This window comes from Limnobacter sp. UBA7229 (assembly GCF_002473065.1).
In the GTDB taxonomy this organism is placed as follows: domain Bacteria; phylum Pseudomonadota; class Gammaproteobacteria; order Burkholderiales; family Burkholderiaceae_B; genus Limnobacter; species Limnobacter profundi.
In genome coordinates, this window is record NZ_DKTN01000023.1 from 114,921 (window position 1) to 171,967 (window position 57,047).

53 protein-coding genes and 2 tRNA genes (1 of these 55 only partly in view) are annotated in these 57,047 nt (G+C 51.3%); 37 read left to right on the top strand and 18 right to left on the bottom strand.

Annotated features, from left to right (window positions below; all coding sequences use genetic code 11):
- Window positions 1-401: 401 nt before the first annotated feature.
- Both B4C79_RS14675 and B4C79_RS14680 read right to left on the bottom strand, forming a co-directional pair.
- The gene (locus B4C79_RS14675) at window positions 402-899 is read right to left on the bottom strand and encodes a hypothetical protein (RefSeq protein WP_008250898.1); all 498 of its coding nucleotides are present in this window, start codon (window positions 897-899) and stop codon (window positions 402-404) included.
- Between the two features lie 93 nt (window positions 900-992).
- Complete coding sequence (locus tag B4C79_RS14680; RefSeq protein ID WP_171099258.1) at window positions 993-1,955, bottom strand: sodium-dependent bicarbonate transport family permease; 963 nt, start codon at window positions 1,953-1,955, stop codon at window positions 993-995.
- Between the two features lie 114 nt (window positions 1,956-2,069).
- On the opposite strand from B4C79_RS14680, the gene B4C79_RS14685 reads away from it, so the two are divergent.
- The 4 genes from B4C79_RS14685 to B4C79_RS14700 all read left to right on the top strand — a co-directional run bounded on the left by B4C79_RS14685 (window position 2,070) and on the right by B4C79_RS14700 (window position 6,289).
- The gene (locus B4C79_RS14685) at window positions 2,070-2,966 is read left to right on the top strand and encodes a LysR family transcriptional regulator (protein WP_171099256.1); all 897 of its coding nucleotides are present in this window, start codon (window positions 2,070-2,072) and stop codon (window positions 2,964-2,966) included.
- Between the two features lie 129 nt (window positions 2,967-3,095).
- On the top strand, window positions 3,096-3,866 hold the full coding sequence (locus B4C79_RS14690; protein ID WP_040513195.1) for an SDR family NAD(P)-dependent oxidoreductase: 771 nt from the start codon (window positions 3,096-3,098) through the stop codon (window positions 3,864-3,866).
- A 27-nt stretch (window positions 3,867-3,893) separates the two neighbouring features.
- Window positions 3,894-5,057 (top strand): acyl-CoA dehydrogenase family protein, encoded by a 1,164-nt coding sequence (locus tag B4C79_RS14695; RefSeq protein WP_008250888.1) that lies wholly within the window; start codon window positions 3,894-3,896, stop codon window positions 5,055-5,057.
- A gap of 599 nt (window positions 5,058-5,656) precedes the next feature.
- Window positions 5,657-6,289 (top strand): hypothetical protein, encoded by a 633-nt coding sequence (locus B4C79_RS14700; protein WP_275270771.1) that lies wholly within the window; start codon window positions 5,657-5,659, stop codon window positions 6,287-6,289.
- Here B4C79_RS14700 and B4C79_RS14705 read toward each other — a convergent pair.
- Window positions 6,226-7,899, bottom strand: coding sequence for an aminotransferase class III-fold pyridoxal phosphate-dependent enzyme (locus tag B4C79_RS14705; RefSeq protein ID WP_291739582.1), 1,674 nt, complete (start codon window positions 7,897-7,899; stop codon window positions 6,226-6,228). The genes B4C79_RS14700 and B4C79_RS14705 overlap by 64 nt on opposite strands.
- Before the next feature lie 62 nt (window positions 7,900-7,961).
- On the opposite strand from B4C79_RS14705, the gene asd reads away from it, so the two are divergent.
- The 8 genes from asd (at window position 7,962) to B4C79_RS14745 (ending at window position 14,906) form a co-directional block, all read left to right on the top strand.
- Window positions 7,962-8,834, top strand: a complete 873-nt coding sequence (gene asd, locus B4C79_RS14710; RefSeq protein WP_240605719.1) for an archaetidylserine decarboxylase — start codon at window positions 7,962-7,964, stop codon at window positions 8,832-8,834.
- Between the two features lie 20 nt (window positions 8,835-8,854).
- A complete protein-coding gene (locus tag B4C79_RS14715) occupies window positions 8,855-9,598 on the top strand; it encodes a fused MFS/spermidine synthase (protein WP_291739583.1) in 744 nt (247 codons plus the stop codon).
- A gap of 51 nt (window positions 9,599-9,649) precedes the next feature.
- The gene (locus B4C79_RS14720; RefSeq protein WP_291739584.1) at window positions 9,650-10,099 is read left to right on the top strand and encodes a hotdog fold thioesterase; all 450 of its coding nucleotides are present in this window, start codon (window positions 9,650-9,652) and stop codon (window positions 10,097-10,099) included.
- A 3-nt stretch (window positions 10,100-10,102) separates the two neighbouring features.
- On the top strand, window positions 10,103-10,483 hold the full coding sequence (locus B4C79_RS14725) for a DUF2237 family protein (RefSeq protein ID WP_105029200.1): 381 nt from the start codon (window positions 10,103-10,105) through the stop codon (window positions 10,481-10,483).
- 8 nt (window positions 10,484-10,491) lie between these two features.
- Window positions 10,492-11,364, top strand: a complete 873-nt coding sequence (locus B4C79_RS14730; RefSeq protein WP_105029199.1) for a class I SAM-dependent methyltransferase — start codon at window positions 10,492-10,494, stop codon at window positions 11,362-11,364.
- 39 nt (window positions 11,365-11,403) lie between these two features.
- Window positions 11,404-12,729, top strand: coding sequence for a DUF1329 domain-containing protein (locus B4C79_RS14735; RefSeq protein WP_291739585.1), 1,326 nt, complete (start codon window positions 11,404-11,406; stop codon window positions 12,727-12,729).
- 110 nt (window positions 12,730-12,839) lie between these two features.
- Window positions 12,840-14,267 carry an ABC1 kinase family protein gene (locus tag B4C79_RS14740; RefSeq protein WP_171099236.1) on the top strand — a complete coding sequence of 476 codons (1,428 nt, stop codon included), beginning with the start codon at window positions 12,840-12,842 and terminating at the stop codon, window positions 14,265-14,267.
- A 225-nt stretch (window positions 14,268-14,492) separates the two neighbouring features.
- Window positions 14,493-14,906 (top strand): hypothetical protein, encoded by a 414-nt coding sequence (locus tag B4C79_RS14745; protein ID WP_171099234.1) that lies wholly within the window; start codon window positions 14,493-14,495, stop codon window positions 14,904-14,906.
- A 42-nt stretch (window positions 14,907-14,948) separates the two neighbouring features.
- On the opposite strand, the gene B4C79_RS14750 is transcribed toward B4C79_RS14745, so the two are convergent.
- Both B4C79_RS14750 and B4C79_RS14755 read right to left on the bottom strand, forming a co-directional pair.
- A complete protein-coding gene (locus B4C79_RS14750) occupies window positions 14,949-16,013 on the bottom strand; it encodes an MBL fold metallo-hydrolase (RefSeq protein ID WP_171099232.1) in 1,065 nt (354 codons plus the stop codon).
- Window positions 16,014-16,030: 17 nt separating this feature from the next.
- A complete protein-coding gene (locus B4C79_RS14755) occupies window positions 16,031-16,300 on the bottom strand; it encodes a hypothetical protein (RefSeq protein ID WP_146106701.1) in 270 nt (89 codons plus the stop codon).
- Window positions 16,301-16,479: 179 nt separating this feature from the next.
- Here B4C79_RS14755 and B4C79_RS14760 point away from each other — a divergent pair, with 179 nt between their 5' ends.
- Both B4C79_RS14760 and B4C79_RS14765 read left to right on the top strand, forming a co-directional pair.
- The gene (locus tag B4C79_RS14760) at window positions 16,480-17,184 is read left to right on the top strand and encodes a dienelactone hydrolase family protein (protein WP_291739588.1); all 705 of its coding nucleotides are present in this window, start codon (window positions 16,480-16,482) and stop codon (window positions 17,182-17,184) included.
- A 22-nt stretch (window positions 17,185-17,206) separates the two neighbouring features.
- Entirely contained in the window at window positions 17,207-19,111 is a 1,905-nt protein-coding gene (locus B4C79_RS14765; RefSeq protein ID WP_171099226.1) for a hybrid sensor histidine kinase/response regulator, read from the top strand.
- Window positions 19,112-19,136: 25 nt separating this feature from the next.
- Here the strand turns inward: B4C79_RS14765 and B4C79_RS14770 are convergent, their stop codons facing one another.
- Complete coding sequence (locus B4C79_RS14770) at window positions 19,137-19,436, bottom strand: hypothetical protein (RefSeq protein ID WP_008250842.1); 300 nt, start codon at window positions 19,434-19,436, stop codon at window positions 19,137-19,139.
- Between the two features lie 81 nt (window positions 19,437-19,517).
- Here B4C79_RS14770 and B4C79_RS14775 point away from each other — a divergent pair, with 81 nt between their 5' ends.
- On the top strand, window positions 19,518-19,979 hold the full coding sequence (locus B4C79_RS14775; protein ID WP_171099225.1) for a hypothetical protein: 462 nt from the start codon (window positions 19,518-19,520) through the stop codon (window positions 19,977-19,979).
- On the top strand, window positions 19,969-20,373 hold the full coding sequence (locus tag B4C79_RS14780) for a carboxymuconolactone decarboxylase family protein (RefSeq protein WP_171099223.1): 405 nt from the start codon (window positions 19,969-19,971) through the stop codon (window positions 20,371-20,373). Before B4C79_RS14775 ends, B4C79_RS14780 begins: the two co-directional genes overlap by 11 nt.
- An 80-nt stretch (window positions 20,374-20,453) precedes the next feature.
- Here the strand turns inward: B4C79_RS14780 and B4C79_RS14785 are convergent, their stop codons facing one another.
- Window positions 20,454-21,230 (bottom strand): ferredoxin--NADP reductase, encoded by a 777-nt coding sequence (locus tag B4C79_RS14785; RefSeq protein WP_291751957.1) that lies wholly within the window; start codon window positions 21,228-21,230, stop codon window positions 20,454-20,456.
- Window positions 21,231-21,436: 206 nt separating this feature from the next.
- Between B4C79_RS14785 and B4C79_RS14790 the strand changes: the two genes are divergently transcribed.
- Entirely contained in the window at window positions 21,437-22,381 is a 945-nt protein-coding gene (locus B4C79_RS14790; RefSeq protein ID WP_171099221.1) for an alpha/beta fold hydrolase, read from the top strand.
- 65 nt (window positions 22,382-22,446) lie between these two features.
- On the opposite strand, the gene B4C79_RS14795 is transcribed toward B4C79_RS14790, so the two are convergent.
- The gene (locus B4C79_RS14795) at window positions 22,447-23,688 is read right to left on the bottom strand and encodes a DUF445 domain-containing protein (protein ID WP_008250836.1); all 1,242 of its coding nucleotides are present in this window, start codon (window positions 23,686-23,688) and stop codon (window positions 22,447-22,449) included.
- A gap of 234 nt (window positions 23,689-23,922) precedes the next feature.
- Between B4C79_RS14795 and B4C79_RS14800 the strand changes: the two genes are divergently transcribed.
- From B4C79_RS14800 to B4C79_RS14810, 3 genes are all read left to right on the top strand, one after another.
- A complete protein-coding gene (locus B4C79_RS14800) occupies window positions 23,923-25,137 on the top strand; it encodes a DUF445 domain-containing protein (RefSeq protein ID WP_146106700.1) in 1,215 nt (404 codons plus the stop codon).
- A gap of 88 nt (window positions 25,138-25,225) precedes the next feature.
- Entirely contained in the window at window positions 25,226-26,320 is a 1,095-nt protein-coding gene (locus B4C79_RS14805; protein ID WP_291751960.1) for a hypothetical protein, read from the top strand.
- Between the two features lie 86 nt (window positions 26,321-26,406).
- Window positions 26,407-27,417 carry a DUF2804 domain-containing protein gene (locus B4C79_RS14810; RefSeq protein WP_291740871.1) on the top strand — a complete coding sequence of 337 codons (1,011 nt, stop codon included), beginning with the start codon at window positions 26,407-26,409 and terminating at the stop codon, window positions 27,415-27,417.
- 3 nt (window positions 27,418-27,420) lie between these two features.
- Here the strand turns inward: B4C79_RS14810 and B4C79_RS14815 are convergent, their stop codons facing one another.
- Window positions 27,421-27,585, bottom strand: coding sequence for a rubredoxin (locus tag B4C79_RS14815; protein ID WP_040513190.1), 165 nt, complete (start codon window positions 27,583-27,585; stop codon window positions 27,421-27,423).
- Window positions 27,586-27,834: 249 nt separating this feature from the next.
- Here B4C79_RS14815 and apbC point away from each other — a divergent pair, with 249 nt between their 5' ends.
- The 4 genes from apbC to dcd all read left to right on the top strand — a co-directional run bounded on the left by apbC (window position 27,835) and on the right by dcd (window position 31,198).
- Window positions 27,835-28,926, top strand: coding sequence for an iron-sulfur cluster carrier protein ApbC (gene apbC, locus B4C79_RS14820; RefSeq protein WP_171099215.1), 1,092 nt, complete (start codon window positions 27,835-27,837; stop codon window positions 28,924-28,926).
- Between the two features lie 32 nt (window positions 28,927-28,958).
- On the top strand, window positions 28,959-29,963 hold the full coding sequence (locus B4C79_RS14825) for an alpha/beta hydrolase (protein WP_171099213.1): 1,005 nt from the start codon (window positions 28,959-28,961) through the stop codon (window positions 29,961-29,963).
- Window positions 29,964-30,037: 74 nt separating this feature from the next.
- On the top strand, window positions 30,038-30,577 hold the full coding sequence (locus B4C79_RS14830) for a hypothetical protein (RefSeq protein ID WP_146106699.1): 540 nt from the start codon (window positions 30,038-30,040) through the stop codon (window positions 30,575-30,577).
- Window positions 30,578-30,631: 54 nt separating this feature from the next.
- Entirely contained in the window at window positions 30,632-31,198 is a 567-nt protein-coding gene (dcd, locus tag B4C79_RS14835) for a dCTP deaminase (RefSeq protein ID WP_105029183.1), read from the top strand.
- Here dcd and B4C79_RS14840 read toward each other — a convergent pair.
- The gene (locus B4C79_RS14840; protein WP_171099211.1) at window positions 31,162-32,205 is read right to left on the bottom strand and encodes a hypothetical protein; all 1,044 of its coding nucleotides are present in this window, start codon (window positions 32,203-32,205) and stop codon (window positions 31,162-31,164) included. The genes dcd and B4C79_RS14840 overlap by 37 nt on opposite strands.
- A 278-nt stretch (window positions 32,206-32,483) precedes the next feature.
- On the opposite strand from B4C79_RS14840, the gene B4C79_RS14845 reads away from it, so the two are divergent.
- A complete protein-coding gene (locus B4C79_RS14845) occupies window positions 32,484-34,739 on the top strand; it encodes an arginine/lysine/ornithine decarboxylase (protein WP_171099210.1) in 2,256 nt (751 codons plus the stop codon).
- A 51-nt stretch (window positions 34,740-34,790) separates the two neighbouring features.
- On the opposite strand, the gene B4C79_RS14850 is transcribed toward B4C79_RS14845, so the two are convergent.
- A complete protein-coding gene (locus tag B4C79_RS14850) occupies window positions 34,791-35,999 on the bottom strand; it encodes a PLP-dependent transferase (protein ID WP_291751964.1) in 1,209 nt (402 codons plus the stop codon).
- A 22-nt stretch (window positions 36,000-36,021) separates the two neighbouring features.
- Window positions 36,022-37,362 (bottom strand): amino-acid N-acetyltransferase, encoded by a 1,341-nt coding sequence (gene argA / locus B4C79_RS14855; protein WP_171099205.1) that lies wholly within the window; start codon window positions 37,360-37,362, stop codon window positions 36,022-36,024.
- 150 nt (window positions 37,363-37,512) lie between these two features.
- Between argA and hrpA the strand changes: the two genes are divergently transcribed.
- Genes hrpA through B4C79_RS14870 form a run of 3 tightly spaced genes read left to right on the top strand, consistent with a single transcriptional unit; the run spans window position 37,513 to window position 42,980 of the window.
- The gene (hrpA, locus tag B4C79_RS14860; RefSeq protein ID WP_291741703.1) at window positions 37,513-41,403 is read left to right on the top strand and encodes an ATP-dependent RNA helicase HrpA; all 3,891 of its coding nucleotides are present in this window, start codon (window positions 37,513-37,515) and stop codon (window positions 41,401-41,403) included.
- Window positions 41,404-41,414: 11 nt separating this feature from the next.
- A complete protein-coding gene (locus B4C79_RS14865; RefSeq protein WP_291741701.1) occupies window positions 41,415-42,179 on the top strand; it encodes an EI24 domain-containing protein in 765 nt (254 codons plus the stop codon).
- A gap of 18 nt (window positions 42,180-42,197) precedes the next feature.
- Window positions 42,198-42,980, top strand: a complete 783-nt coding sequence (locus tag B4C79_RS14870; protein WP_291741699.1) for a competence/damage-inducible protein A — start codon at window positions 42,198-42,200, stop codon at window positions 42,978-42,980.
- Window positions 42,981-43,064: 84 nt separating this feature from the next.
- Here B4C79_RS14870 and B4C79_RS14875 read toward each other — a convergent pair whose 3' ends face one another.
- Window positions 43,065-43,619: a phasin family protein gene (locus B4C79_RS14875; RefSeq protein ID WP_275270874.1), complete on the bottom strand. Its 555-nt coding sequence runs from the start codon at window positions 43,617-43,619 to the stop codon at window positions 43,065-43,067.
- A gap of 211 nt (window positions 43,620-43,830) precedes the next feature.
- Between B4C79_RS14875 and B4C79_RS14880 the strand changes: the two genes are divergently transcribed.
- Complete coding sequence (locus tag B4C79_RS14880; RefSeq protein ID WP_348676537.1) at window positions 43,831-44,745, top strand: histone deacetylase; 915 nt, start codon at window positions 43,831-43,833, stop codon at window positions 44,743-44,745.
- A gap of 127 nt (window positions 44,746-44,872) precedes the next feature.
- Window positions 44,873-45,754, top strand: a complete 882-nt coding sequence (locus B4C79_RS14885; RefSeq protein ID WP_291741695.1) for a serine hydrolase — start codon at window positions 44,873-44,875, stop codon at window positions 45,752-45,754.
- Between the two features lie 2 nt (window positions 45,755-45,756).
- Here the strand turns inward: B4C79_RS14885 and B4C79_RS14890 are convergent, their stop codons facing one another.
- A complete protein-coding gene (locus tag B4C79_RS14890; protein WP_105029174.1) occupies window positions 45,757-46,557 on the bottom strand; it encodes an IclR family transcriptional regulator in 801 nt (266 codons plus the stop codon).
- A gap of 138 nt (window positions 46,558-46,695) precedes the next feature.
- On the opposite strand from B4C79_RS14890, the gene B4C79_RS14895 reads away from it, so the two are divergent.
- Entirely contained in the window at window positions 46,696-47,436 is a 741-nt protein-coding gene (locus tag B4C79_RS14895) for a (Fe-S)-binding protein (protein ID WP_171099193.1), read from the top strand.
- Between the two features lie 17 nt (window positions 47,437-47,453).
- A complete protein-coding gene (locus tag B4C79_RS14900) occupies window positions 47,454-48,863 on the top strand; it encodes a LutB/LldF family L-lactate oxidation iron-sulfur protein (RefSeq protein ID WP_291741691.1) in 1,410 nt (469 codons plus the stop codon).
- Window positions 48,864-48,931: 68 nt separating this feature from the next.
- Here the strand turns inward: B4C79_RS14900 and B4C79_RS14905 are convergent, their stop codons facing one another.
- From B4C79_RS14905 to B4C79_RS14920, 4 genes are all read right to left on the bottom strand, one after another.
- Window positions 48,932-49,981, bottom strand: coding sequence for a quinone-dependent dihydroorotate dehydrogenase (locus tag B4C79_RS14905; RefSeq protein ID WP_291741688.1), 1,050 nt, complete (start codon window positions 49,979-49,981; stop codon window positions 48,932-48,934).
- A 68-nt stretch (window positions 49,982-50,049) separates the two neighbouring features.
- Window positions 50,050-50,784, bottom strand: coding sequence for an arginyltransferase (locus tag B4C79_RS14910; protein WP_171099187.1), 735 nt, complete (start codon window positions 50,782-50,784; stop codon window positions 50,050-50,052).
- Window positions 50,771-51,499, bottom strand: a complete 729-nt coding sequence (aat, locus tag B4C79_RS14915; protein WP_291741686.1) for a leucyl/phenylalanyl-tRNA--protein transferase — start codon at window positions 51,497-51,499, stop codon at window positions 50,771-50,773. The genes B4C79_RS14910 and aat overlap by 14 nt, the downstream gene beginning before the upstream one ends.
- The gene (locus tag B4C79_RS14920) at window positions 51,496-52,062 is read right to left on the bottom strand and encodes an NUDIX hydrolase (protein WP_171099183.1); all 567 of its coding nucleotides are present in this window, start codon (window positions 52,060-52,062) and stop codon (window positions 51,496-51,498) included. The genes aat and B4C79_RS14920 overlap by 4 nt, the downstream gene beginning before the upstream one ends.
- A 202-nt stretch (window positions 52,063-52,264) precedes the next feature.
- Between B4C79_RS14920 and B4C79_RS14925 the strand changes: the two genes are divergently transcribed.
- The 5 genes from B4C79_RS14925 to B4C79_RS14945 all read left to right on the top strand — a co-directional run.
- A tRNA-Ala gene (locus tag B4C79_RS14925) sits at window positions 52,265-52,340 on the top strand.
- Window positions 52,341-52,356: 16 nt separating this feature from the next.
- Window positions 52,357-52,432 (top strand) — tRNA-Glu (locus B4C79_RS14930).
- Window positions 52,433-52,500: 68 nt separating this feature from the next.
- Entirely contained in the window at window positions 52,501-52,710 is a 210-nt protein-coding gene (locus tag B4C79_RS14935; protein WP_291762679.1) for a hypothetical protein, read from the top strand.
- 174 nt (window positions 52,711-52,884) lie between these two features.
- A complete protein-coding gene (locus B4C79_RS14940) occupies window positions 52,885-53,964 on the top strand; it encodes an efflux RND transporter periplasmic adaptor subunit (RefSeq protein ID WP_291739921.1) in 1,080 nt (359 codons plus the stop codon).
- On the top strand, window positions 53,961-57,047 hold the 5' portion of the coding sequence (locus tag B4C79_RS14945; RefSeq protein WP_291739922.1) for an efflux RND transporter permease subunit. Its footprint extends 42 nt past the window's final position; 3,087 of the gene's 3,129 nt are visible here — the first part of the coding sequence; the start codon lies at window positions 53,961-53,963; its stop codon lies off the right edge, out of view. The genes B4C79_RS14940 and B4C79_RS14945 overlap by 4 nt, the downstream gene beginning before the upstream one ends.

The following is a 57,047-nucleotide window of genomic DNA, read 5'->3' on the forward strand; positions in this document are numbered from 1 at the left end:
TATATTTTCCGTTGGCCGACCTGTTGATGTAGTGCCTAGTGTCAATCTTTAGGAACACTGGAGTTGTGTCTTCAATATTGTTTGTTCTTAGTCGCTCCAGTAATTCCCATCGAGATTTTTGAACTTGGTTAGTTTCGTTTTTTATTGGTTCGATGCCTTTGAACCGGAGCTGAATTGTTTGTTTGCAATTGGGTGCTTTGATTGGAAAAAGGTTTTTATCGATCAGTATTTCAAACTGCGACCAGTTTCTGACAAAAGACTCAAAAGTGGTGTGGGCATCTTGATTGACCTTCAGGCCGTTCGTTTCAGAAATATAAATTGTAGGGCCCTCGATAAACTGAATTTGCTCGGCCGAAAGTGAAGGTATCTGTGTGCTACCTAATATTGTGAGAGCTACGAATTTATTTAACATCACAAACCAGCTCCCCCACCGTTTGATTCCACACCTCAACATATTTGTCGGGGAATCCTTTGCCTAAAATCGTGTTGTAGTATTTTTTCCAGTAATTGGCCATGCCTACAATGTCTCCCGTGGCAGGGATTGCTTCTTTCACTCGGGCGTAATGTATGCGTGCCATGGCTGTTGCATACAGATCGTTGTTAATAAGCTCCTCTTCCGAGTTGGCTTTGTGGCTTGTTTTGAATTGCAACACCTTGTCGGCAAGAGGTTTACGATAGCTGAGATAATTGTTCCAAATGTCGTCATGCGTTGCCATTTCCATTTGATACAAGCCGCGGGCCGGTCCATTTCCCATCTGTTTTCGCCAGGTTAATCGGCTTTCAACCAATGCTGTTCCAAGTAATAGTTCAGAGATATTTTCGCCTCCCATATTCATTGTTTTGAGCGTGGGAATGATGATATCTCGATGAAAATAATGACAAATGGCTTTGGTTGGCATGTTGGCTCCATGAAATCAAGAGCAAAAGCGTAAGCCAGCGACCATGGGAGTTCAAATTCAGTGATTTCTATTCACTCATTGTGATTAGCCCGCTTACCAGCCCGCCAACTGAACGTATACCGGTATACCCACTAAAATATTTAACGGAAAGGTAATGCCCAGCGAAAGCCCCACATAAAGGCTGGGGTTTGCCTCGGGGATCGCATAACTCACCACCGCAGGAACAGCAATATAAGAAGCACTGGCGGCCAGCACCATCAGCAAAGCCGTGTCGCCCACACTGGCGCCTGTGGCCTTGGCCAAAAGCCAGGCCAGGGTGGCGTGTGCAATGGGTGCGATCACTGCGTAAGCAATCATCCAGCGCGAGACCGATTTTAATTTTGGAAGGTGTTTGGCTGTGGTCAAACCCATGTCGAGCAGGAAGAAAGCCAGCATTCCTTTGAACAAGTCGCCAGTGAAGGGTTGCATGGCCTGTTTGCCCTCAGCGCCACTCATGTAGCCAATCAGCATGGCACCTAACAATAACAGTTGTGCACCTTCGGTGAACGATTCTTGTAGCAAGTGGGCAAAGCCTTTTCCGGGCACCGCGTTTGGATTGACGCCTTGGCCCTGTTTGCGCGCCATGTTGGCAAACAGCACTGCCAGAATAATGGCGGGCGATTCCATCAAAGCCATGGCGGCAGCCATGTGCCCACCGTAGGCAATGTCAGATTTTTCCAGAAACTGCACAGCGGTAATGAAAGTAACTGCGCTGACCGAGCCATAGGTGGCTGCAATCGCGGCTGCATCAAAAGCGGAAATGCAGCGCTTCAAGATTGGGTAGCTGATCAAAGGCACCAGAACAGCCAGTACAACAGCACTTCCCAAACCACCCAGCACTTGCGTATTGAATCCCGAGTCATGCAGGGCAAAGCCGCCTTTCAGGCCAAGGGCCATCAGCAGGTACAGGGAAAGGAACCGACTGACCTGTGCCGGAATTTCAAGATTGGACTTGACTAGTCCGCTGAAGATACCCAGGAGGAAGAACAGAATGGCGGGGTCGGTGAAGTTATTCATGATGCACGGGATGTTGAAAGTGCGCCCATGCTATTCACAATGAACAATCATGTAAAATCAGAAAAAAAGAAAATATCATCATCAAAAGGTTATGTAATAGCGAGGCTTTTAAGCATGAACCTGACCCTCAGGCAACTTCACCTGTTCACAGCGTTGGCCCGATTTAAAAGCATCACGGCGGTTGCGCGGCATTTTCATGTCACCCAACCCACGGTGTCCATGCAAATGAAGGAGCTGGCCGAATCGGTGGGTTTGCCTTTGTACGAGGTCATCGGCAAAGCGGTCTACCTGACACCCGCCGGCCTTGAGCTGGAAACAACAGCGCGCGCCATGCTGGCTGAACTTGAAGGCTTTCAGCAGCGTATTGATGACATCAAAGGCTTCAGGCGCGGCAAGCTCACCGTGGCTGTAGTGAGCACGGCTGAGTACTTTGTGCCGCGCTTGCTGGGCGACTTTTGTGCAAAGTACCCAGAGGTGGAAATTGCCCTGGAGGTGTTGAACCGCAATGGCGTTATTCAGAGGCTTGAGCACAATCTGGATGATCTCTACATCATGTCCAAACCGCCCGCCAATCTCGACGTGGAGGCCCGGGCTTTCATGACCAATTCTTTGCAGGTGGTTGCACCCGCTGAGCACCCCTTAACCCAGCGCAAGCGTATCAAGCACACCGAATTGGCGCGCTCCCCGTTTATTTTGCGGGAAAGGGGTTCAGGAACCCGCCTGGCGTGCGATTCTCATTTTGAAAGCCTGGGTTTCGAGCCCACGGTGCGGCTCGAACTGGGCAGCAATGAGGCCATAAAACAGGCTGTGCAAGGCGGTATGGGTTTGGCAGTTTTGTCAGAACACGCTTTAAATGCTGGTTCGGCGACCGATGGCCTTCAAATATTGAATGTGCAAAGTTTTCCCATTCACGCGAACTGGTACACGGTGCGGCCCAACGGCAAGCGACCTTCGCCGGTGGCTGCCGATTTCTGGCGTTATTTAAATGTAGATTTAAAGAAAGGGCGTTGAAATTCTTATCAAAAATTAAAAACGAACGTTCGTTCGAATTCATCCTCCACCGTGCAGGTCTTTTCTGCGTTAACCTTCCGGGTAATGGAGTATTTATTTCATAAAAACAGCAGTTTTGGAGACTTTTCAATGAATCTGAATAACTTGGTGGCAGTGGTAACCGGTGGTGCGTCTGGCTTGGGTTTGTCAACAGTCGAACAATTCGTGGCTGCCGGTGCGAAAGTGGCCGTGTTCGACATGAACGAAGAGGCGGGTAAGGCCGCGCAAGCCGCACACCCCGGCAAAGTGATTTTTCAGAAAGTGAACGTTGCCGATGCGGGTTCAGCCCGTGCGGGTATTGATGCAACCATGGCTGCGTTTGGCGCCATTCACATCGCAGTGAATTGTGCGGGCGTGGGCACCGCTGGTAAAACGCTGGACCGCGACAGCAAGGCACTGCCTTTGGAAGCTTTCGCAAAAACCATCAACATCAACCTGATTGGTACCTTCAACATTGCAAGCCTGGCCGCTGAAGCCATGGCCAAGAACGCACCCGATGAAGACGGCCAGCGCGGCGTCATTATCAACACGGCGTCTGTTGCTGCATTTGACGGCCAAACCGGCCAAGCGGCCTACTCAGCCAGCAAGGGTGGTGTGGTTGGCATGACCTTGCCCATGGCCCGCGATTTGGGTCGTTATGGCATTCGGGTCATGACGATTGCCCCAGGCATTTTCGATACACCGATGATGCAGGGCGTTTCCGAAGAATACCGTCAACCGCTGATTGCCATGGTTCAAAATCCCAAGCGTTTTGGCGCTCCTGCCGAATACGGCCGCCTTTGCGTCAGCATTGTAGAAAACAATTACCTGAACGGTGAAACCATCCGCATTGATGGCAGCATCCGCATGCAGGCGAAGTAATAGAAGCATCTGAAAAAGGGAATCATCATGGGTACAGCAGACCAATTCAAAATGGCTGAAAATGAAGACATCACCTTGTTTCGGGACATGCTGTTGCGCTGTCTTGAAAAAGAAGTGATTCCGCATTACGACCAGTGGGAGAAAGAGGGCTGGATGCCCAAGGAAACCTGGCTGATGCTGGGTGCCGCCGGCATGTTGGGCCCTGACATGCCCGAAGAATTTGGCGCAGCCGGTGCACCATTCGAAGTAGCCCTGATGATTCTTGAAGAAACCTGCCGTTTGAATTTGCATTCACTGAGCACGGCGCTGAACGTGCACGCCAACATTGTGATGCCTTACATCAACAACCTGGGTACGGCTGAGCAGAAGGCGCAGTGGTTGCCCCGCATGGTCACAGGCGAAATCGTCGGTTCAATCGGCATGACTGAACCCGGCGCTGGCAGCGACTTGGCTGGCATGCGAACCAATGCTGTTCGCGATGGCGACGAGTGGGTGATCAATGGCTCAAAAACTTTCATTACGAATGGTTTGCATTGTGGCCTGATCGTATTGGCCGCAAAAACAGACACCAGCAAAGGTGCCAAGGGCATCAGTCTGTTTTTGGTGGACAGCAGCTTGCCTGGCTTCAAGAAAGGCAAGGGCATCAAGAAAATGGGTCAACATTCCAACGACACGGCGGAGCTGTTTTTTGACAATCTGCGTGTGCCTGCCAACGCCTTGCTGGGCGAAGAAAACAAGGGCTTCATTTACTTGATGCAGGAATTGCCACGCGAGCGTCTTGGCTTGGGTTCACAAGCGGTGGGTGCCTGTGAAGGTGCCATGGCCATTACTGCGGACTATGTGACCCAGCGCAAGGCGTTTGGCAGCACCATTGCCCAGTTTCAAAATACCCGATTCAAAATGGCGGAACTGCGCGCGCAACTTGAACTGACCAAAGCGTACTTGAAGCAGTGTGAAGCGCGGTTCAAATTGGGTGCGATGACCACTGAAGAAGCCTCTATTTTGAAATTGATGTCCACTGAGTTGCAGGTGAAATTGACGCACGAATGCCTGCAGCTGTTTGGCGGCTATGGCTACACCGAGGAATATCCAATTTCGCGATTCTTCACCGATGCACGGGTGCAAACCATTTATGCGGGCACGTCGGAAATCATGAAGGAAGTGATTGCGAGAGGCGAACTCGGTCGATAAATCGACGGTGGCCAATTCATCGCCAACTCGTCGGGCTGTCAATTCATCGCCAACTCGACGGGGTTGCCTGATTCCTCACTGAAAACCGCTTAGTCCCTTTTTGAATTAATTCTTGCTCACAGACCTCGGCAAAAAACATGGCCGAGGTCTGTGTCGGCTTGCAGCCGAACGCAGCAAACGAATTCAAATGGGGCGGTTTTCTCTATGTTCGGAACAGGCTAACCCACTGCCGAGTTGGCTAATTCACCGACGTTAGCGAACACACTCCGGCCAATCAGCGCGCTAGTGTGCAATTGGTCACCTGTGATGTTCACGCTCAATCAGCAGCGATGTCCCAATCGCCTCGCCTTCAAGAAAACCTGCCCGTTTGAATTCATCCGCCACGGTCGGCCAATGGCCGGCACCGAGACTCGGCCCGCTTTTTTGCCGAGCGAGGTGAGTCAGGGTGAATTTCAATAAGGGGTCAACAGGTTTTCTGGCGAATGATTGGGATTCGCGCTGGTTGAGAAGACAATTGCGATGATTCGACACAAAACCGCAACATCACACTGGCATAAAGGGAAGTTAGTACTTTTTCAACACTTCCTTGTATCGCCTAAATGAAAAAAATCTTCGAGACTTTGCACGAACAGCGCTGGGACGACCACCGCTACTATCACCACAGCCGTATCAATCAAAGCCTGCACTTGCTGAGCGCGCTGTCATTCCTGTTTGGCTATGTGTTGCTGTTTATTGACCCTGTGTCTGCAGCCCTCGTGGCGTGGTTGGTGGCCATGACCAGCCGTCAAATTGGGCACTTTTTTTTCGAACCCAAAACCTACGATTATGTGAACGATGCCACGCACGATCACAAGGAAGACATCAAGGTGGGTTACAACCTGCGTCGCAAAGTCATTTTGCTGAGCATTTGGGGTGCCTTGCCAGTGTTGATCTGGTTCAGCCCGTCTACGTTTGGATTGCCGCCTACTGGTGCAGACATGACCAGCTTTGTGCGCAGTGTAGGTGAGTCGTGGTTGTGGCTAGGATTGGGTGGTTTGGTGTTCAGAACCATTCACCTGTTCTTCATCCGTGACATTGAAACAGGTTTGGTCTGGGCCTTGAAAATTATCACCGACCCATTCCATGACGTGAAGATTTATTACAAATCGCCTTTCTATCTTCTCAAAGGTCAGTTGATTGATCCCATGGACGATGTCAAGGCACGCCAGGTTTCACTGAGCACACGTCGCTGAATTTTCTTGTTGCTGTTGCAAGCCTCGCTGGTGTCCCACCAGCCATCGGCTTGCATGCAGCGGGCCGCTTGAATAAAGCGGTCGCAGAACACATCGAAATCTGCATCCGTGTAGTTGTGGCTGAAAATCATTCGGCCCGAACCCACCCAGCTTAGCATCACGCCAGCTTGTAAAAGATAAAACTGAAACATCCAGTTAAATCGCGATGGGGTGTTGTACAGAATGGTGAAAATTGAAGTCATGTTTTGCACTTCAACCGGCAACTCCAGCTCAGTCAGCCGTTTGTTCAAAGCTGCGCGTCGAGTGTTCCAGGTCGTGTCTACGTTTTGATACATCCGTTCTATTTCAACACCGTCAATGTGCCTTAGAAACAGGTTCATGGTTTGCATCACGTAAGGGTGTGAATTGAATGTACCCCGTGCAAAGCAGATGTCTGCTGGTTTGTTGTTGCGGTAGCGCTTCATCAACTGGGCTTTGCCGCACAAAACGCCCACAGGCAATCCGCCGCCCAGTGTTTTGCCATAGGTCACCATGTCGGCACGCACCCCAAAATAATCTTGTGCGCCACCTTTGGCCAGGCGGAAACCCAAAAAAACCTCATCAAGAATCAACACAATGCCATTCTCTGTACACACCTGTCGAAGCTGTTTTAACCATTGGGTATAAGCCTCTTTGTCGTATCCCGCTTTACGGCCACTGCTGATCAAGGCTGAATCACCGGGTGCATTTGTGTTGGGGTGTAAGGCCTGCAATGGGTTTACCAATACGCAGGCAATGTCTTTTCGGGTGGCCAGTACATGCAGTGTGCGTTGGCTCATTTCTTGTAGCGTCAACGTTCTATCTGCGCTTACAGGGTTGCCCACGCCGGGTTGTACATCGCCCCACCAGCCATGGTAGGCACCCGCAAAACGTACTATGCGTTGGCGACCGGTGTGGTATTGCGCAAGGCGCACGGCCTGCATCACTGCTTCGGTTCCGCTCATGTGGTATGAAATTTCATCCTGACCGGCCAGGGCTAAAATTCTGCGCGTGTTGTCCAGCACCACCGGGTGATAGGGGCCAAGCACTGGCCCCAATGGGTCCATGTCGATGGCCGCCTGGCGGATAAAACTTTTGTAAGTGTCGTAGCCAAGCAGGTTGGTGCCATAGGCACCGGTCACGTCGATGTACGCATTGCCATCGATGTCCCACAGATGAACTCCCTCTGATTTGCTCAGAAAAAGTGCAGGCAACAAATTCTCGTTGACCATATTTCTGAATTGGAAGGGAACGCGGTATTTGTGAGTAAACTGTGCATCGGAAATGCTGCTGATCGCCTGTTCCAGCAAACGTTTTCCCTGTGGCGCGCGCCCCAACAGGTCTTGGGACAAATTCTGGAAACCTTTACGGCGCCTCTCAACGAGCGCATCGTTGGCACCGTCACAGTTGAAAAACGAATCACCTTCCAGGTTGTAATGCGGTATCAGTCTCGATACGCGCTTGGCCATTCGCACATGGCCGCTTAAGCCGGGGTGTTTTGCACGCGACAATTGAAGTCGGCGGTGCGCTTTGAATACAAGGTAGGCACTGGCGCTGGCGCCAATCAGTAAAGTCAAGCTGTCAAGGTTCATACACATTTCTGTCAAATACAACAGGTAAGGTTGTACGCCATCTCGGTGACAGGCTGATTAAATTGCAAAAAAACACACAGGCACATTCTGCGCATCAGGCGTCCCGCATTCAGTTGCAGGAAAGTGCCAACTTCATGCTGACCAATCGAATCCCTCGTTTGTTCAGTTCCTGGTTGATGGGCAAGGTGAGCAAAATTAAACACCCGTGGTTTGCCCAGCCAGCCTTGTGGTTGTGGCGCCAATTTGCCGATTTAAACCTGCACGAGGCGCAAAAGCAGCAATTCAATTCCATTCACGATTGTTTTACCCGTGCATTGAAGCCGGGTATGCGGCCCGTGGCTACCAGTGCCTTGGGCACCAGCCCTTGCGATGGAATTCTGGGCGCCCATGGCCTGGTGGAGGACGGCAGCCTGCTTCAGGTGAAAGGCTTTCCGTACGCCATTGAAGAATTGCTGGTAGACCCAGTGCTGGCCATGAAGTTTCATGGGCATCGATACCTCACCATCCGGATTACAGCCAGCATGTACCACCGAATGCATTCGCCAATTGATGGGGTGGTGGAGCAGGTGGATTACATTCACGGCGACACCTGGAACGTGAACCCGGTGGCACTGAAGCGGGTAGAAAAACTGTTTTGTAAAAACGAACGTGCGGTGTTAAGCGGTAAAACCGCGCAAGGTGAACCATTCGCCATTGTGCCGGTGGCGGCAATTCTGGTGGCGGGCATTCGTTTGCATTGCACTGGCCGTGTATTCAATCAAACCGACCGCGGGCCTCAACGTGTTCGCACTCACGCACCCATTCACAAGGGAGAGGAACTGGGGTGGTTTGAGCACGGTTCTACGATTGTGTTGTTGGTGCCACCACACTGGAATCTTGTCGAGGGCTTAAGTGAAGGAAGCCGATTGTTCATGGGGCAAGCCCTGTTTGAATAATTCGGTTATTCTTGCGCCCTATGGACATATTGATCAGCGAAGAAAAGGGCGTTCGCCAACTTCATTTTGGCAGTGACTGGGTGCAAGGGGCCATGCGCATTGCAAGGCCCTATGCGCTCGAGCTTGAATACACGCGTGAAATGATGGCCCCATTGCTATTCAATCCCGATTCAAGCTGGCCACGTACGGCCTTGTTCATCGGCCTTGGAGTGGGGGCTTTGCCCAAGTTTTTACACAAGCACAGGCCCGCTTGCAAAATTACCGTGGTGGAAATATCGCCTGCCGTGGTTGCCGCTGCGCAAATGCATTTCAAGCTGCCGCCGTTTTCCCCAAACTTTCAGATCGAAGTGAATTGCGGCGCCGACTACATGGCCAACGCAGTAAGCCGCAATTCCCGGCAATTCGATTTGATCATGGTGGATGGTTTCGATGGCAAGGCCAAAGTGGGCCCCTTGAATTCCACAGCGTTTTACCTGAACTGCAAGGCCTTGTTGAGTGAGCAGGGGTACTTGGTCGCCAATCTTTTAAGCAACCAAAAAGATTCCACCCAAAGCAAGCAGCGCTTGCTGGATGCCTTCGATGGGCATGCAACGGCTTTGGCACCTTGCGCCAGTGGCAACGTGATTGCACTGGCCCATGTGGGCGCTGGTTTTTCCTCAAACCTGGCTGACTTGTATGCCAATTGCCAACGCCTAAAAGATGAAACTGCCCTAAATTTGTCTAATACAGTGGCCAAACTCATCGAGGCTTGTCCCAAAGTTTAAATTGCATGCCTAAAATAGGACACAAATTAAACTTACAGAGACATCGCAGCCATGCAAAAAGATCAACATTCCATCTGGTTTTCCAAGCCCAATCTGGAAAACATGAATGCCATGTGTAAAAACACAGCCTGTGAGGCTTTGGGCATCGAAATCACCGAAGTGGGGCCCGACTACATTCGCGGCACCATGCCCGCAGACACCCGCACATTCCAGCCCTTTGGTCTGGTTCACGGCGGAGCAAATGTGCTGTTGGCTGAAACCCTGGGCAGTATTGGCGCCAATTTGCTGGTCGACAACAGTCAATTTTATTGCGTAGGGCAAGAAGTCAACGCCAACCATTTGCGCGGCGTTAGAAGCGGCAAAGTAACAGGTACCGCCAAACTGTGGCATGCCGGCAAAAGTTCTCAAGTGTGGAATATTGAGCTGCATGATGACAGCGGAAAGCTCAGCTGTATTTCCCGACTCACCATGGCCGTTGTGCCTGTTCCCGGTTCAAAATAATTCATGTCCAAAGTTACTGTGAAACAAGATAAAAATGTTCTCGGTGGGCCCTTGCTCGCCTGCTCCTATGCGCCTCTCACCGGCTTTATGCGGGATGGTTGTTGCAGCACCGGGCCCAACGATTTAGGTCGCCATGTGGTATGTGCCAAAGTCACTCAAGAGTTTCTGGAGTTCCAGTTGCGCATGGGCAACGATCTCATTAGCCCCATGCCCCAGTATCGATTTGCGGGCTTAAAGCCTGGCGATCGCTGGTGCGTGTGTGCCAGCCGTTGGCTGGAGGCCTATGAGGCCGATGTTGCACCACCTGTTTACCTGGAAGGCACCAACCAAACAGCCTTGGAAATAATTCCCCTGGAAACCCTGCTTGAACATTCGATTGTTTAAAGGATCTCATGGTTAAAAAACTTGCCTCGCAGTGGCTGTCTGCGGCCCGCATAAGCCCCACGGCCTTGTACACGGGGCAGGTTTGGCAAACCACAGGTCGATCTATTCCTGAATTGAAATCCATGCCTGCCAGCGCGCTGCACTTGGCGCTGGCTCCTTCCATGTTTGTGTCCAGAAGTTTCGGTGGCCCAACACTCGAAGATTTTTTGTTGGCCCGGCACGATCTGATCGATCACCACCTGACTGAACTGATTGAGTCAGGCAAAGTCACTCAAATTATTGAAATCGCAGCAGGTTTGTCGCCACGCGGAAGTCGTTTTGTTGAACGTTACGGCGACAAAATTACCTACATTGAAGCTGACCTGCCGGGCATGGTCGCTCAGAAGAAAAAATTGCTGGCCACGCGCCTAAGGGCCTGCCCGAATCACCACATCAAAGTTGTCGATGCTTTTGCAGAACAGGGTGCACACAGCCTGGATGGTTTGGCCATGCAGTTGGATACCAGCCAAGGCTTGGCGGTGGTGACTGAAGGACTGCTGAATTATTTTGACAAAGACTCCGTGCTGAACCTGTGGACCAGAATTTCTTCAACTTTGGCGCAGTTTCAGCAGGGGGCTTATCTTTCCGACATTCATTTGCAGGCCCAAAACTCAGACCCTTTGGCACAAGCTTTCGTTGCAGGCCTTGGTATTTTTGTTCGGGGCAAAGTGCACCTGCATTTTGAAACAGCAGGTCATTTGCAATTGGCCATGGAGGAACTGGGCATGGCTTGCCAAGTGCTTAAGCCCAGCGACTTTGCAGCGCAAATACCCGCGTGTTCGGGCAAAGGTGCAGACTTTTGCCGCATCCTGTTTGCACGCCCCGCCAGTGCGGTAAAGTAGACCTAGAACAAGAAAGCAGAACCACCAGCAGGAGACAACATGCGATTTGAATTATTGCGAGGCGTAGTGGCCTCGGCAATGTGGCTTGCCCTGAGCGGCACCGTTGCCATCGCCCAAACCGGTTCAGCGAACGCCTTGGGCGCTGAAATAGCCGGCAATGCGGCCGGTACCATTCCTGAGTGGACTGGCGGGCTTACCAAAGCGCCAGCCGGGTTTGATCCCAAGAAGGGCTACGTTGACCCATTTGCAGGTGAAAAACCATTGTTCGTGGTGAACCAAAGTAATTTGGCTCAACATGAGAAATTTTTGCCTGCCGGGCAAATTGCACTGATTAAACGCTACCCAAACTACAGCATTCCTGTTTATAAAACGCATCGCACTGCGGCTTTTTCCTCCGAGATGATGACGAGCATCAGCACGGAGGCTGGCAAAGCCAGGCTGGCGCATGGTGGCCTGGCCGTTGAAGGTATTCAATCCACCAGTGTGCCTTTCCCTCAGCCAAAAAATGGCCTTGAGGCGGTCTGGAACACTTTGCTTCGTCGCCCAGCACAAACTTTAAGGTCTCACACCGCAGGGTTTGTGGCAGGCAATGGCAGCAAGCCGATTACATTTGCCAGCAGCCAAACCATTGCGTGGGCGCCAGCGATCGGCAAGGCAGGCAGCACGCTCTTGTTTGCACTGATCGGCGAATCTACCAAGCCTTCAGCACAATCAGGCGAAGCGTTGTTGGTGCTCGATACCCTCAATTTTAAAGAAGATGCCCGCAATGCCTGGATCGTGAATTCAGGCCAGCGGCGTGTATTGCGCGCACCTGAACTGGTGCATGCCGCCCCGGCCGGAAACACCGATGCTTTGCGCACTGTCGACGATATATACGGATTCAACGGTTCGCCAGAGCGTTTTGAGTGGAAGTTGCAGGGCAAGCGCGAGATGTACATTCCTTATAACAATTACAAACTGAGCGACAAAAGCCTGAAGTACGACAACATGATCAACGATGCTTTTTTGAAGCCAGAGTTGACCCGGTTTGAACTGCACAGGGTGTGGGTGATTGAAGGCACATTGAAGCAGGGCGCAGAACACATCTACTCCAAGCGCACCATGTATGTGGATGAAGACAGCTGGTATGTAGCCTTGATGGACCAGTACGACACCAAGGGTGAACTGTGGCGCGTCAAAATGTTGTATTTGATGCAGGCCTACGATGCGCCCGGCTTGTATACCTCTGGGGAAGTGCAACATGACTTGAATGCACGCAAATCGGTATTCAGTGCATTCCAGAATGAAGAACCTGCCACAGAGTTCAACGTGCCAGTAAAAGCCGGCGAATTTACGCCCGCTGCACTGCGTAAATTGATGCGCTAACTTTGTGTGAAACTGCACTGGCAATTTAGAGTGCTTTTTCATCAGTACAGGGCGACCAACCACTACAATGTCGCCCAACTTACTTTGTATTCGCAAGGACCTTTCGCAGCATGGCTGAGCAGGACAAACCGGACAACGCAGAAGCCCATGCCAAGGCTGATGCCGATGGCAGCACCATGGACCGCATTAAAACCGGCGCCTTTGAACGCAACGTAGCCTTGACACGGATGGGTGTAGGTGCCGGTGCAAAAATTGCAGGCCACACGGTGCGTAATTTCTTTCGCCGTGGCGAATCCAAAGACGAAGCCAATCGAAATTTTTACCGCGCCCAAGCCAAAGAACTGGCCGATGAACTGGGTCGTTTGAAAGGCAGCGTCATGAAGGCCGGGCAGATGCTCTCGCTGTATGGGCAATATTTTTTGCCTGAAGAGGCTGTGGAGGTCTTGGCCACACTTCAAGACAACACTCCCGCAGTTAGTTGGTCGTTTGTTGAACCGCAATTGATTGACGCGCTCGGTGAAAGAACAATTGCAAAGCTCGACATTCAGCGAAAGCCAATTGCTGCTGCATCCTTGGGGCAGGCTCACCTGGCCACCCTCAAAGCCACTGGTGAGCAGGTTGTGGTCAAGATTCAGTACCCGGGTGTGGCCAACGCCATTGACACTGACATACGCACCTTGTCGCGCTTGATTTCCGCGACTCGCCTGGCTCCCAAAGCGCTTGATTTGACCGATGTGTTCAATGAACTGCGCGATATGCTTGTGCGTGAATGCGATTATGTCCAGGAGCGGGAATTCACCGAGACGTTTTACGACAGGCTGGCTGATAACCCACGTTTTATTGTGCCCAAGGTGTACCCCGAATTTTGTGCCCAACGTGTGCTGACAACACGCTATGAGCCTGGGTATTCCGTTTCTTCCAAAGAAGTTCAGGCCTTGTCGCAAAGCCGCAGAAATGCTTTGGCTCAAAGCTTTGCCGAACTGTTTGTCACCGAGTTTTTTGAATGGAATCTGGTTCAGACCGATCCTCATTTCGGAAATTACCGGGTTCGTATTGATCCCGATGGTGAGAACGATCAGATCGTAACGCTCGACTTTGGTGCAACCCGTCCTTTCGACAAATCTTTTGTTGAAAGCTATGGGCGCATTGTTCGGGGATCCCTTCAAGCCGACAGGCAAGAAGTGGCCCGGGGTGTTCTGGACATTGGATTGATGGATGCCAGTACCCCCCAGTCTTTTCTGGAAGGGTTTGGCGATTTGACCGAACTGATAGTAGAGCCGTTTCGCAAACCATTTGACCCCATGGTGCCCGATCGGCTTTATACACCGGGCGGTGCTTACCGATTTGGCGACACCGATTTGCCAGCCAGGGTTGGTCAAACTGCAGCCTTGAAAATGATGTCCAAGCATTTCAAGATACCCCCTCAGGAGATCATTTTTTTGCACCGCCGTATCGGTGGGGTGCTGGTTACCCTGAAAACCCTGCGAGCTGAACTGCGCCTGCATGCGTTGCTGAAACCTTATTTGGATTTGAATTAAGTTCGAATCAAGCCAGTTTTCTTTGTCCGGAATTGTCAACTGAAACTCTGTTTTGAAACAAAAACAGCAGGAACCTTTGCGTCTTAGAGCGCTCTAAATGTGCGTTAATGGTTATCGCACTGCATATTGATTATCTTTATTGAGCATATAGAGTAATTTGCATTGCTCTATCCATCGGCTTGTGATCAAATGATTAAAGTTGTCCTAGACAAAAAGGCGAACAGGATGTCAACAGCGCAAGACTCAATCGGTGTGGTGGTACTGGAACCCAACAAACAGTTGTTGGACAAAATTTGTGTGTTCGCCCAAAAAGTATGGGGTCAACACGAGGTTTTACCCCGTCAAACCGGCAAAGAACTTGCGTTGGCCGCTGAGAATCTAGGTGTGGGAGTTGTGGTTGTTCGTGCCAGCTTTCAACGGTCAAGTGCCCTGATTCAAAACACTTTGCTCGACATGTATGCGGCAGGCACACAAATCCTGATTATTCAGGACACTCCATTCAGAGTATCCGAGGCAACATGGGCTTCCTTCGCTGGGCTTCACTTTTTGTCCGACAAGGCCACAGACGATCAACTGAATGATTTGCTCACAATGACCTTGGTTCGACACTGCATGCCCCAGTTCAACAAATTGATTTGACCTAGACAGACAATCTAAGTCATTCACAATTATCTGCCACTGTCAGCGTAAATTTATAGTGTCCCCATGCCCCAGCAGCTCAAAGTTGCTGGGCGCCACATTGTGCTTTTCCAGTGCAAGTTTCAAATCTCCAATAGGTTGATCAAGCGGTTCATCGGTCAGCTCAAAAGTACCCCAGTGAATGCCCATGGACTTGGTAGACCGCACATCTTTGTGAATTTGCACGGCCTCATCCGGGTTAATGTGCTGGGCTTTCATAAACCAGCGAGGTTCGTAAGCGCCCACCGCAATTGCGCTGAAGTCAAATGGACCCAAGCGTTTTCCAATTTCTTCGAAGTCTTTGCTGTAGCCTGTGTCGCCAGAGAAATAGAAGTTCAGCTTGGGGTTTTTCATCGTCCAACCACCCCACAGTGATTTGTTCCGGTCTGTCAGCGTGCGCGCAGACCAGTGATACGCGGGTACGAAGGTAATCTGGTTTTCTCCAATGGTGTGAGTTTCCCACCAGTCCATTTCCCTGACTTTTTCAACACCCCAGCTTTTCAAAAGCGACTCAAGACCTAGCGGTACAAGAAAGAGGGCATCAGGCTGCTGCTTGGCCAGTTTGACCACGGTGTTGTGATCCAGGTGGTCGTAATGGCTGTGGCTTATCACCACCACATCAATCTTCGGCAGGTTTTCAACACGGCTTGGCGATTGAACCTTGCGGGATGGACCCGCCCATTGCACCGGAAAGGCGCGAACTGAAAAGTGAGGATCGGTCAGCATGGTGAAACCATTTGCGCGAACCATGACGGTGGCATGTCCAAGCCAGGTGGCTGTGGTTTCCGAGTACTCTGAAAGCTGGCTTTTGTCGAATGCCTTTTGGGGGAAATCAGCGTAGCTGGCTAAGAATTTACCTGGAGGAGGGGGCAAATCTTTTCCGAATCGTTCGCGGTACCAACGAAGCAGGTCAGACATTGGTTTTGAAACAATCGTGCCATCGGAATTCACAAAGCCATCTGGCCTGTGGTGAGGCTTGCTGGAATCGAAATATGGATTCGATGCTGCACAACCCTGAATTAAAACACCTGCGATGACACTAAACACACCAGCTACGACATACTTCATGGTTCAACAAGGATGAATTAGAGTTCCTTCCACTGTGTCGCCAAATAAACAGCAACAGGCAAGCCGAAGTAGAGCAAACAAAGTACTCTGAAATGGTCCATTGATTCTACCGCAGTGCTGCTGTTTGTGTTTAATTCGAGGCCACCCAGTTGTCCAGGGTTGCCGGCAAAGGCCAACTCAAGAGTGCTGCTGGTTTCAAACAAGGGTGCAATAAATGCAGGCTCGAGAACAAAAGCGCAACCCAACACCCACAGAACGAAAAACACAGTGAATCGCTTGATACTCATCTTGATTACTCCTTTGACTATTTTTTTGTCGCCCTGAAAACAACTGTACAATAAACACTGTAACTGTGTACAGTATTTTTTAATTTCTGTGGTTTTTTGTAGTCTTGTGGGGCGCGCTCGAACAAACTCTGGCTGTTACAATCCAGACACACTGTTTTATCCACACAGAGAGGCACTTTATGCAGTCCCAACGAATCTCGATCAACGCCAAAGACGGCGGCAAGTTTGGCGCTTATTTGTCCCTTCCTCCCACAGGCAAGGGTCCAGGTATTGTGTTGATTCAGGAAATTTTTGGTGTGAACCAGCATATTCGCGAGGTAGCAGACCAGTACGCCAGCGACGGTTTTGTGGTGCTTGCTCCCGATGTGTTTTGGCGTCAGGAACCGGGTGTTGACATTGCTTATGATGATGCCGGTTTTAAAAAAGGATTCGCGCTGATGCAGGGAATGGATTTTCCCAAAGCGGTTCAAGATTTGTGTTCCGCTGCCGAGGCACTGAAGGCTCGTCCCGAAGTGAGTGGAAAAGTGGCCAGTCTGGGTTTTTGCATGGGTGGTATGTTGTCTTATCAGGTGGGTTCTACGCTAGGTGCCGTGGACGCAAGTATCTGCTACTACGGTGGCGGAATTCACACCGCGCTTGATCGTGCGCCCCAAGTCAAAGTTCCGATGTTGATGCATTTTGCCGAGAAAGACGGCTTTATACCTCTGGAAGCTGTGTCTCAAATCAAAGCAGCCTTTGAATCCAACCACAACGTTGAAATTCACACCTATCCAAATGTGGACCATGGCTTTAATTGTTGGGGGCGCCCAATGTATCAGCAGAAGGCCGCAGCATTGGCCAGGGGTCGCTCGCTGGAGTTTTTGTCCCGAACCATCTCGGCCTGAGTCATTTTTAAAGGCTACTTTCTTGAAAGCACCTTCTGCCAGCGCCGCTTCCCTGAGCAAGATAGTCTCAAAGGCAATTGACGATTCATGGCGCAATCATCCTTTGCTGTGTTTACTCTTTGCCGTGGGTGTTCTTGCCTCAATTGTGTTTTGGACGCAGTTGGGTGAATTGGCCTGGTTTGGGCAGCTTTTGTTATTGTTAGTGGTTGTCGTGGTTTCCTATGTCGCGGGCAGGGTACTGACCCGCGCATGGATGAGTTTTCAGCTCAAGGAAAGTTTGTTGAACCTGGGCAGTCAGGACGCCGCGCCCGATTACCTGGCGGGAAAAGATTTTTTCGAAACTCTGGTTAACACGGTACACAGGTTGAATCAGCAACAGCATATGCTGCTGGCTGGTTTTGAAGAAGAAAAACGCCGTCTGCTCAGTGTCGAGAACTGCCTGAACGGTTTTGTAGTCGAGTTCAGCGTGACCGAGCAAGGGCGCGTGCGGGTCGAGAATGTCGACAATTCGATTGAACGTTTTTTCTCGCTGACCCGGGCTGAATTCATTGCCGATTGGACTCTTGTTCTCAAGCATATAGATTCAAAGTATCACGCTGCGATACGTACCGTGTTGTCGCGTCCAGAGGCTTTTCCAAATCGGGAGTCGCTGGTTTTTTCAACCGCTCGGCGTAGTGGGGTAGAGCCACAATATTTCCAGTTGACACTGCAGCGCGAAGCAAAGGCGCCGGGAGTCAGCATGTATGCGGTTTGCCTTGATGTCAGCGATTTGGTGCTGGCCAAAGAGCAGGCCGAGAGCGCCGATCGCGCCAAGTCGGAATTTTTGGCGACCATTAGCCATGAATTGCGTACACCATTGAATGCCATTATCGGTTTTTCGAAGTTGCTTGAGGAGCAGTTGGACGACCCAGAGTTGCGGGGTGATGTTCGTAATATTTCCAGCTCTGCAACCAGCCTGCATTTGATTTTGAGTGATGTGCTGGAGTATTCGCGAATTCAGGCCAATGGATTGAAGCTAGATCCTTCGCCATTTGATCTGGATGCCATGGTGCGTCAGGTGTATTCACTCAACCGCAATTTGGCCCTTAAGAAAAATATCGAGTTTTCTTTGGTGAATGAGTCTGAGGGCCCTTGCTTTGTGCACGGCGACGCAAACCGGCTAAGGCAGGTGGTTCAAAACCTGGTTTCCAATGCTTTGAAGTTCACCGACACCGGTTATGTGAGAATGCGTTTAATGACCTCGCAACCCACGCAAGGGCGAACAGAGGTTTTCATTGAAGTGGCTGACAGCGGTATAGGAATCAGTCAGCCAGCCTTGCAAAAACTGTTTCAGCGATTTAGCCAGGCCAGCCGTGAAATTAACCGCCAATATGGTGGCACCGGCTTGGGCTTGGCGATTTGCAAGGGGCTTGTCGAGCTGATGGGTGGGCGTATTGATGTGAGTTCTGAACCAGGTGTGGGCTCGGTGTTTACCGTCAGTTTGAATTTGCCGCTGGCCTCTGCCCAAGGCCAGGCCAAGTCGAGTAAGGCGGTTGAGTCGCCCTCAAGGGCGCTGAGTATTCTGGTGGTAGATGATCATCCCATGAACATCAAGTTGCTGGACCGCTACCTTGGAAAAAGAGGGCATCAGGTGGTGCAAGCCACAGGTGGTTTGCCGGCCGTGGAACTGTGCGAGAAACAGTGTTTTGACTTGGTGTTGATGGACATTGACATGCCCGATCTCGACGGGCATGAAGCCACGAAAGTGATCCGGGGATCCGAGAACGCAGCCTCAAAACACAGCTTTATTTGTGCCTTGTCGGGTTTGTCGGATGACAAAAGCATTGCCATGTCGACACAGGCCGGTATGAATTTGCACATGACCAAACCTGTTTCTTTCGAGAAGCTGGACAAATTGATTGAAGAGATTGCCCAGAAAACAGCTTGAATACCGCTTGGAAAAAAGGCTTGGCTTACACAATGCCCAGTTGCTTTTCGAGATAGGACTTTGCTTTTTCCAGCCAAATGGTGAGTGCAGCCAGCAAGTCACTTTGACTGAATGAGCAACTTTCCCCGCCAAACATGGCGGTGCTTTCCAGGCGCTCTAGAATGCTTTCAAGGGCACCTTCGAATACCGCAGGTAAATCGCGTAACAGGTCTTTTTCTTGCCGGAACGCGAAAATTAGTGCGCTGGTGTTTTCAAATTCATTATTTTCGAGTGAATCTGATAGCTTTTTTATCCGCAATAGCGGATCTGCTGGTATGTTACTCATGAGTATTATTTAACCAAATTATTATTTCGGCAGTGTACTCCAGCACAAGGAGCGCGGCCTGAAAACTGAGGAGAATTTGACATGGACAGCAAACTTTCACTGGATAAAACAGCCACTGTGGCTTTGAATTACGATGCCGTATTGGCCGACCTCGAAGCAATTGAGCCGTTGATTTCAATTTTCCCCAAACTGGAAAGTTTGAACAAGCTTGGCCCAAATACTTTTGAGTGGAAACTCAAGCCCATCGGCGCCATGGGCGTGTCACACGCCGTTCATTATGCAGCCACTTATGAAGTGGACAAGGCCAACGGACGCTTGAGCTTCAAGGCCAAAGAAGGCGTGGGCAATGCAAGTCTTTCAGGCTTGTTTCAGTTCAAGCCCAATGGCAAGCAAGTCGACATTGAAATTGAGATCAACGGGCAGCTGCGGGACATCAAGGTACCCATGTTGTTGAAAGCTGCCACACCTGGTTTTATTAAAACCATGTTTGACGGACTGGTCGATCGATTCATTGAAAAACTGGGGGAGAAGTATGGCAAGTAACAAACCAGCCAATTACGACACCGGCAAAGCAATGCGCACCAAGGTATTGGGTGCCGATTATGTAGCCAAGGCGGTGTCAAATCCTGATGATTTTGCGGCACCGCTTCAAGACATTGTCACCGCCCATGCCTGGGGCACTGTGTGGCCCCGTGAAGGGCTCGAGCCCAAAATTCGCAGCATTGCGACTGTGTCGATGTTGATTGCGCTGAATCGTCCCAATGAATTGAAGCTGCACATGCGCGGAGCAATCAACAATGGCCTAACTCCCAATGAGCTACGTGAGTTGATTATTCATGCCAGCGTGTATTGCGGGTTTCCGGCTGCCATGGACAGCATGCGCCAGGCCAAGGCTTTGCTGGAAGAACTGGAAGCTGAAAAAACATCTGGCAAATAAGTTGATTGACTTAATTTGGGCAAAAAAAACCGGCGTTCGGATCGATCCTGACGCCGGTTTTTCTTTTGGATGTGGTTGAATTATTTTTCGACGAATGCGCGCTCGAACACATAATCGCCGGGTTCACCCACGCCGGGTGACACCACAAACCCCTTGGCATCCAGAATACCGCGAATGTCTGCCAGCATGCTTGGGCTGCCGCAGATCATGGCACGGTCAGTTTCAGGATTGAGGGGCGGCAGACTAACATCCTTACACAATTCGCCATTTTCCATCAGCGTTGTAATACGCCCTACGTTCTTGAACTCTTCACGGGTTACGGTGGGGTAGTAGATCAGCTTCTCTCGCACCATGTCGCCAAAAAATTCGTTGTTGGGCAACTCTTCCGTAATGAATTCGCTGTAAGCCAACTCGTTGACGTAGCGCACACCGTGAACCAAAATCACTTTTTCAAAGCGCTCATAAACGTCTGGATCTTTGATCAGGCTCATGAAAGGGGCCAGTCCCGTGCCGGTACCGAACATGAACAGGTTTTTGCCGGGTTTCAAGTCATCAAGAATTAGTGTGCCTGTGGGCTTTTTACCCACCAGTACGGAGTCGCCCACCTTCAAATGCTGCAAGCGGGATGTCAGTTTGCCATCGGGCACCTTGATGCTGAAAAACTCAAGATGCTCCTCGTAATTTGCGCTGGCGATGCTGTATGCGCGTAACAGCGGCTTGCCTTCAACTTCCAGGCCAATCATCACGAAGTGGCCGTTGTGAAAACGCAGCCCTGGGCTTCGCGTGGTTTTGAAGCTAAAGAGCGTGTCGTTCCAGTGATGGACTTCAGTGACTTGTTCTTGAATCAGGTTTGACATGGTTGCGGCTTTAATTCTCGTAAGTTTTTCAAACGGCCCAATAATAACGCACTGCATCAAAAAACGCTGTAAGTCATTCTATTTTTTAGTTATTTGCTTATTTGGAGTTGCCACTCTAACCCGTTGGAAAGAATACGGCTTCAATGGGGGTTATAAAGTGGAGTCGAAGGTACACCACAACAACATCCAATAAGGGCACAAAACCCATGACAGAGACAAACGAAAAACAGCGGCAGATGAGCCAGATGGTTGTACATTCAGGCGACGTGGAGCTGGCAGTAAGCAGCCACGGCGAACCCCACAATCCCACCATTATTCTGGTGCACGGCTACCCTGACTCTAGCACCGTGTGGGATCCCGTGGTCGATATTTTGAAGCATCACTTTCATGTGGTCACTTACGATGTGCGTGGCTGCGGCAAGTCGACCGAGCCCGGCTGGATGTGGGACTATTCTCTGGGCAAACTTTCTGAAGACTTGCAGGCGGTCATGCGGGCTGTGTGTCCCACTCAGCCGGTTCATTTGGTGGCACACGATTGGGGCTCGATTCAAACTTGGGAAAGCGTGACTGACCATCGTCTCAAATCGCGCATTGCCAGCTACACCAGCATTTCAGGCCCATGTCTTGACCACATTGGCATGTGGATGCGCAACAGCTTTGCTGCCAACAATCGCAAAGCCTTGGGCAACGTGATGGGACAGTTGATGCATTCCTGGTACGTGTATGCCTTTCAATTGCCTTTTTTGGCACCGGCCGCCTGGAAAATGGGCTTGGACAAAGCGTGGCCGGGCATTGTGAAAAAAATGGAGGGCGTAGAACACGATGCCAACCCAACACAGCGCAAAGATGGCGTGAACGGCATTAACTTGTACCGTGCCAACATGCTCCCTCGCATCAGTAACCCGCGCTTGCGTCAAACCGAGGTGCCTGTGCAATTGCTGGTGCCTACCAAAGACAAATTTGTGACTACGGCGCTGGTTGAGTCCTGTTACCCCTATGCCCACAATGTGTGGCGCAGAGACATTGATGCGCAGCACTGGGTTGTACAAAGTCATTCAGAGTGGGTGGCCAATTGCGTGTCGGAATTTGTGGAGTTTGCGGAAACTGGTCGAGAGAACCCGGGCCTCGCCAAAGCCAGGGTGCAGATATAAATGAAGTGTGAGATTAATAAAAAAACCCGGCGTTGCCGGGTTTTTTGTTTCTGCTGAAGCTGTGCTTAAATAATGCCCAGCTTGATCATCACCATCAGCTGGCCTTCGCCCACCAAGCCGCCCAGAATGGCGCCAGTCATAATCAAAATCCATTCTTCCTGCTTGAACACCGGGCGTAACAGCCCCTCGAACTCCAGCGGTGTCATGGCTTGCATTTTCTTGCCCACCACGTTCTCGATATCGAGCGATGTCTGTACATAAGTTTCGGCATGCATGATCACATCGGCCAGGCGGGCCATCAACATTTCAGATGTATCTTGCTTCATGCGCTGGAATGATTCTGCGCCCACAGCCATCACCACGAAAGGCTTCACAATGCTGGCTTTGCTGTCCACCATTTCGCGTACGCGCTCATCCACCATTTTTTGAACACGTTCAGAAAGCGGGCCTGCCACCATTTCACCGATAATGGTTTGGGGCGTCAGAATATCCCGAGCGATAATTTTTGCGTAATCAGCAGCCACTTTTTGCTGGCGTTTTAGAAACAGGCCCTGAATGGTGTAAGAGCCGAATGGAATGGGCTTCTTGGGTTCGAACAAAATATTCAGTGCGATCCAGTCTGAAATAAAGCCAACCAGGAAACCGAATACAGGCAAAATCCATGGCTCTTTCAGCAGCACCCACAGAACCATTTGCACCACACCGATCATGAAACCGAAGTAAAGGCCTGACACGCCAAAGAACTTGAATTCCTCACGGCCCACTTCTTGAAAAATCCGGTTCAGCAGGTGTTTGTCCTTCATCAGGATACGAATCACCAAGGCCTTCAAATCCAGAATTTCATCGATGTTGCCTTTGATGTCTTCCATCACGCTTGCGATTACACCCGGCACATCTTTCTTCACTCGATCAATCAGCTTCTTCTGTGCAAAGTTGGGCAAACTTTCCCAAAGCCTGGGCTGATGTTTAGACATCACTTCGCGAATGATGGTCTCGATCACCTCCATCGCAGGGCCTTCCAGTTCTTTGCCCAGGCGTTCTGAATCCAGTTTGGAAACCACTTCATTGACCGACACAAGCTTGGTCGTAATGGTGTCAACTGCAATGGAAGCCATGCGAAGGGCATTGCGCGGCACAATACCTTGCCAGCCGAAGAACGGAGGAATGCCCACAAACTTCATGGGATAGAACATCATTTTGACCGCGGCAATCTTGGTGACATAACCAAGGATGGCGGCAACTACAGGGATTGAGAGGTAAAAGAGGTAGTTCTGCTGAACATCAGCGTAAATAGTTGCCCAATCCATGAAAGGCGTCCCCTTAGAATCTTATTTTTTGTTGGTAAAGTATAAAGATATATAGTCGTCGATCTATTTTTTGGACGGCTTTCTCTAATCTGTCTTGTCTCGTTCGCCAGTATAACGATCTATGGCTGCCCGCTAGGGGGTGGAAATTAGATCAATTATTTTAATAATTACTTCAGGATGATCGTTTTGGATTTCTCCTTCCTACATTTGGGGCTTCCTGTCTGGGCTGTTTTCTTGGCCATGGCAGCAGCGGGACTTTTTCTGGCCTGGTTTTTCCAGGCCGCAGCACTTTGGCTGATGTTCAATCCAAAAGAATTCAAGGGTTGGCGTATTCCTTTGTTCAGAAAGCTCGGTTTACACCAGTTGGGCCTTGAGGGCTTGGGCTGGCAGGGTTTGGTGCCACACCAAAAATCGGTTATGGCTGAAATAGCTGTGCGCTTGATGACTCACAAACTACTGCCCCTGGATGAAATGATCAAGCGCATTCCAGCACAGGGTTTGTCGGATCGCCTGACCCCGCCCATGCAAGAAACCGCAGACCTTGCATGCCGCGAGGTGATGCTGAAGCACAAGCCCACCTTGTGGGAGAGTTTGCCGAGCTTTTTACAGAACTCGATTATTTTCAGAATTCGCGGCATCGTGCCCGAAGTGGCCAAGCAGATCATTCTGGATTTGCAAAAGAAGCCGGCTTACTACTTGAGCCTGAAAACGCTCGTGCTGGATGTAGTGACCAGCAAACCATTTTTGGTCGTTGACCTTTTCAAGAGCGCAGGCAAAGACCCCATGGCTTACCTCATCCGTTTTTCCCTGTTTGCAGGGTTTGTGGTGGGTGTATTGCTGGCAGGAATTTCACTGTTTGGCATTCAATGGTATTGGCTGATCGTGGTGGGCATGGTGCTCGGGGCGTTGGCCAATGAATTGGCGCTGGAAAGCCTGTTTTTCCATCCAGATCACGGCACGATTCGTTTGGGAAAGTTCACGGGTTTCTTTTTCCGCGATCAAAAACACATTTCCGAATTGTTTGCGCAAACTGCCGCACGTGAAGTGTTGACTACCGAGAATATTGTGCTGGCACTTTGCCGTGGGCCCAATGCAAAGAATTTGTCATCATTGATTGATTACCATGTGCAGCGAGTCATGGACCTGGAGTCCAGTGGAATCAAGCCTTTGCTGGTGACCATTTTGGGCGCAGAGCAGTGGGTGGCCATCAAGCGCGATGCTGCAAAAATTTTCGCAAGCAAACTGGAAGCACATTTGATGGCAGCGCGTGTGTACCTCAACGATGCCTTGAGAATTGAGGAAGTGATTGTGGAACGGTTGTCTGGCCTGCCCGCCATGGAGTTTGAGAAAGCCCTGCGCCCGGTATTTTCCCGATATGAATGGATGATGCCCTTGATCGGAGCTGTATGGGGTGCCGTTTTGGCTGGGGTTTTACTGATTCTGATTTAAATAAAACAGGTTTTGAATCCGCATTTGGGTTGTCAGAGTATTACTTACAAATTCGACAACACAAACACTTATAGATTTTGGAGGCGACATGTCCACACAGGTAATTGGTTCAGTCAATGAGTTGGAAGGCCCGGTCAGCATTATGCGTGACGGCGAAACCCGATCATTGGCAGCGGGCGATTCCATCATGGCTGGCGATGTGATCACGGCCAGCGATTCCGGGCGTGCATCCATAATTTTATCCAACAGTTACGGCGAGCCGATTGGCAATTTGCTGGTTGCTCCAACCGGAAGCGTTATTGCGGACACCACATTGAAAAATGGTCAGACCGCGTTGGTTTTCGAAGCCTTGTCGGACGACGGCGTGACCATCGCAAACCTCGACCCCGATTTTGCCGAAATGGTTGAATTGCAGGGTGTTGAACAAGCTGGTGCGGAAGGTGGCATGTTTGGTTTGTTTGGCGGTGGCTTGCTGGCAGGTGGTTCACTTGGGGGCACCGCCGCAGCAGTGGGCGCGGGTGCGGTTGGTTTGGGTTTGCTTGCCTCTTCCAGTGATGATGAGGGTTCGGGCCCGACCAATTCCACGGGTGGTGGTACTGTGGACGACAACGACGATGATGGCGATGGTGGTGTTGACGACGGCGGTGGCGACACCGGCGGTACAACAGGGACGCCTCTGGATGCCGTGCTGGATCCAGTTTTGGACGCTTTGGCAGGAACTCCTCTTGTGGCTGTAACTGAACCTTTGGCTGATGCACTGGGCATGTTAGGTGATGCCGCAGGCGGTGGTGGCGGTGAAACAGACGGCCCCACAGGCACACCTTTGGATGCAGTACTTGGCCCGTTGGCTGATGCCGCAGGCGGTGGTGGTGGTGAAACAGATGGCCCCACGGGCACACCTTTGGATGCAGTACTCGGCCCGTTGGCTGATGCCGCAGGCGGTGGTGGTGGTGGTGAAACAGATGGCCCCACGGGCACACCGTTGGATGCAGTACTCGGCCCATTGGCTGATGCCGCAGGTGGTGGTGGTGGTGATTCAACTGGCGGAACAACAGGTACACCGCTGGATGCAGCGCTTGATCCTTTGTTGGGTATGGCAGCTGATTCGCCTTTGGCACCGATCACCAGCATGCTGGACCCGGCCATTATTACCGATGCAATCGGCGGTGGTTTGCCGGTTTAATCAAAACGCTTTGCAGTGAATTCGCCTTTCTAGCGGGAGGCAAAACGTGACAAAATCGGGCAAGTTTAACTTGCCCGATTTTGTTTATGGATTTGATCAACGCCAAAGGTGTTCCCACTTGGGGGCGAATGTCTGACTTGCCCAGCCAAATCAATTGGCAGCAGTATGATGCCCGCAATGCCATGGGCGCAAAACGCATGGCCTGGCAACGGCGATTCCTTTTCAAGCACTTTGATTTTTATGGTGTGCTGGGCCAGGGTTTTACATTCGGCTGCGGCATGGTTCGCCTTGGCCTGCTGAATTCAACATTTGCTTACCTTCACACCGCACAGGGTTTGCATCGAATTCAATTTGATTTGCCTTTGGATGTGGGCTTTGAAAGCGACTACAAGCCAATTGGTCAAAGCACCTGGAATCATCCATTCAAAAAAAACCATCAAGTGCTGGCGGTGCGCACGGAAACATCACGTTCGCTGAACTTCAGATTTGGTGATTCATTTCACGGCCAGGTATCCATTGATTGTCGCGAATCTGAAACCCTCGCTCTGAATACGCCTGTCGCCAACACAGGTTTCGCCTATGCACAGAAAAGCAGTGGCGGGGCGGTTACCGGCCATGTGCATTTGAACGGTGTTGATTACCCGATCAATCCAGAGAAAGACGGTTGTTACCACGATTGGACAGCCGGTTTTTTGCGGCGCGAAACCTTCTGGAATTGGGCATGTGCCAGTGGCCGCAGCGCGCCCGGGCAGCCTCTGCTTTCACTGAACGTGGCACGTGGGGTGAATGAAACCAGTGCCCATGAAAATGTGCTTTGGGTAAATGGTCAATTGAACAATCTGCCCCTGGTTCTTTTTGAGTATGAGCGTGACAATGTTCATGCACCTTGGCGAGTGTATTCGCAGTGCGGCGCTGTCGATTTGCAGTTCACGCCCAAGGGCAGCATTGACGATCACAGAAACCTGTGGGTGTTGGCCAGTCGGTTTAACCAGTGTTTTGGCGAGTTCAGGGGCACCGTTACTCTGAAAGAAACAGGTGCCACTTACTTATTGGATGGTTTGATGGGGTGGTGCGAGGACCATTACGCCAAATGGTAGTGCTTACACTTCAACCATTTCGAAGTCGCTTTTAGCCACGCCACAGTCCGGGCAAAGCCAGTCTGCTGGTACATCGGCCCACAGTGTACCGGCTGGTATGCCCTCCGAAGGCATGCCAGCGGCTTCGTCATAAATCAAGCCACACACAATACATACATAAGTTTTCATTTCAAACTCTCCAGCAACATTTGAATTTTTGTGCCGCAATGCTATCAAGTTGTGCGTAAAAAAAGTTGGTGTGGCGCTCAAGTCATAGATAGTAACGATTGTTTCCTGGAATTTAATAGCTTTAGGGTAAACGACAATCATTAGAACGCAGGGCTTTCCATTGGGTGTAAGCCTGCTGTGGGAAAAACACGCTAGACTCATGCCTATACAAACAAAGACCATACCAGACAAGATTCGAGGAGAGTGTGTATGTCAGTGAGTACCGACACCGTACGCGATGCATTGCGTAGTGTCATTGACCCCAATTTGAACAAAGACTTCATCAGCGCCAAACTGATCAAGAACATTCAAGTAGATGGCGGCGATGTCAGTTTTGATTTGGAGTTAAGCTATCCCGGCAAAAGCCAGCTGGATGGTTTACGCAAAGCGGCCATTGCCGCTGTGCGTTCGCAGGTTCCAGGCGTTGAAAACGTCAGTGTTAACGCAACCATCAAAATTCAAACCCACGCCGTGCAGCGGGGTTTAAAGCCGATGCCCAACGTCAAGAACATCATCGCAGTTGCCTCTGGCAAAGGTGGTGTGGGCAAAAGCACCACCGCTGTGAACCTGGCCCTGGCACTGGTCGCAGAGGGCGCACGTGTGGGCATGCTGGATGCCGATATTTATGGCCCTTCGCAGCCCACCATGCTGGGCATCACCGGGCGACCACAATCGGACGACGGTCAAATTATCGATCCCATGGAAGGTCATGGCGTACAGGCCATGTCGATCGGTTTTCTGATCGATGAAGACACACCCATGGTGTGGCGCGGTCCAATGGTAACCAGTGCACTTGAACAGTTGTTGAAGCAAACCAACTGGAAAGACCTGGATTACCTGATTGTGGACATGCCACCTGGCACCGGCGATATTCAGCTGACACTGTCACAGAAAGTACCAGTGACTGGCGCGGTCATCGTGACCACCCCGCAAGACATCGCTTTGCTCGATGCACGCAAAGGCCTGAAAATGTTCGAGAAAGTGGGTGTACCCATTCTTGGCCTGGTTGAAAACATGGCCATTCATGTGTGCACAAACTGTGGTCACAAAGAACATATTTTTGGTGACGGTGGCGGCCAGAAAATGGCCAAGGATTACAACATTCATTACTTGGGTGGCCTGCCGCTCGACATGCGGATTCGCATGCAGGCGGATTCTGGCAAACCCACAGTGGTGGCCGATCCTGACGGCGATTTGGCGAGAACATACAAGGAAATTGCGCGCAAAGTGGCCATCCGCATTGCTGAACAGTCCAAAGACATGTCCTTGAAGTTTCCTTCAATTGTGGTGCAAAACACTTAAAACCTCTTTCCCAAGGCGCCTCGGGGGCTCATGTGCCTAAAGACGAACTGACCTTTCACAAAGTGGCCAGCCCCGCGCCAAAGGCGGGGTTGGCCGGTGTGTGGTCGGCTCCGCAAGTGGTTCTGGATTCTGGCGGAAATCTCGCTGTGTGGGCCGAACAGGGTTTGGCCCAACCGCTTGCCAATCGCGCACGTCAATTTCCCTGGCTGGTACTTCATGGTGGCCCAGGTGGAAGTCTGGGTGCCTCCCATGTGGCACCAATCCGATATGCAGGTTTGCCCTGGTTCGGGTTTGATCAGCGCAACAGCGGTTTGAGCGAAGATCTCGATCTCAGTGTGATCGACTTGCAGCGTTTCGTCGATGATGCGCTCGAGGTTGCCGATCGGCTGAATATTCCGAAATTTCACATTCTGGGCGGGTCTTGGGGCGGTACTCTGGCTTTGGCGATTGCTGCATACCGGCCAGAGCAGGTCGCCAGCGTAGTACTGCGCGCCCCGTTTTTGCCCATGCGTCCGCGTGTGGATGCTTTTTTTGAGTTGCTGGAGCGACTTGCCCCTGATTATTTTGCAGAACACTTCGGACCCGGAGCCCGAACCGATTTTGTTTGCGAATGCTTTGAGGTCGCCACGCCCGAGCACCTTTTGGAATTATCGGTGGCCTGGAACAAACTGGAGACCGCTTTGCTGACAGGCAAAGCAGGGGGCTTTGACAGCAAAAGGCCCTTTTTAAGCGATGTTCAAGAGCTTGCATTGGTGCGCAAATACCGCTTGCAAGCGCATTTCCTGCGGCATGACTGCTTTTTGTCTCCGCAAGATCTTCTCTCTCTGTTCTCGAAAATTAGCCAGTCACCATGGCCAATGTCGATTATTCAAGGCATGAATGACCGAGTGTGCCCCCCGGGGGGTTCAAAACTGCTGTCGGAAATTGTTGTGCGTTCTAGCTTGATCGAGTTGCCCGGCACAGGGCATCTTCCTGATTCTGCTGAAATGATCAAGGCCATTTCGCAGGAAGTATCCCGTCATCATCTGTTGGTCTGACGCAAACACGCGCGGAACCTTCCCTGTCTCTAGCCTACTCAATACGTATCCGGTTAATAGAGTCACTTCACTTCATGAATAAAAATAACATGCCTCGCTCGCCTTTGGGTTCGCAATCTCAAACATTCAAGGCCCAAGGGTCGCAAGGGCCCAAGTCGGAGCGACCCGCCGCGGCCCGCATGGAATCGGGTTTTTCCATGGAGGAGGCAAATTTACTTCACGAGGCGATTTCTTTGGCCGGAATGCGCTGGTTTGATGGGCTGGGCGTGATCATGGCCAAAAAAGAGCAGTTCGAGCTGTCGTTTCGTGCTGGCGAGTCGCAAAACGCAAGATGGGTAGTGATGGCTTTTCCCCTGTACAACATGAACGAGCCAAGCTCTGCTGAAATATGTCTGCATTTTTTGGCGGAAGCGCATGCCATGGTTCATGTACTTGATTTTCAGTATCAGGTGGGCATCAACATGGAAACGGAAAACCTGGAGTTCCTCATGCAGTTGCCCCTGCAAGGGGTCACGGGTGCACAAATGGCGAATTTGATACAGGTGTTTTTTGACGCCCTGGCCAATTCGGTCATGCAGGAATTAACCGAGATTCTCGATGGGATGAATCAGTGATGTCTTGTCTCATGTAACATTTCGCCTATTGAACTTCATTAAAGCAAAGTGAGCATGAGCATTAAATCGGACAAGTGGATTCGCAGAATGGCTGAAAGCACGGGGATGATCGAACCCTTTGAGCCGGGCCAGGTTCGTTATGCAGGCGACAAAAGAATCGTGTCGTATGGCACGTCCAGCTATGGTTACGATATCCGTTGTGCCGACGAGTTCAAAATTTTCACGAACATCAACAGCACCATTGTTGACCCAAAAAATTTTGACGAGAAAAGTTTCGTAGATTTCAAAGGCGATGTGTGCATTATTCCGCCGAACTCGTTTGCCCTGGCTCGCACAGTTGAATATTTCCGGATTCCCCGCAATGTGCTCACGATTTGCCTGGGAAAAAGTACGTACGCGCGTTGTGGCATTATTGTCAACGTCACGCCTTTTGAGCCTGAATGGGAAGGTTATGTGACGCTCGAGTTCTCAAACACCACGCCATTGCCTGCCAAAATTTATGCGGGCGAGGGTTGTGCCCAGGTGCTTTTCTTTGAAAGCGATGAAGTGTGTGAAACGTCTTATCGCGACCGTGGTGGCAAGTATCAAGGCCAGGTGGGCGTTACTTTGCCAAAAACCTGATTTCGCAAGGGCCGTTGAATGTTCCCTTTCCAGTCATGGATCAACTGAACATTCAACTTGGCCAACATCAAAGCAAGCAAGGCAACGCCACAAGCTATTGCACCTACCGTGGAAATTCCGACAAGAAATGGCGACATGGGTACCGAGATCGCCGCAGCGGCGCCCACCGAAACCGTCATTCCCAGCCGACAGCCCAATACGCTGCCAAGCTTTTTCCCCAACAAGTGATTGCCGATTGCAACGCCAATATGCTTGTCATAAGAAACAAGCAATTTGTTGATGCCCTGAAAAGTGCCGTAGGCAATGTGCATCAGTGACCGAGTTACCAGGCCGTACTGGTGAATATTCTGCCAAATGTAGTTGCAATTGGCTTGCCGTTTCGACACCAAATGCTCTGGCACCGAGCTTCGGTGCCTCGACATGTACTTCACCCAACTTTGAATCGCACAGTTTCTCCGATTTTCAGGCTTGCCAGTCTTGTCCAGTATTTTGGTGAGCATCTGTTCTTTGCATGCAAGCAGCTTCCTCGCTACGATCAAGTAAGCGCTCGAATCAAAACTTGATCTTGTTGCCGCCTGGGCTATTTCTGCCCCGGTTCTGCGTGTGGCCAGGCCTGTTTTGATCAAACCCAGGGCTGCAATACTCAAGATTGAAGAAACGCCATACAGTGCAGCACCCGCCACTTTGTGCACAGCCATGCCACCCAAATTCAGCTGACCAGAAATTACACGACCAACTGCAGACGCTATCACCAAGGCCATGTCGGATTTTTCCCCGGATGAAATCAGGTTTCTCGTCAAACGTTCGGCCAGCCCCGAGATATCGGCCAAACCTTCAGCCATTTCCTCCGTGTGTTTGGCAAGGTGTATTAATGCACGAACCCCCCGACTTCTGTATTGCTCCGGTAGCACCAAAGCCCTGTCAAACGCATGGGTGTGACCAGTTCGGCTCAGTACTTTTGCCCTTACTTTGGCAACACGTTCAAAGCCCATGTCGTAGTTGTTCATGTAGTTGTCCAATCGCTTGGTCAAGCTGCGAGCCGGGCGAAAAGGCGTCGTGGGCGGGGTAAATTGACCGGGCGAGGCTGATATGGAGTTGATCTGCATGCGTGGCAGGTAAGGAGGACAGTCAGCAGGAAAGTCGCCTATTGAACCCGTGCCAGATGACATTTCTGTGAAGTCACTACATAGAGGGATAAATGCGCGACAATAGGGCTTGGAACAGGGGGCTGCGTAGTGGATAATGCAGCCTTGTTTTGTGTTGAACCCCGATCACAGGAAGATCAATGAAATTTCGTTTTCCCATTGTCATTATTGACGAAGATTTCCGCTCCGAGAACGCATCTGGTCTCGGCATTCGCGCCCTGGCAGACGCCATCGAGAAAGAGGGCGTCGAGGTATTGGGAGTCACGAGTTATCACGATCTTTCCCAGTTTGCGCAGCAGCAAAGCCGCGCCAGTGCCTTTATTTTGTCCATCGACGACGAAGAATTCGGCTTGGGCAGCAAGAAGGAAATCGAAGACGCGCTTCAAAACTTGAATAACTTTGTGCAGGAAATTCGCTTTAAAAACGCGGATATTCCAATTTACCTGTACGGTGAAACCCGCACTTCGCGTCACATTCCCAATGCGATCTTGAAAGAATTGCATGGGTTTATTCACATGTTCGAGGACACACCAGAATTCGTAGCGCGCCACATCATTCGTGAGGCCAAAAGTTACCTGGACTCCCTGGCTCCTCCCTTTTTCCGCGCTTTGGTGCATTACGCGCAAGACGGCTCTTATTCCTGGCACTGCCCAGGGCACTCTGGTGGTGTAGCTTTTCTAAAAAGCCCGGTTGGGCAAATGTTCCACCAGTTTTTTGGTGAAAACATGCTGCGTGCCGACGTGTGTAACGCTGTAGATGAACTGGGTCAGCTGCTGGACCACACCGGTCCGGTTGCAGCTTCGGAACGCAACGCGGCGCGTATTTTCAATGCAGACCACTGTTTCTTTGTGACCAACGGAACATCGACTTCCAACAAAATGGTGTGGCATGCCAACGTGGCACCCGGCGATATCGTGGTGGTAGACCGCAACTGTCACAAATCGATTTTGCATTCGATCACCATGACCGGTGCCATTCCCGTGTTCTTGACACCCACGCGCAATCATTTGGGCATTATTGGTCCAATTCCGCTTGAGGAATTCAAGCCCGAGAGCATTGCCAAGAAAATTGCAAACCATCCGTTTGCCAGCAAAGCCAAGAACAAGAAGCCCCGCATTTTGACGATCACGCAAAGCACCTACGATGGTGTTTTGTACAACGTGGAAATGATCAAAGAGGTGTTGGGCTCTGAAATTGACACCTTGCACTTTGATGAAGCCTGGTTGCCGCACGCCAGTTTCCACCCCATGTACAAAGACATGCATGCGATTGGTCGCGACCGCCCGCGCACCAAAGACTCTCTGGTGTTTGCCACGCAATCTACCCATAAAATGCTGGCAGGTTTGTCTCAGGCTTCACAAATTCTGGTGCAGGAAAGTGAAAACCGCAAACTCGATCGCCATATTTTCAACGAAGCCTATTTGATGCACACATCCACCAGCCCGCAATACGCAATTATTGCAAGCTGTGACGTGGCTGCCGCCATGATGGAGCCTCCAGGCGGTACCGCCTTGGTTGAGGAAAGCATCATGGAGGCGCTTGATTTCCGCCGCGCCATGCGCAAAGTTTCCGAGGAGTTTGGCGACGACTGGTGGTTCAAGGTTTGGGGCCCTGACGTGTTGAGCGAAGAGGGCATGAGCCCGCGCGACGACTGGTTGATCCACACCACCGACACCTGGCACGGTTTTGGCAAAATGGCCAATGGTTTTAACATGCTTGACCCAATCAAGGCGACCATTGTTAACCCAGGCCTGGATGTGAACGGTCAGTTCTCTGATGCCGGCATTCCTGCGTCGATCGTGACCAAGTATCTGGCTGAACACGGTGTTATTGTTGAAAAAACTGGTTTGTATTCGTTCTTCATCATGTTCACCATCGGCATTACCAAGGGCCGTTGGAATACTCTGGTGACTGCGCTTCAGCAGTTCAAGGATGATTACGACAAAAACCAGCCGTTGTGGCGAGTAATCCCCGAGTTTTGCCAGGCACACCCGCGCTACGAGCGTGTGGGCTTGCGCGACTTATGCAATACGATTCACGACATGTATCGCAAGAAAGACGTGGCGCGTTTGACCACTGAAATGTACCTGAGCGACATGCAACCCGCGATGGTGCCTGCTGATGCCTATGCCAAAGTGGCGCACCGTGAAATTGAACGCGTGGCGATTGACGAACTGGAAGGTCGCATTACGTCAGCTTTGCTGACGCCTTATCCGCCGGGAATTCCATTGTTGATCCCCGGTGAAATTTTCAATGCCACGATTGTGGATTATTTGCGCTTTGCACGCGATTTCAACAAGCAGTTTCCCGGCTTCGAGACCGACATTCACGGTTTGGTCGAAATTGAAGACGAACAAGGCCATGTGAGTTACTTTGTGGATTGCGTGAAGGTATAAAAGAGGTTTCAGGGACGCGTTGTTGGCAGCGAGTCCTCTGCTGCGCTTTGCTTAAATCCGGTTTGTTGTATCAAGTGCTTGCATCAAATCAGCAATTAAATCCGCCGGCTCCTCCAGCCCAATGGCCAGACGAAGTATTGGCCCGCAGCGGCCGTGCTCGTCTGCAAGGTGGCGCCTTCGGCTGTCAGGAATGTTCACCACCAATCCCAAGCTTTCAGGCCCACCCCATGAATACGCAATCTTGAACAGCTTCAGGTTATCGATGATTGTGCAGGCCTGTTCATCCGAGTACTGCGCTTTCAACACGATCGAAAAAATACTGGCAAACCCATCGAAGTCGCGTTTGTAAAACCCATGGCCCGGGCACTCCGGAAACTCCGGGTGAAGCACCCGCGCAACTGCGGGGTGTTGCTTCAAGGCAGTGGCCACCAGCAAGCCGTTGTCAGCCTGCTGCTTGTAGCGCAAGGGCAGGGTAAGCAGGCCGCGTAGCACCATGTCGCAATCGGCGGGCGACACACCCAAGCCCAATATCCGGTTTTTTCGTTCCAAATCTGCAAAAGCCTTGGTGTTGTTGCTCAGCACCGCGCCCATCAATACATCGGCATGGCCACACTGGTATTTGGTCAGCGCCTGCACACTGAAGTCAAAACCATGCTCGAAAGGTTTGTAGGCAATTCCCGCCGCCCAGGTGTTGTCGATGCCAGTGCGTGCACCATGGGCTTTCGCAAGGGCCACAATGGCTTGTAAATCGGGCACTTCAAAAGTGAGTGAGCCTGGTGCTTCAGTCCACACCAGTGTGGTGTTGGTGCGCAAGCCTTCCGCAACACTGCTTGCGTTGCAGGGGTCGTATTCTGAAAACTCCACGCCATAGTCCATATGCAGGCTTCTCGCCAAGGCTTGCACGGGGCCATACACATTTTCCGGAATCAACCAATGGTCGCCACTTTTCAGGCAGGCTTGGGCCACCAGTGCAATGCCGGTCAGCCCGGAAGGGCACACCAGCGCGTGGGTGGCACCCTCTATTTCAGCCAGTTTTTTAGCCAGCGTGTACTGCGTGGGGTTGCCGTGCAAGCCATAACTGTAGTCAAGCCCAAGTGGGTTTACTGTTGCGCGTTGGGCTGCCGTGTTGTCAAAAAACGTGCTGGATCCTCGGTACACGGGTACAGGCAGCGCGGAGAAGCCCGCGCTACTGACCGGCTTCGAGTGGATGATTTCAGTGCTTGGGCTGCGCACGGCAGGCTTGTGTTTGAAAGTACTCATAGGGCGCGCTTTGTGTGCCCGGTCACAGCGTTTTAATCATGACTTGCGACTTCCGGTTCCAGTCGTAAAGGCGTTTGCGTTCGATTGGCAGTTTGTCCACATCTCCCACCACAAAGCCGCGCTTCAGGAAAAAATGCGATGTTTGTGTAGTCAGCACAAACAGCTGTTTTAGGCCTTGTTTGCGTGCGTCGTGTTCAATTTTTTTCAGCAAACGCTCGCCATCTCCTGTGCCTTGCCATGAAGGGTGCACCACCAGGCAAGCCAACTCAGCCACACCCTCTGCATGGTAGGGGTACATGGCTGCACAGCCCCACAAAATACCATCGTGCTCCAGAACGGTGAAATGGTCGATGTCACGTTCAATGCGGTCGCGCCCGCGGCGCACCAGAATTCCCGCCATTTCAAGCGGTTCGATCAGGGTTTTGATACCACCTGAATCATCCAGTGTCGCTTGGCGCAAACTTTCCAGGTTTTCCTCGGAAACCATGGTTCCCACACCATCGTGCGAGAATAGTTCCAGCATGACACCGCCATCCAGGTTCAGCGGCACAATGTGTGCACGTCCCACGCCGCCTTGCACCGCCAGAATGCAGCACTCCAGATAGTCTTTGGTCAGCTCGGGCAGGTCCTCCTGAAGCATGATTTCACGTGCACGGTCCAGCTCAAGTTCTTCAAGCAGCTTGCCGCTTTTGTCGAAAATGCCTTCAATCTGGCTGACAAAAATCAGCTTGTCCGCCTTGATTGCGCGCGCAGTGCTGGTTGCAACATCTTCCATGCTCAGGTTGAATGCTTCGCCCGTGGGCGAGAAGCCGATCGTGGACAGCAGCACAATCGCACTGCTGTTCAGGCTCATTTGAATGGCGGTGACATCTATTTTTCGAACCAGGCCGGTGTGCTGCAAATCCACGCCATCCAGAATACCCATGGGGCGAGCCGTGATGAAGTTGCCTGAAATAACGCGCATGGATGAATGCGCCATCGGCGTGTTGGGCAAGCCTTGGGAAAATGCCGCTTCAATGTCCAGGCGCAGTTCACCTGCGGCTTCCTTGGCGCACTCCAGTGCGCCTTTGTCGGTGATTCGCCAGCCCTTGTGAAAAGCGGGTTGAATGTTGCGCAAGGCCAATTGCTCTTCAACTTGCGGGCGAGAACCACACACCAGCACAATTCGCATGCCCATTGCATGCAACAGCGACAAATCCTGGGCCAATGAATTCAGATAGCCTTGATAGGCCAACTCTCCATCGACCGCCACCACGAAGGTTTTACCCCGAAAGGCATGAATGTAAGGCGCAACAGTTCGCAGCCATTGAACAAAGGTTTGGCTGTTCATGGAAAGGTCGTCGTTGCTGGGAGCGTTACTCATTGGCTTGGGGGCTGTCCTGAAAAAAGGGAATACACTGTGGGCAGCCGTGGCCGCTCGTTCGATTGATTATAATTTCCGATTGAGCGTAGTCCAGCCTTCACTTTGTTTTTCCCCGATTTGATCGGAATTTGAACCCAATATTGGTTATTTGTGTTGTCAAAAGAACAAACCCTTCAGCCCCCACCCGAAATTCGATACCCCGAAGAGCTGCCGGTTTCACAAAGGCGAGCCGAAATCAAGCATTTGATTGCAGCGAACCAGGTTGTAATCGTGTGCGGTGAAACAGGTTCGGGTAAAACCACGCAGTTGCCAAAAATGTGTCTGGAACTTGGGCGGGGCTTGAACGGGCAAAGTATTGTGCACACGCAGCCTCGTCGATTGGCGGCCACCGCCACTGCCAAGCGGATCGCGCAAGAGTTGAATTCCGAGATTGGCCAATGGGTGGGTTTCAAAATTCGGTTTCAAGACCAATCCAATGCCAGCACCGCGGTGAAGTTGGTAACCGACGGCATTTTACTGGCTGAAAGCCAAACCGACCCGCTGTTCAAGAAATACGACACCATCATTATTGACGAAGCGCACGAGCGCAGCTTGAACATCGACTTCTTGCTGGGTTATTTGAAAGATGTGCTCACCAAACGGCCTGATTTGAAATTGATTGTGACCTCAGCCACCATCGATGCAGAGCGGTTCTCCAAGCATTTTGAAAATGCCCAAGGCAAGCCCTCTCCGGTGATCGAAGTGTCTGGTCGTTTGTACCCGGTGGAAGTGCGCTACAAAGACCCCAATGATTTTGACACCAGCAGGCGCAAGAATGCACCTGTGAACCTGGCTGATGAGGTGGATGAGGATGCCTTTCAGGCAGCCACACTCGATGCGGTAGAAGAACTTTGCCGCGAAGGGCAGGGCGACATTTTGATGTTCTTGCCAGGAGAGCGGGAAATTCGCGACATGGCAAATTTCCTCAGCAAAAACCTGAGGCAATCGCTGGAGATCTTGCCTCTGTTTGCCAGGTTGACAGCACAGGAACAGGAGCGCATTTTCAAACCCAGCGGGCGCAGGCGCATTGTGTTGTCCACCAACGTGGCTGAAACGTCGCTGACAGTACCGGGTATTCGTTATGTGATCGATTCAGGCGTGGCCCGCGTGAAGCGCTACAGCTACCGCAACAAGGTTGAAATGTTGCAGGTAGAACGAATTTCCAAGGCATCGGCCAACCAGCGGGCAGGGCGTTGCGGCCGGGTTGCCAATGGGGTCTGTATTCGCTTGTACGCCGAGGCCGACTTCGCAGGCCGTACCGATTACACAGACCCGGAAATTCTTCGATCCTCGCTGGCGTCCGTTATTTTGCGCATGAAAAGCCTGCACCTGACCGAGGTGGAAGACTTTCCCTTTCTGCAACGCCCCATGGGGCGCGCGATTGCGGACGGTTATCAATTGCTCAGTGAACTGAATGCACTGGACGATGCTGGGCACTTGACCAAAACAGGCCGGGCACTGGCCAAACTGCCGCTTGACCCCCGAATTGCCAGAATGCTGTTTGAAGCCAGTCAGCGCGGATGCCTAAACGAGTTGCTGGTGTTGGCCGCTGCCTTGTCGATTCAAGATCCACGCGACCGCCCGATTGACGCTCAAGAGGCTGCAGACAATGCCCAGCAGCAATTCGACGATGCAGAATCTGATTTCATGTCTTTTCTGAAGCTATGGAATTATTTTATTGATTTAAAACAACAAAATTTGACAAATCGTGACATGAAAAATGCGCTCCAGCGCAAGTTTCTGTCCGCGAACCGCCTGCGCGAGTGGAGTGAAGTTCATCAACAGCTTACCGCCATGGTGAAAGACCAAAAGTGGACTTTGAACGCCACACCCGCTACCTACGATCAAATTCATCTTGCACTGATGGCGGGTTTGCTGGGCAACATCGGTTTGAAGCACGAGACAGATCCGGTTTATCTCGGCGCGCGCAGCATCAAGTTTTCAGTTCATCCAGGTTCAAACCTGTTCAAAAAAGGTGGCAAATGGATCATGGCTGCCGAACTGGTTGAAACCACCCGCCTGTATGCCCGCAGTGTGGCCAAAATTCAACCCGAATGGATTGAGAAGGTGGGCGCGCATTTGGTGAAGCGTAACCACAACAATCCGCATTGGGAGAAGGGCTCTGGTCAGGCCGTAGCCCTGGAAACAGGCACTATTTATGGCTTACCCATTTACTCCCAGCGCCGTGTTAGCCTGGCAAAGTTTAATCAAGCCGATGCGCGCAGGTTGATGATTCACGAAGGCCTGGTGCCCGGACAGGTAAAAACCACAGTGCCCTTTTATGTACACAACCGCAAGCTGGTTGAAGACCTGGAAAAGCTGGAGCACAAAGCCCGCCGCCAGGATATTTTGGTGGATGAGGCGCTGATTGCGCAGTTTTATGACGACAAACTTCCGGCCGGTGTGTACAACCAGCAAACCCTGGAAAATTGGGCGAAACAAGCCAGCAAGGAAGACCTTGCAGCGCTGTACCTGAACAAGGAAGACCTGCTGAGCAAAAAAGCGGGCGACATTACCACCGAGTTTTATCCGAAAAAGCTGGAAATGGGCGGCTTGGCGTTTGACCTGACTTATCACTTTGAGCCCGGAAGCCCCCGAGATGGTGTCACACTGACCATTCCCCTGATGCTGTTGAATCAGGTAAACCCGGGCCGTACTGAATGGTTGGTACCCGGCATGTTGAAAGAAAAGGCCTTGCTGCTGTTGAAAAGTTTGCCGCAGAAGCTTCGCCGTCACTGTGTACCCGTGCCGCAATTTGCCGAAAAGTTTGCTCAAGCGCATTTCGATTCAAACTTGTATGAAAAGCCGCTTCTGGAACGCCTTCGCGATTTCGTGGCCAGTGAAACACCCGCACGGCCATTGCTCAGCGATTTCCGGATTGAAACCCTGCCGCCGCACCACTTCATGAATTTCAAGTTGATCGACGAACACGGGCGTCAACTGGACATGCAGCGCAGTTTGTCAGCCCTGAAGGCGGAATGGGGCCGCAAGGCGCAGGAAAGTTTCAAAAGCTCCGATGTAGTGGAGCAGGTGCGTGCTCAGGTAGGAGGGCAGGCGGGCATTGCTTCACCGGCCTCTGAAACACGCAAACTTTCGCCCAATCCAGCAAAGTCTTCCTCCGGCAGCAACAGTACGTTCAGCGATCAGCCAATCACCGACTGGAGCTTTGGCAGCTTGCCCGACATGCTGGAGATCAAGCGTGCAGGTCAAACCTTCTTTGGTTATCCTGCTTTAAAAGACATGGGTGAGCATTGCATTATTGAGGTATTCGATGAAGAGGAGATTGCCCGCAAAGTACATCTGGATGGCGTGCTTCGCCTGTTCAATATTGCCCTGAAGGAGCCTTTGAAGTACCTGACCAAAAACCTGATTGATTTTCAGAAGGTAGCCATGCTGTACATGCCGCTGGGCTCATCCGAAGAACTGCAGCAGCAGTGGATCAAGCTGACTTTGATGCGAAGCGCGCTTGCAGCAGGATTGCCCACCACGCAAGACGAGTTCAACACCAAAGCGCAGGAGGCACGCAGCCGAATGAATCTGATCGCCCAGGAAATCGGGAAAGTTCTTTTGATTATTCTGAATGAATACAGTGCACTTAACAAAAAACTCCAGGCATTGTCGAAATCATTCCCTGAATGCGTTGCTGACATTCAAAACCAGTTGAACTGGTTGCTGCCCAAGGGTTTTTTGCTGAAAAAGCCGTGGGAGCAATTGGCCCATTACCCGCGTTATTTGAAAGCGGCGCAAATACGCCTTGAGCGAGTGCGCAATTCGGTTGATCGAGACAAACAGTTGATGAAAGATGTCATGGATCTTCAATTACACTGGGTCCGTGCGAGTTCACAATTGAAAGGTCAGGAAGATGAAAGCCTGAGCCAGTTTGCCTGGCAACTCCAGGAGCTGCGAGTTTCGCTGTTTGCCCAGGAACTTCGTACGCCAATGCCAGTTTCCGTCAAGCGTTTGCAAAAGGCATGGGAAACCATGGCAAGGCGACAACAATAAAGGGAAGGTTTATGAACAACGCAATGTCCATTCTTTTTAACGCGCTGGTTGATTCATTTCGCCCAAAAATGCTGATGTTGACTTTGGTGTCTGTGGCCATTGCATCGGTGTTCTGGATTGTAATTATCTGGTTGTCGGTTGATCCATTGGTCAATGCCGCGACCTGGGCACTGGGTTATCTTGGTTTTGACTTTTCCGCCGATGCAGTTGCAACCGACGCCGCATTCATGGGCTGGTTGAAAGTCATTTTGGTGCCGCTGGCCGTGTTTGGTCTGTTGTGGCCGATTGTGGCCACTTCGGCCGTGTTGCTTGCAGGTTTGTACGTTACTCCACCTGTGGTCAATTACCTGACCGAGCGAGAATTTCAGGGCATCGAAAAGAGGGGAGACTCTGGCATGGTCATGAGTCTGTGGGTGACTTTGAAAGCAGTGGTCATTTTTCTGATTGCATGGATTGTCACATTGCCTTTGTGGCTCATGCCAGGCATGGCATTTGTGTTGCCTATTTTGCTGACCGCTTATTTGCTCATGGCCGTGATGAGGTTCGATTCCTTGGCCGGGCATGCCACCAAACTGGAAATGAAAGAAATCAAAAAGCGCGACAGCACCTCCGCCTGGTTGATCGGTTTGGTGTGCGCATTTTTAAGTTTCATTCCACCAATTTTGTTGATCATGCCGGTGATGTCGGCTTTGGCATTTACCCGCCATTATATGGGTGCACTCGTGCAGGTCAGAAACAACAAAACAATCGACATGCCCGCGATTGAATCCAACTAAATACACAAAGAGCAAAAAATGGCAGTACCTAAAATTGGCCTTATCGTAGTGGGCGACGAGATTTTGTCGGGCTTAAGGCAAGACAAACACATACCTGCCGTGATCGAGCGTTTGACCGCCCGTGGCCTGCATTTGTCTTGGGTACAAATGGTGGGTGACGACAGGGAGTTTTTAACCGCTACCTTGAAACGCTCGTTTGCCAGCGACCACATTGTTTTGAGTTGTGGGGGCATTGGCGGCACGCCCGATGATCACACACGGCAAGCAGCCGCCCAGGCACTGGGCCTGCCGATTGTGCGCCACGAAGGTGCAGTGGAACTGATTCGTCAGCGTTGCGAGGAAAGCGGGCAGCCCCTGGATGAGTTTCGGCTGCGCATGGCTGATTTTCCGGAAGGCGCCAGCCTGATACCCAACCCTTATAACCGCATTGCCGGCTTCACCATCGGGCAACATCACTTCGTGCCTGGTTTCCCGGTAATGGCCTGGCCGATGATTGAATGGGTGCTCGATACGCTCTACCCTCAGTTTCATCATCGGGAGCTTGAATACAAGAGGGCTTTGTTGTTGTTCAACACACCAGAAGCACGAATAACGCCAGTGATGGAGCAACTGGAGGCCCAGTACCCCGATTGCAAGTTGTATAGCCTGCCCAGTGTGGGTGACAACAAACTGGCTCGTCATATTGAGCTTGGGGTAAAGGCAAGGGGCGATCTTGCTAAAAAAGAAGTAGTTTCGAATGCGTTCACAGAACTGGTGAAAGTTCTGGAAAGCATGAATTGCGAGTTTGAGTTAATCAATTAAAAAAAAAGCCTGCCACAAAAGAGGGCAGGCTTTGAGAATTCGTTCCAGGAGGAACGAGGAGACATCTTTACAGGCAAAACAAGCTTAAGCTGCTTTGCGGGCCTTTGTAGTGGCTGTGTTGGAGGCTTTGATGGTTGCCTTGGTTGCGGCTTCCACGTTGGCTTCTGCCATTTCAACAGCTTGTTTGGTGGCCTTGCTTACACTGTCGTAAGCGGTGTTGGCTGCAGTAATTGCTGATTTCATCAGTGCGACAGCACTTTCTGAACCGGCAGGTGCATTCTTGCTGGCTGACTCAAACAGCTCAACGAATTTTTTGTTGTTCTCGGCGACTTGCTCTTCAACCAGCTTGGCTGCTTCAGAAGCAATGCCAGAGGACAGGGAGTACAGGTCTTTGCCGTAGGACACAGCTTTCTCTGACAAAGGTTGTGTCACTGATGTTGACACCGCAACGAATTCTTGAATGTCTTTTGCAGAGGACAAGGCTTTTACGGCCTCAACACTGTCTTCCATGTAAGCTTTAACAGCGTTAAGATTCAGTTCAACCACTTTTTCAACGTTGCTGAACGATTGCTGGCTAAGACCCAGGATCTTTTCAAGGTTGGCTTTTTGAACGTCGAGAAATTGTTCGGGGGTCATCATCATAGTTTGCTCCGTCAGGTTTCGTACCACTAGGGTTATTTTCGACACCGTTTGATGCGGTGCACAAATTGAATTCTACCAAAAAAAATTCTCTTGTCAACAAAAATGTTGCAACGCAATAAATCAAGTTCGTTCTGTTGTATTAATCATGATTGAAGCTTTTTATACCGATGAATTTGTTCTTCCATTGCCCCAAGGGCACAGATTTCCAATGGAGAAGTACCGAATTCTGCGCGATAAAGTGCATGCAAGTGATTGTTTTATAGAATTATCTGTGCCGAACGCCGCAACGCCAGGACAGTTGGCGTTGGCACATTGTCCTTACTACATTGAACGAATAGAAACTGGCAATGTTTCGAGACATGAACAACGTGACATCGGTTTTCCGTGGTCAGAACGGATGGTGGAGCGTTCCCGTCGTTCCGTGGGTGCCACCGTGTCGGCTGTTCGAAGTGCGCTGCAACACGGCGCTTCGGTCAATTTGGCAGGGGGTACGCATCACGCCAAGCGGAACAAGGGCGGCGGCTTTTGTGTGTTCAATGATTTGGCGGTGGCTGCACGCGTTTATCAAACAGACGCAATAGCCTGGTTAAACACAAATCAAACCAGATCAAATACCCGAGGCCTTGAGAATAAGGTGTTGGTGATCGATCTGGATGTACACCAAGGAGACGGTACCGCTGAAATTTTGGGCGGTGACGACAGCGTGTTTACTTTTTCAATGCATGGCGAGAAAAATTATCCTTTTCAGAAAGAAAAAAGTGATCTGGACATCGAGCTACCTGACGGAACTGGTGATGATGAATACCTCACACAACTGGAAAGGGCATTGAACCAGGTCAGCCAACGATTTACGCCAAATATGGTGTTGTATGTGGCAGGGCTCGATGTTCACCAATCTGACCGTTTGGGCAAATTGGCCTTGAGCGATGAGGGTATTCGGCTGCGCGACCAAGTGGTGCTGGAATGGGTGCAACACCGCAATTTGCCGGTTGCCGCAGTTATGGCAGGGGGGTATTTTCCAGACCTTGAGCATTTAACCGACTTGCAACTTGGGGTAATCAAGCGCTTGGCCGACTATGGTCGACACTATCAAGAACCCCTAAAAACTACACTGAACAGGTAGATTTAAGAAATCGCTCGAATTAGATGACTTAAAACCCTGTTATCACTCGATCTGGGGCCTTGGCGGTTAACCCAATTCTGCGTAGAATCCAACAAAGCATTCGTTCGAATAATAAAGACAACACACCATGATCCACAAAGCATTACTTGGCTCAACACTTCTTGCTTTATCCATGGTGTTCGGCTCCGCTGTGATGGCCGCTTCCGGCCAGTCCGAGCGTGCAAACCTGAAGGAAGCTCACGATCCACTGTCTTTGAACAGCTCAGTGGCTTTGGTGGCCGACGCAGATTCCCTCGAAGTGCTGTATGCCAAAAACCCTTCTGCGGTGGTTCCAATTGCGTCGATTACCAAAATCATGACGGTTGTGGTCACGCTAGAGGCAGGGCTTGATCTTGATGAAGTGATTACCATCACCACAGAAGACATCGATTACTACAAAAACACCCGTTCACGCTTGAAGCCTGGAAGTGAATTTACCCGTCGTGAACTGATTCATCTGGCTCTCATGGCCTCTGAGAACCGCGCTGCCTCCGCCTTGGGGCGCAGCTATCCAGGTGGTTTGGCAGCGTGCGTGGCTCAAATGAACCGCCGTGCTGCCTCCTTGCGCATGTTCAACACCAACTTTGCGGAAACCACGGGTCTTTCAGTTGAAAACAAATCAAGCGCCAACGACCTGGCTCGCATGGTTTTGCATGCCCAGCGCTTTCCCTTGATTCGCCAGTTTTCAACCGACCCCCAGTTTTCCGTGCAGTCGGGCAAGGGACAATTGAACTTCCGAAATACCAATCGCCTGATCAAAAACAAGGAATGGGATATTCAGGTTCAAAAAACCGGCTTTATCAATGAAGCTGGGCGTTGCCTGGTGATGAAGGCCAAGGTAGGTGATCGCAACTTGGTGATCGTGTTGCTGGATGCATTGGGCTCTCAGGCCAGGTTTGCCGACGCAGAGCGTATTCGCGAATATGTAATGGCCGTGGCACCCAGCACTGCCGCATACGTGCCAAAATAAAACTACAGCCTGAATCGACCGCTGGGTGGGGTAACTCGCCCTTGCCAGCCCAGCGATGCGCTAATTCGTTGCGCCGTATGAATTAATTCTTGCAACCAGTCTTCCTGAATGCGGTCTGCCGGTGCAGAAATAGACAAACCGGCAATCAGTTTCGATGAATCGTCGTAAATACCCGCCGCCATACAACGAACACCCATTTCAAGTTCTTCGTTGTCACGCGCGAATCCTTCAGTTCTCACCAGCAACAGTTCCTTTTCCAGCTTTTCAAGCGTGGTCAGACTGTTCAGCGTAGTGCCACGCAAAGTGGTTCTCTCGGCGTAGAGCTTCAAATTCTCTGGTGATTCATTCGCAAGAAAAAGCTTGCCGGTCGATGTCAGGTGCAAGGGTGCACGGCCTCCGATTGCACGTACCACCTGCATGCCTGATCGTTCGCTGTAGGCGCGGTCCACGTACACAATTTCATCGCCTTGTCGAACTGACAGGTTCACGGTTTGGCCAGTCAGGCGGTGCAATTTGCGCATCAGCTCCAGTGCGGCATCACGTACGTTCAATCGGGCTTTCACCAAATTGCCCAGTTCAAGCAAGCGCATGCCCAGGCGGTACAAGCCCGGGTCGGTGCGGTCAACCAGTCGGCAAGCCACCAGGTCATTCAAAATTCGGTGAGCAGTGGAGGGGTGTAGCTTGGTGTCGCGGGCCAGGTCTTTCAATGCAACGGGATCTTGGTGTTCGGCCAAGGCATCCAACAATTGCATCATTCGCTCAATCACCTGAATACTGGTGCGTCCAACCGACTCTTCGCTCATACGGGGTAGTTCCTTTTCATGCAGTGAGAAGTTTAAACCATATTGTGAAATACGTCACTCGTTATGGTTATCACTACTGGCCGGAAAGCGGCGTGCTGCATACACTTGAACAGTTTTTGTTCATTTTGGGGAAATGCCTTGCGCGTCGGTTTGTTTGTTACCTGCCTTGTGGATTCCATGCGGCCCTCTATCGGTTTTTCAACCATTGAGTTGCTGGAATCAGCCGGTTGCGAGGTGGTGGTGCCTCAGGCCCAAACCTGTTGCGGTCAACCCGCCTGGAATTCAGGCGATCAGGATAGCACGCACAAGCTGGCTCAAAAATGGCTGGCTGAGTTCGAGCAGTTTGATTACGTGGTTGCTCCATCGGGTTCTTGCGCCGGCATGACAAAAACCCATTACACCGAAGTGTTCAAGAACGACCCGGATTTGAAAATGCGCGCGGCCCGTTTGGCTGCACGCACCTACGAGCTCACTGACTTTTTGGTCAATGTGCTGGGCCTGGACAAGGTCAAGCTAGGGGTGAGCGAGCTTAAACAGATTACCTATCATGATTCTTGCAGTGGGCTGCGCGAGTTGGGTGTGCAGAATCAACCCCGCACCTTGATTGGCAAAATGGGTGGCGTAGAAATTCTTGAAATGAAAGACAGTCGGCAGTGCTGCGGTTTTGGTGGCACGTTCGCCTTGAAGTATGGCGAGGTTTCCAGCGCAATTTGTACCGACAAGTGCGAGCAGGTACAAGCGACCGGTGCACAGGCAGTGGTGTTGGGCGACCTGGGCTGTATGTTGAATATTGAAGGCCGATTGCGTCGCATGGGTGACAACACGCAGGTGTTGCATGTGGCCGAATTGCTCACGGGCCGCAAGCCCGGTCAAATTTAAAGTGGGGCAGTAACACCATGCAAGTACAAAGCATGTTTTTTGAACGCAAGGCCAGTGAAAAGCTGAATGATCCGCGTTTGCAGGAAAACTTGAAACGCTTGTCTTCAAAGTTTGTGAATGCACGTGCCACCAGTATTCTGGAGCTGGAAGATTTTGAGGGCACTCGGTCTGCGGCAGTTGAAATTCGCAACCGAAGCATCAAGAACCTGGATGTATGGCTTGAATTGTTTGAACAGAAAGCAGTCGAGACTGGTGCCAAGGTATTGTTTGCACGCACACCGCAAGAGGCAGCCCAGCTGGTTGTGAAAATTGCCAAAAAGCACGGTGTGAAATCGGTGATCAAATCGAAGTCGATGGTGACTGAAGAAATGGCACTGAACAAAGCGCTTGAAGCGGCGGATGTGAAAGTGCGCGAGACTGACCTCGGCGAATACATTCTTCAAATCAACGACAACGAGCGCCCCAGCCACATTATTGCGCCCGTGGTTCACAAAGACAAAGAACAGGTGGCGGACCTGTTTGAAAAGCATCACCATTTGCCCCGCAAAACCGACATCGCTGAAATGACCCGAGAAGCGCGTGAAATTCTGCGCCCTCAGTTTTTGGCTGCCGACATGGGTGTCACGGGCGGCAATTTCATCATTGCAGACACTGGCTCAGTGGCCTTGGTTACGAACGAGGGCAACGAAGGCATGTGCACCATTAACCCCCGCGTGCATGTGGCCATCACAGGTGTTGAAAAAGTGGTGCCCACCCTTGAAGACTTTGCCACCTTGATTCGCTTGCTACCGCGCTCGGCAACCGGGCAAAGCATTTCCAACTACGTGTCGTTGTTAACTGGCCCAAAGCGGGAAGGCGACCTGGATGGTCCCGAACACATGTATTTTGTGATTCTGGATGGTGGGCGTACAGGCTTGCTCGGTGGCGAGTTTGAAGAAATGCTTCGCTGTATCAAGTGCGGTGCTTGCATGAATCACTGCCCGGTGTATCAAAAAATTGGTGGTCATGCCTACGGTTGGGTTTATCCCGGCCCGATGGGATCGGTTCTTACGCCAAGTTACACCGGTATTGAAAAAGCGCTTGATTTGCCGCAGGCGGCCACTTTGTGCGGCGAGTGCCATGTGGTGTGCCCTGTGAAAATTCCGCTGCCCGATTTGCTGCGCAAATTGCGAGAGCAGCAGTTCTCAAGGGGGCTTCGTCCATGGCAGGAAAAAGCAGCATTCAAGGTGTGGGCTTTTGTGGCACAGCGGCCTGCGTTGTATCGCGTATTGTCACGCATGGGCATTAAGGCCATGGCATGGTGGGGAAAACGCAAAGGCGGTATACACAGTTTGCCGGGTGCCAGGGGTTGGACTGATCAACGTGACTTTCCCGTGCCCACGGGTGAAACCTTTTCAAATCTGTATCAGCAACGCAAGAACAAGTAGATTTATAACTCACATTCAGCAAGGCGAATGCCTGAGAACAAGGAGCGGCTTTCCGAAAGCCGCTCCTTTTATTTTTTTCTAATCTTCACTTTGCAATTTACATGGATGGTGGCAGCGCATTCAGTCACCAGTTCAGGGCCTTTGTAAATGAGGCCTGTGTATATTTGAACCAGCTTTGCACCCGCGCGAATTTTCTCCACGGCATGCTCACCGCTGGAAATACCGCCCACGCCAATGATTGGAATGTCGTCGCCCAACTCTGCGTACAAACGCTTGATCACGTGGGTCGACTTCTCCAGCACGGGTGCTCCGCTTAGGCCACCTTGCTCCTCGCCATGGGGAAGGCCAGCCACGCTGGTTTTGTCGATTGTGGTGTTGGTTGCAATAACACCGTCAAAACTGAAATGGGTAAGCCGCTTGGCAATCGCATCAATTTGATCGTCATCCAGATCGGGGGCAATTTTCAAGGCCATGGGTTTGTACAAGCCATGTTCATCGGCCAAGGCTTTTTGTTTTTCTTTCAGTGAGCCCAATAAAATATCGAGGCTGTCGCCGCCTTGCAGGTCGCGCAGGTTTTTGGTGTTCGGTGAAGAAATATTGACTGTGATGTAGCTCGCGTAGGGATACACCGCTTCCAGCGCGGCCAAGTAATCATCTGCAGCATTTTCAACCGGAGTAAGCGCATTCTTTCCAATATTGATCCCCAATACGCCCGGGTAATTGCTGGCCTTTACATTCTTTATCAACGTGTCCACGCCCTCGTTGTTAAAGCCCATGCGGTTAATCAATGCATTGGCTTTGGGCAGCCGAAACAGCCTTGGTTGCGGGTTGCCGGGTTGCGGTTTGGGCGTTACCGTACCTACTTCAAGAAAACCAAAACCCATCAGGCCCAATTCGCTGATGTAAGCGGCGTCTTTGTCCAGGCCGGCTGCCAGGCCCACTCGGTTCGGGAAGTCGATACCCATGACCTTTACGGGGTCAGCAACCGCCTTGGGTGAAAAAAACTTGAGCAAACCGAGCTTGCGCAGCATTTGCAGATTGCTGAAAGTAATGTGGTGTGCTTTCTCGGGATCAAGGGAAAACAGGGCAGGGCGAACAAGCGAATAGGGAAGCAGCATGGCGGTTTTCAGACACCGGTAATTTGGATGGAATAGCCCGCATTGTAACGGGGAAACTACGGGCTTGATTAGCGGCTTGGTTCAGGCGAGGGCTGCCACACGTTGTCCTGGAGAATTTCTGCCGAGGAAAAGCGTGCCTTGTAAGCCATTTTCTCGCTTTCCTTGATCCAGTAACCCAAATACAGGTAAGGAAGTTCGAGGTCCCGACATTGCTCAATTTGCCAAAGTACGCCATAGACTCCCAGGCCGCTTCGTTCCTCAGGATCGAAGAAGGTATACACCGAGGACAGCCCATCGGTAAGGATGTCAATGATGGACACCATCACCAACTTACCGTCAGGGTTTCGGAATTCAACCAAACGGGAATTTACCCGGGTTTGCAGCAAAAATTGGGAATACTGTTCACGGCTGTCTTCATCCATCCCGCCACCATGATGGCGGGCCGACTGGTATTTCAGGTACAAAGCGTAGTGTTCGGAATTGAAGTGCAGGCGTTGTACGCTGGGTTTCAGGCTTGCAAAAGTCTTTGCAGTGCGCCGCTGGCTTCGATTGGTGTGAAACTGGGATACTTTCAAGCGCAGGGGCTTGCATGAATTGCAACCGTCGCAATGGGGCTTGTAGGTGAACAGGCCGCTGCGACGAAAACCCATGCGAACCAACTCGCTGTATACATCGGCGTTGATTAAGTGGCTTGGGGTTGCCACCTGCGACCTGGCCAAACGATTGTCCAGATAGCTGCAGGGGTAGGGTGCAGTCGAATAAAACTGCAAGGTAGAGAAGGGCAGTTCCTTAGGTCTGGTCATACGTCCATTTAAGTTCGCGGGGTTCCCAATTCAAGGTGGGCTGCACAATGGAATTCGCCATTTCAGTCTCAAACACCTTTCTGCTTACCGTGCGGGCACCCATTGACATCAAATGCCCGGTAGCCTGCTGGCAGTCAATTATGTGCACATTCTGAGATTTTAGCCAATACACAAAATGAGCGAAGGCCACTTTAGATGCATCGGTTTGCGTTGCAAACATGCTTTCACCGTACACCATTTTACCCAAGGCCACGCAATACAGGCCGCCGATGAGCTGGTCGCCTTGCCAGTGTTCAATCGAGTGGGCCAAACCGCGCTGGTGAAGCGTTGTGTAAGCCGCAATCACTTCTTCGGTAATCCAGGTGCCGTCCTGGCCCGGTCTGGGCGCTGCGCAGGCACGCATCACTCTCTCAAAGGCGGTATTCAGGCGAATGGCGCTTCCCGGGGTGTCGTGCATTTTGCGTATCGCCTTGGCCAGCGAGCGGTGTAGCTTGAATTCAGCGGTATACAACACTGCGCGTGGGGAGGTGCTCCACCAAAGCACAGGTTCACCTTGGGAATACCAGGGAAATATGCCCCGTGCATAACTCGCTTCAAGCCAGTCCGCATTGATTTCCATGCTGGCTGCAAGCAGGCCAGGCGGATACTCTAGCGCTAGTGCAGTGCTGGGGAATTCGCCAGGAGAGTCCAGCCAGGGTATGGTGGTTTTTGTCATCCGGCCTTGAATTGCGAATCAGTCCAGTCCGTGTGATCGAACACATCGCCCGTGTGCAGGGTATACCGTCCTGCTTTTCGGTCTGCAAAAAACAGGGTCAGTGTTTTTGACACAGTTTTAAAGGCCAGTTCATCCCACGGAATTTCTTCTTCGGAAAACAGTTTCACATCCAGGCTTTCTTCACCCGCACAGAAGGTGGGGGTGGGCATCTCAGCGCGGAAAAAAATATGAACCTGTTCAGCGCGAATTACATCGAACATGGTGAACAGAGGGCCCAATTTGATTTGAGCACCAGCTTCTTCCAGTGTCTCGCGGGCGGCACCCTGATGTGTGGTTTCGTTCAGCTCCATGAAGCCTGCAGGCAGGGTCCAAAAACCGTGGCGGGGTTCAATCGCTCGCTTGCAAAGCAAAACCTTGCCCTGATAGGTTGGAATGGTGCCAACTACAATCTTCGGGTTTACGTAATGAATTGCGCCACATCCTGGGCAACAACTTCGTTCTCGGTTGTCGCCGGCAGGAATGCGAAGTTCAAGCGGGGTGCCACATGTGCTGCAGTATTTCATTTGTTGTTTGCTTCTATTTTTTTGAAAAAATCACTTGCAGTGTAACCGACAAATATGTGTATAATTCGGGCTGCTCAAATTGCTGAGGCAATGCAGGCAGAAGGCAAAAAGAATTAAAAGTTTTGCATTAAAGTTTCAACAAATCGTATTAAATACAGTTGACAACTTAAGCGGAATAATTAATAATCTCGGTCTTCGCTTCGGGGGTATAGCTCAGCTGGGAGAGCGCTTGCATGGCATGCAAGAGGTCAGCGGTTCGATCCCGCTTACCTCCACCAAAGCACACGGTTTTAGGTCCCCATCGTCTAGAGGCCTAGGACACCGCCCTTTCACGGCGGTAACACCGGTTCGAATCCGGTTGGGGATGCCAAATTTGGCACAAAACGCTTCTCACCCACAGGGTCAGAAGCGTTTTTTATTTACGGCTGCGAGGTGACCATGGGTCCGATCTTGAACAAAGCAGTTTTCTTCGCACTGGCTGCAGTTGTTTTGCCAGTCATTCAAGGTTGTGCAGTAGTAAGCGCCACAGCGGGCGCTGCCATTTCAATTACCGGGGCCGTTGTGTCAACCGGCATCAAGGTCACAGGCGCGGTTGTTGAAGCTGGCATTGATGCGGTCAGCGATGACGACGAAGAACTCGACGAGTAAAGCCACCCCATTTAAAGCTTGCTCACCACCAGCTCTTGATTGAGTCCCCAACCTTCCTATCGTTTACCCCAACCACTAGGGGATATCCGAACTTATTCACTGCACTTTGGTCTGGTTGAAGGTACTTTCATACGTGATAACCTTTCTCGTCACATTCGCAGTGGAGCCTCTGGCTTGATCAAACGTCTGGTTTATTTTCTTGTTCTCGTTCTCTTGTTGGGGGCTGCCTACTCAGTTTCTCAAACACTGCTGGGAAATTCGTCTGTCAATGCGCCCAATCAGGGCAGCAAAGGCGCAGCGCCCAAGGTCTTGGTCGAGGTTGTAAAGCTTGAGTCCACCGCAAGTTCTTTTGGTGCCATTGCAAGCGGCTGGGCCGACAAATCCGCAGAAGTCTTTGCCATCGTGGATGAGAAAGTCACTCAGGTTTTGTTCAAGCCACAGCAAAAGGTAAAAAAGGGCGAATTACTCGTTCAACAAGACGATCGAGAAGAACAGTTGGCGCTTCGGCTTGCGGAAGTACAGCTGAAGAACACCAAAAGTTTGCTGGACAGATACAAACAAGCAGTGGGCAAGGGGGCGGTGCCACAAACCCAAGTTGATTCAGCCCAAGCCGATTACGAGGCTGCACAAGTGGCTGTTGATCAAGCGAAACTTGCTATTTCAAACCACCAAATTCGTGCTCCTTTTGCCGGTGTTGTCGGAATTACCGATATTGACCCTGGTCAACGTATAGGCCCCGGCGTATTGGTCACCGGTGTGGATTCCCGTGAAGTTATTTATGTGGATTTTGAGGTGCCTGAGGCCTTGGTTGGTCAATTGAGTGCCAGCAAAATGGATCAGATTGAAGTGCTTGCCAGCACGCCTTCTGTACCTGGCCAGGAATTCAAGGCGCGTGTGGTTGCCTTGGACAGTCGTTTGAATGCTGAAAAGCGATCGCTGCGCGTTCGGGCAAATATCAGCAATCCCGATGACTTATTGCGCCCTGGCATGTCGTTCGCAGTGCAAATGGCAGTAAAGGGGCAAATGCTCGCCTCGGTGCCAGAAATTGCTTTGCAATGGGACAGGGAAGGCTCTTATGTCTGGATGATTCGAGAGGGAAAAGCCGACCGTGAAAACGTGCGCGTGGCCGACCGGCGTCAGGGCCGTGTGTTTCTCGATGGCAACATCAAAGAGGGTGAATCTGTGGTGGTTGAAGGTGGTTTGCGGCTTGCAGAAGGCGTAGTTGTCGAACAGGTTGAGGATCCCTTGCAATGAGTCGCGCCACCGACGGTTTAACCGCACTGGGTTTGAAAAGACCCGTGTTGATCGTGGTGCTGAATTTGTTGATTATGCTTGCGGGTATTGTCAGCATGTTTGGCGTTGAGGTGCGGGAGTTACCTGACATTGACAGGCCTGTGGTGCTTGTGCGAGCGGTTTATCAAGGTGCTTCGCCCACCACCATGGATGCGGAAGTGACCTCCAAAGTGGAAGGTGCCGTGGCCAGAGTCTCTGGCGTTTTGCGCATTCAAAGTTCAAGTGAGGAAAACAATATGCGCGTGCGCATGGAGTTTTCTCCGGACATTGATGTAAACACTGCTGCCAACGATGTGCGGGAGGCTATAAGCCGAATTACCAATCAACTGCCTGAGAACCTTGACCAGCTTTTGGTGATCAAGGCCGATGACGATGCACGGCCTGTGGTTCAGCTTGCTGTGTACAGCAATACCTTGGCTATGCAGGATCTGGCTGAACGGGTTGAGCGAGATTTGGTGCCTGCTTTTGTGTCCATCGAGGGTGTGGCTGACGTGCCATTGAATGGCAGTCAACCCCGCGTACTGCGAGTGCTTCTAGACCCGGCCAAATTGGCCAGGTACGGCATGGTAGCCACTGACGTACTGAGCAGCCTTGAAACCATGAATCTCGATGTACCGGCAGGCAGTTATCTGTCGGGCAAGCAAGAGTTGCTGGTGCGTGCAAATGCCTCCACCATCGACACTGAAGCAATTAATTCCATTTTGATAAAAAATGGCGTACGGGTTCGCGATGTGGCCGAGGTGTACTACGGCCCCATGTCGGCTGAATCGTATTCTTTGCTGAATGGCCGGGCTGTGGTTGGTATGGGAGTATTGCGGCAGGCTGGTGGTAATACCATCGCCATTGCCAGCAATGTGAAAAAGCGCATGGCTGAAATCAATGCGCAGTCCAAAGACTTGCAAGTGATCATGATTTCCGACGACTCGGTTTTCATCAAAGGTGCTTTGCAGGAAGTATTGATGTCCCTGGTGTTCGCGGTGGTCGTCGTGTTGATCGTGATTGCCCTGTTTCTTGGGCAGTGGAAGGCAGTGCTGATTCCTGCGGTAACCATGCCAGTGTCACTCGTGGGTACTCTGGCCGCAATCTGGCTGGCCGGTTTCTCGGTCAATATGTTGACCTTGCTTGCTTTGGTGTTGGCCACTGGCTTGATTGTCGACGATGCGATTGTGGTCCTTGAAAATATTCAACGCCGCAAAAAACTGGGTGAAAGAATTACCGTGGCTTCGGTGTTGGGCACGCAGCAGGTTTTCTTTGCTGTCATCGCGACCACTGCCTCTTTGGTAGCCGTGTTTTTGCCCATCGCTTTTTTGCCGGGTGAAACGGGACGCCTGTTTCGGGAGTTCGGCATGGTCCTGTCCATGTCGGTGATTATCAGTACTTTTGTTGCCTTGAGTTTGTGCCCCATGCTGGCTGCCAAATTGTTGAAAGACGATGCACCCGCAACAGGTCAAACCGCTCGAATAATGGGCCCACTCCAGGGTTTTGGTGACCGAATAGCCAATGCCTACTTTCGCACTTTGGATGGTTTCTTGAAACATCGCCTGGTGTTTTTGCTTGTCTTCCTGGGTATTGCAATTGCGGGTGGTCTGACATTCACTTTGTTGAATCAGGAATTGGTGCCTCCGGAAGACAGGGGGCGCCTTGTGGTGGATTTCACCGGGCCCGACGGCGCTTCTCTTGAATACAGTGGTAGGCAGGGGCAAATCGCCGAGAACATCATGAGGCCCTATCAAGAGCAGGGACTGATCACCGACATGTTCACGATTGTAGGTCGATACGACAAAAATCGTGTGGCCATTCAAGCCAATTTGGCAGACTGGAGCCAGCGCGACACCACTCAGCAGGAGCTCGCGGCCAAATTGAGCAAGGAGTTGTCCAGTATTCCTGGTGCTCAAGTGCGTTTTCAAAATGAAAGCAGCTTGAACATTCGCGGTGGCGGCGGCGGTTTGCAAATTGCTTTGCTGGGCGACGACTACGATGTTTTGGCCAACAATGCAGATTCGCTGGCGGATGCCTTGATCAAGCAGATTGATGCGGTTCAGGATGTACGCGTTCAGTATGACACCTCCCAGCCTGAACTTGGATTTGAAATCGATCGCGAGAAGGCCAGTGATTTGCAGGTGCCTGTGAGCCGTATAACCCAAACTTTGCAAATCATGGCTGACGAATACCAGTTGCTGGATCTCAGTGTTGGGGATCAGGCCGTGCCAGTGATGCTGGGCTCCAGCAATGGTAGCCTGAATTCGCCATTTGACTTGCTGAATATATACACCAGTAGCGACACCGGGCAACTGGTACCCCTTGCTTCAATGATCAAGGTGCAAGAAAGGGGTGTGGCTGCAGAACTTGACCGACATGCACAGCGTAGGGCAGTTGAACTGAACATAGGCATACCGCCAGGTACCGATCTTGGCACCACCATGCAACAAATACGCGCTGTTGCAGATAGCACTTTGCCATCTTCGGCCACATTGATTTTTCTGGGTGAAGCCGCCACCCTGGAAGAAACTTCCAATGAAATGTTGATCACTTTTGCCGTGGCGTTGATTGTGGTGTTTCTGGTGTTGGCGGCGCAGTTTGAAAGTGTTGGCAGTGCTTTGGTGGTGATGTTTACCGTGCCGTTTGGCTTGGCTGCAGCAGTGTTTGCCCTGTTGATTACCAACCAGTCGCTCAATTTGTTCAGTCAAATTGGCTTGGTGTTGCTGATTGGCTTGATGACCAAGAATGCGATTTTGCTGGTTGAACTGATGGATCAGCTTCGCGATGAGGGGCACAGCATTGAATCGGCCATTCGTGAAGGGGCGCGTATGCGACTTCGCCCGATTGCGATGACGGTGCTTTCTACATTGTTGGGTGTGTTGCCCTTGGTGTTGACTTCAGGCCCTGGTGCAGAGGCACGAGAGGCGATTGCCTGGGTTGTGTTGGGCGGTTTGGGATTGTCTACCCTGTTTACCTTATACCTGGCACCCATGGGCTACAGTTTTATTGCGCCTTACATGAAGCCAAGGGCGCATGCCGCAGAGATGTTGGACAAGGAGATTGAA

What these genes read in the sequence shown, in the direction of transcription:
- B4C79_RS14875 (WP_275270874.1), bottom strand. Translation starts at nt 43,619, where the DNA reads ATGATGACCCCCGAACAATTTCTCGACGTTCAAAAAGCCAACCTTGAA.
- B4C79_RS14770 (WP_008250842.1), bottom strand. Translation starts at nt 19,436, where the DNA reads ATGAGTAACATACCAGCAGATCCGCTATTGCGGATAAAAAAGCTATCA.
- apbC (WP_171099215.1), top strand. Translation starts at nt 27,835, where the DNA reads ATGTCAGTGAGTACCGACACCGTACGCGATGCATTGCGTAGTGTCATT.
- B4C79_RS14675 (WP_008250898.1), bottom strand. Translation starts at nt 899, where the DNA reads ATGCCAACCAAAGCCATTTGTCATTATTTTCATCGAGATATCATCATT.
- B4C79_RS14880 (WP_348676537.1), top strand. Translation starts at nt 43,831, where the DNA reads ATGGAGAAGTACCGAATTCTGCGCGATAAAGTGCATGCAAGTGATTGT.
- B4C79_RS14935 (WP_291762679.1), top strand. Translation starts at nt 52,501, where the DNA reads ATGGGTCCGATCTTGAACAAAGCAGTTTTCTTCGCACTGGCTGCAGTT.
- B4C79_RS14870 (WP_291741699.1), top strand. Translation starts at nt 42,198, where the DNA reads ATGGCAGTACCTAAAATTGGCCTTATCGTAGTGGGCGACGAGATTTTG.
- B4C79_RS14900 (WP_291741691.1), top strand. Translation starts at nt 47,454, where the DNA reads ATGCAAGTACAAAGCATGTTTTTTGAACGCAAGGCCAGTGAAAAGCTG.
- dcd (WP_105029183.1), top strand. Translation starts at nt 30,632, where the DNA reads ATGAGCATTAAATCGGACAAGTGGATTCGCAGAATGGCTGAAAGCACG.
- B4C79_RS14740 (WP_171099236.1), top strand. Translation starts at nt 12,840, where the DNA reads ATGGCTGAGCAGGACAAACCGGACAACGCAGAAGCCCATGCCAAGGCT.
- B4C79_RS14850 (WP_291751964.1), bottom strand. Translation starts at nt 35,999, where the DNA reads ATGAGTACTTTCAAACACAAGCCTGCCGTGCGCAGCCCAAGCACTGAA.
- B4C79_RS14760 (WP_291739588.1), top strand. Translation starts at nt 16,480, where the DNA reads ATGCAGTCCCAACGAATCTCGATCAACGCCAAAGACGGCGGCAAGTTT.
- B4C79_RS14910 (WP_171099187.1), bottom strand. Translation starts at nt 50,784, where the DNA reads ATGACCAGACCTAAGGAACTGCCCTTCTCTACCTTGCAGTTTTATTCG.
- B4C79_RS14725 (WP_105029200.1), top strand. Translation starts at nt 10,103, where the DNA reads ATGTCCAAAGTTACTGTGAAACAAGATAAAAATGTTCTCGGTGGGCCC.
- B4C79_RS14735 (WP_291739585.1), top strand. Translation starts at nt 11,404, where the DNA reads ATGCGATTTGAATTATTGCGAGGCGTAGTGGCCTCGGCAATGTGGCTT.
- B4C79_RS14805 (WP_291751960.1), top strand. Translation starts at nt 25,226, where the DNA reads ATGTCCACACAGGTAATTGGTTCAGTCAATGAGTTGGAAGGCCCGGTC.
- B4C79_RS14680 (WP_171099258.1), bottom strand. Translation starts at nt 1,955, where the DNA reads ATGAATAACTTCACCGACCCCGCCATTCTGTTCTTCCTCCTGGGTATC.
- B4C79_RS14865 (WP_291741701.1), top strand. Translation starts at nt 41,415, where the DNA reads ATGAACAACGCAATGTCCATTCTTTTTAACGCGCTGGTTGATTCATTT.
- B4C79_RS14845 (WP_171099210.1), top strand. Translation starts at nt 32,484, where the DNA reads ATGAAATTTCGTTTTCCCATTGTCATTATTGACGAAGATTTCCGCTCC.
- B4C79_RS14795 (WP_008250836.1), bottom strand. Translation starts at nt 23,688, where the DNA reads ATGGATTGGGCAACTATTTACGCTGATGTTCAGCAGAACTACCTCTTT.
- B4C79_RS14705 (WP_291739582.1), bottom strand. Translation starts at nt 7,899, where the DNA reads ATGAACCTTGACAGCTTGACTTTACTGATTGGCGCCAGCGCCAGTGCC.
- B4C79_RS14750 (WP_171099232.1), bottom strand. Translation starts at nt 16,013, where the DNA reads ATGAAGTATGTCGTAGCTGGTGTGTTTAGTGTCATCGCAGGTGTTTTA.
- B4C79_RS14810 (WP_291740871.1), top strand. Translation starts at nt 26,407, where the DNA reads ATGGATTTGATCAACGCCAAAGGTGTTCCCACTTGGGGGCGAATGTCT.
- B4C79_RS14695 (WP_008250888.1), top strand. Translation starts at nt 3,894, where the DNA reads ATGGGTACAGCAGACCAATTCAAAATGGCTGAAAATGAAGACATCACC.
- B4C79_RS14815 (WP_040513190.1), bottom strand. Translation starts at nt 27,585, where the DNA reads ATGAAAACTTATGTATGTATTGTGTGTGGCTTGATTTATGACGAAGCC.
- B4C79_RS14700 (WP_275270771.1), top strand. Translation starts at nt 5,657, where the DNA reads ATGAAAAAAATCTTCGAGACTTTGCACGAACAGCGCTGGGACGACCAC.
- aat (WP_291741686.1), bottom strand. Translation starts at nt 51,499, where the DNA reads ATGACAAAAACCACCATACCCTGGCTGGACTCTCCTGGCGAATTCCCC.
- B4C79_RS14715 (WP_291739583.1), top strand. Translation starts at nt 8,855, where the DNA reads ATGGACATATTGATCAGCGAAGAAAAGGGCGTTCGCCAACTTCATTTT.
- B4C79_RS14720 (WP_291739584.1), top strand. Translation starts at nt 9,650, where the DNA reads ATGCAAAAAGATCAACATTCCATCTGGTTTTCCAAGCCCAATCTGGAA.
- B4C79_RS14840 (WP_171099211.1), bottom strand. Translation starts at nt 32,205, where the DNA reads ATGAACAACTACGACATGGGCTTTGAACGTGTTGCCAAAGTAAGGGCA.
- B4C79_RS14885 (WP_291741695.1), top strand. Translation starts at nt 44,873, where the DNA reads ATGATCCACAAAGCATTACTTGGCTCAACACTTCTTGCTTTATCCATG.
- B4C79_RS14790 (WP_171099221.1), top strand. Translation starts at nt 21,437, where the DNA reads ATGACAGAGACAAACGAAAAACAGCGGCAGATGAGCCAGATGGTTGTA.
- B4C79_RS14690 (WP_040513195.1), top strand. Translation starts at nt 3,096, where the DNA reads ATGAATCTGAATAACTTGGTGGCAGTGGTAACCGGTGGTGCGTCTGGC.
- argA (WP_171099205.1), bottom strand. Translation starts at nt 37,362, where the DNA reads ATGAGTAACGCTCCCAGCAACGACGACCTTTCCATGAACAGCCAAACC.
- B4C79_RS14780 (WP_171099223.1), top strand. Translation starts at nt 19,969, where the DNA reads ATGGCAAGTAACAAACCAGCCAATTACGACACCGGCAAAGCAATGCGC.
- B4C79_RS14890 (WP_105029174.1), bottom strand. Translation starts at nt 46,557, where the DNA reads ATGAGCGAAGAGTCGGTTGGACGCACCAGTATTCAGGTGATTGAGCGA.
- B4C79_RS14775 (WP_171099225.1), top strand. Translation starts at nt 19,518, where the DNA reads ATGGACAGCAAACTTTCACTGGATAAAACAGCCACTGTGGCTTTGAAT.
- B4C79_RS14785 (WP_291751957.1), bottom strand. Translation starts at nt 21,230, where the DNA reads ATGTCAAACCTGATTCAAGAACAAGTCACTGAAGTCCATCACTGGAAC.
- B4C79_RS14830 (WP_146106699.1), top strand. Translation starts at nt 30,038, where the DNA reads ATGAATAAAAATAACATGCCTCGCTCGCCTTTGGGTTCGCAATCTCAA.
- B4C79_RS14745 (WP_171099234.1), top strand. Translation starts at nt 14,493, where the DNA reads ATGTCAACAGCGCAAGACTCAATCGGTGTGGTGGTACTGGAACCCAAC.
- B4C79_RS14905 (WP_291741688.1), bottom strand. Translation starts at nt 49,981, where the DNA reads ATGCTGCTTCCCTATTCGCTTGTTCGCCCTGCCCTGTTTTCCCTTGAT.
- B4C79_RS14730 (WP_105029199.1), top strand. Translation starts at nt 10,492, where the DNA reads ATGGTTAAAAAACTTGCCTCGCAGTGGCTGTCTGCGGCCCGCATAAGC.
- B4C79_RS14920 (WP_171099183.1), bottom strand. Translation starts at nt 52,062, where the DNA reads ATGAAATACTGCAGCACATGTGGCACCCCGCTTGAACTTCGCATTCCT.
- B4C79_RS14755 (WP_146106701.1), bottom strand. Translation starts at nt 16,300, where the DNA reads ATGAGTATCAAGCGATTCACTGTGTTTTTCGTTCTGTGGGTGTTGGGT.
- B4C79_RS14685 (WP_171099256.1), top strand. Translation starts at nt 2,070, where the DNA reads ATGAACCTGACCCTCAGGCAACTTCACCTGTTCACAGCGTTGGCCCGA.